We start from the raw sequence: 41,308 nt of genomic DNA, 5'->3' as shown, positions 1-41,308 counted from the left end.
GCCCCACCGTCAGCAGGGCGACGGACGCCGGAATAGCGACGGCGTTCGAGATCGACCAACGGCGCGCCGGGGCTTCGAAGCCACTCTTGACCGTCATGTGGTCGCCAATCCTGCCGGAAGCCTCGTGACCCGTTTAGCGTGTGAGGATTAATCGATCATGGTCAGGCGGGAATTTCTGCCCTGACGGCGGCTGCGAACCTGGGATCGAGGGGGTAGAACCGCGGGGCGGGTGCGGATTGGCCGCCCACCGCTGTGGTCGCCGTCCGGGGTGAAGCTGCTTGGCGAGTCGCTATGGCCTCGAGATCCGCGCCGCCGACAGCACCGACGCGCCAGGGGTCGCCGAGCTGCTGCAGGTGGCGGGGCTGCCGGCCGCCGCCGTGGCCGGCCGGCTGGAGCGGCTGAAGGCTGAGCGGGCCACGGTCCTGCTGGCCATCGAGTGGGGACCGCCGAGCGGGCTCATCGTCTTCCATGCTCGCCAGACCCTGCTGGCCACCTGCCCTGCGCCTTCGTCAGCACGTTCATTGTCGGACCCGACGCACGCCGCCGCGGGATCGGAAGGCTGTTGCTGAAGGCCGCCTCCCAAGCCGCCCGCAGCGCCGGTTGCGGAGAGCTGCACCTGTCGGTTCCCGTGGGCGAGGTTGGCTTGCGCGCCTTCTGCCAAGCCACCGGTTTCGATGAGCAGGACGCCGGCTTCGTGCGGGCGCTGCGCAAGCGCAACTGACGGCTAGATCGCCCGCGCGCGGCCCTCCCAGTAGGGGGCGCGGACCTTGTTGCGCTGGATTTTGCCGGCTTCGGAACGCGGCAGGCTGGTAGCGAAGTCGATCTGGCGGGGGATCTTGAACTTGGCCAGGTTGGCGTGGGCGAAGGCCAGGATCTCCTGCTTCAGAGCCTCGCTGGGCTCGTAGCCGGCCTTGAGCTGGATCACCGCGCGAACCTCCTCGCCGCGTTCGTCGTGGGGCACGCCTACCGTGCAGGTGTCCTCGACGGCCGGGTGCTTGATCAGCTCGTTGTCCACCTCCTGCGGGTAGATATTGACCCCGCCGGCGATGATGGTCTCGGCGTTGCGGCCGGTGAGGAACAGGTAGTCGTCCTCGTCGAAAAAGCCGATGTCGCCCATGGTGAAATAGCCGTCGCGGCGGTTGGCCTCGGTCTTGGCGTCATCCTTGAAGTAGTCGAAGCCCCCCTGGATATCGAGGCGCATATAGATGGCCCCGGCGACGCCGACAGGGCATTCCTCGCCGGCCTCATCCAGGATGCGCGCGGCGTGCGGCGCGGGCCGTTTGCCCACTGTGCCCGGCTTCCTCAGCCATTCCTCGGAGCTCACCACGAAGCCCACCCCGCCCTCGGAGCCGGCGTAGTATTCGTTCAGCACCGGCCCCCACCAGGCGATGATGGCGTGCTTCACCTCGGGCGGACACGGCGCAGCGCCATGGGTGATCTTGCGCAGGGAGCTGAGGTCGTAGCGGCCCCTCACCTCTTCTGGCAGGGCCAGCAGGCGCTGGAACATGATCGGCACGAAGTGGCCCCGCGTGATCTTGAAATCCTCGATGGTCTTCAGGACCAGCTCGGAATCCCACTTGTCCATTAGGACGGTGGGCACCCCGTTGGTCAGGGCGCGGCGCACGTCTCCAGCCAGGGGCGCCGCGTGATAGGCAGGGCCGGTGCAGAGGTGGATGTCGGTCTCGCGGTCATAGGTCTTGTCATGGCCCGGCACGACGGCCTGCGGCTTGTGCACCCCCTTGGGCCGCCCGGTGGTGCCTGACGAGTAGAGCATGGTGTAGCCGCGGACGGGGTCGTCGATGTCGGCGGGGGAGAACCGGGCCAGGGCCGCCTCGTAGCCGACGAACCCCGGCAGGTCCCCACCGATGGCCACCTTCAGCTCCAGGTTCGGGCTATGGCTGGCCGCCGCCACTGCGGTGGCCACATCGGCGTCGGCGAACAGGGCCTTGGCCTCGCAGTTTTCGATGATGTAGGCGATTTCGTCGGCGGTCAGGTGCCAGTTCACCGGGCTCATGCGCACTCCCACCCGCAGGGCGGCGAACAGCACGTCGGCGAACTCGACCCGGTTAGAGCACAGCAGGGCGATGGAATCCCCAGGCCCCAGCCCCTGCGCGCGCAGAAGGCGGGCGATCCGGTTAGCGTTGGCGTTGAGGTCAGCGAAGGTCCGGGTGCGGCCGTTCAACTCATGAACCGCCACCTTGTCGGGCTGCAGCTGCGCCCAGACGGCGGGCGCCATCCCGACCTCGATCGCCGCGTTCAGGCGCGCTTCCAGATCAACAACCGAAGCCTGGCTCATACCCATTCTCCCCGCCCGGCATTGAGCAGCCGGTTCGGCGCCATCTTCCGGAACCCGGCGCGATGACGCAACGGCATTCCGCAACCGGCCGGGATTGAACCGGGCTTTAGGCCGCAACCTGTCGTTGGGAAAAAACTGCGGAGGTCGGCAAATCCTGCCACGGCCAAGGCCGCAACCGAAGATGCAAGTCACTGATTTTCAATGCTTATGCTCAGATCGGGAAGACAGGCACAGCCCTTGCACTCATGGTTCATGGGCGCGTATCGCGACGCCCGCGTATGGGCTGGCATGCACGGACACGACAGACACATGGACCGCACGGCGCGCCACGGCGCCCTATGCCGCGTCCTGTCGTCGGCGTCGGGACGCGCGGCGTGACCTCCATCGTCTCCTCCTACACCCCGGCCCAGATCGCCGGCCTCTCGCGGCAGGAACTGGAGTCCTTGACCCGCGCCGACATGGCGGCGCTGAGCTTCAGCCAGATCGGCGCCCTGACGGCGACGGGAATGGAGGCCCTGTCAGGCGAACAGCTCCAGGCCCTGTCCACCAAGCAGGTGACCGCGCTGGCGGCGACCCAGATCCGTGCGCTGTCCACCAGTCAGATCGTCTTCAGCGCGGCCCAGCTGGCGGCGTTCAATGGGACCCAGTTCCAGGGCTTTGAGGCCGAGGACATCGCGGCCTTCACCACGACCCAGATCAGGGGCCTGACCGCCCGCGAACTCTCAGCGGCGACCGCCGACCAGGTGGACGCCTTCTCCTCCACCCAGATCGCGGCGATGAGCGCCACTCAGATCCGCGGCTTCACGGCCACCGAGGTCGCAGGTCTGGACGATCAGCAGTTCACCGCCTTGAGCGCAGGCCAGGTGGGCGCCCTCACTCCAACCCAGATCAAGGCTCTCAGCACCACACAGATCGCGGCGCTCAGCACCATCCAGGTCAATGGCCTGACCGCGGCCGGACTGGAGGCGATGACCGCCACCCAGGTGAGCGCCCTGACGCCCGAGCAGATCCCCGCCATATCCGCCGGCGGGTTCCTGGGCTTCACCGGCGCCGATATCGCCAGCTTCAGCAGCGAACAGCTTGGCGCCCTGACCCCCACCCAGATAGGGCGTCTGTCGACCCCGCAGGTCCGCGGCCTCACCGCGACCCAGGTGGCAGGTCTGGACGACACTCAGCTCGCCGCCGTCACCACAGTCGGGATGGCGGCCCTCAGCGCGAGTCAGGCCGCGGCCTTCACCCAGGAGCAGGTCGCAGCCCTCACCACCACCCAGATCAAGGGCCTCTCCGCAGTGGCCCTGGGCGCGCTCTCCGCCGACCAGATCGACGGCATGTCCGCCAGCCAGATGGCGGCGCTCTCGGCGACCCAGCTGCGGGGCTTCGACGCCGCCGACACCGCCTCCCTGGACGCCGCCCAGCTCGGCGCCCTGAGCACCCTGCAGATGGGCGCCTTCAATGCGACCCAGATCCGGGCGCTGAACCCCGAGCAGATCGCTTCGCTCAACACGACCCAGATGAAGGGGCTCACCGCCGCCCAGACGACGGCGATGACGCCGACCCAGATCGCCGCGTTTACGGTCACTCAGATTCCTGACCTGACGGTCGCGGGGCTCTCCGGCCTCACGGCGGCCAATATGGCGGGTCTGAGCCCCGAGCAGCTGGGCGCCTTGAGCTCCGGCCAGATCAGCAAGCTGTCGGCCATGCAGGTGCGCGGGCTGACGGCGACCCAGATTCCCGCCCTGGCCGACACCCAACTGGCCGCCCTGACCGCCGGCGGGATAGCGGGGCTGACCTCCACCCAGGTGGCGGCCTTCAGCGAAACCCAGATCGCGGCCCTGACCACCACCCAGGTCCGAGGCCTGTCGGCCGCCGCCGTCGGCGCCCTGTCTGAAGCCCAGGTCCGGGCCATGTCGGTGAGTCAGGTCGCGGCCCTTACCGCCACTCAGGTCCAGGGCCTGACCGCCACCGAGGCCGGCGCCCTGACCTCGGAACAGTTGGCGGCGCTGAGCAGTGTCCAGGTGGCCAGTCTCACGGTCACGGCGATCACCGGCCTGACCGAGACAGACATCGGCGCCCTGACCGCCACCCAGGTGCGAGCCCTGAGCGCCGGCCAGATCAGCAGCCTCTCCACCACGCAGGCGGCCAGCCTGCAGTTGACCCAGCTCGCCGTGCTCAGCGCCCTGCAGATGAAGGGTATCGCGGCCTCCGACTTGAGCGCCCTGAGCGCCGACCAGGTCGCGGCCTTCTCCGCCACCCAGATCGCGGCGCTTGGCGCCGGTCAGATCCAGGCCCTGACCTCCGCCCAGGTGGCCGGCCTGAGCACCACCCAGGTGGGTGGCATGGCGGCCACCCAGATCGCCGCCTTCACCTCCGCCCAGGTCGAGGCCCTGGCCACCACCCAGCTCGCCGCCATCACGCCGGGCGCCTTCACGGGCCTAACCGCCACCAATATGGCCCAGCTGCGCACCGAGCAGTTGGGAGCGCTGACCACCACCCAGATCACCAGGCTGTCGGTCTCCCAGCTGCAGGCCCTGGGCGACACGCAGATCGCGGGCCTGGCCGACACGCAGCTCACCGCCCTGACCGCTCCGGAACTGGCGTCCCTGTCCGGAACCCAGGTCGCGGCCTTTACCCAGCTGCAGATCTCGGCGTTCACCACCACCCAGATCCGCGGCCTCACCGCCACCAGCCTCGGCTCGCTGACGCCTGAGCAGATCGGCTCGCTGTCCACCACCCAGCTCCAGGCCCTCACCACCGCTCAGCTCAAGGGGTTCACCACCACCGACGCCGCGTCCCTGACCACCGCCCAGTTCGCGGCCCTGTCTGAGACCCAGGTGGCGGCCCTGTCGGCCAACGTGATCGGCGGCCTGACCCTCGACGAGGTGGCGGGCCTGAGCACCAGCCACCTGGCGGGCCTGTCCACGGCTCAGGTGGGGGCGCTGTCGGAGGAGCAGGTCGCGGTCCTCTCGGCCACCCAGCTCGGCGCCCTGGGCGCCACCCAGATGCGGGGCCTGAGCAGCGAGGCCCTGGCGGCCCTCACCGCCAGCCAGTTCGCCACCTTCTCGGCCACCCAGATAGCCGCCCTGAGCACCAACCAGATCAAGGGCTTCACCGGCGACGAGATCGATGACATGACGGCCGAGCAGCTCGCGGGCCTCACGGCGGCGCAGCTCACCGGCCTGTCGGCTACGGCCATGGCGGCCCTGTCCACCACCGACGTCGCGGCCCTGACCGCCACCCAGATCAAGGGCCTGGCGGCCACCACACTGGCGGCCTTCTCGCCGGAGCAGCTCGGGGCGCTGTCGACCACCCAGATCCAGACCTTGAGCGTCGCCCAGGTCCGGGCGTTCACCGAGGAGCAGGCCGGGGCCCTCACCAGCGACCAGATCGCAGCCCTGCACACCACACAGGTTGCAGCCCTGAGTACGACGGCCATCGCCGGCCTTACTCCCGAGGACGTCGCGGGCCTCGCCTCCACTCAGATCGGCGCGATGGTGGCCGCCCAGATCCAGGCCTTGTCCGGCGACCAGGTCGAAGCCCTGACCACGACCCAGATCGCAAGCTTCACCGCCCTGCAGCTCAAGGGCCTCACCGCCACGTCCCTGGGCGCCCTCAGCGTCGCCCAGTTCGCCGCCCTCTCGGCCAGCCAGATCGGCTCCCTGACCTCGGCCGCCATCGGTGGGCTGAGCGCCGAGCAGGTCGAAGCCCTGACCACCACCCAGCTGGACGCCTTCAAGACCACCGGGATCGCCGGCCTCACGGACGTCCAGGTCGCCGCCATGAGCGCGGCCCAGGTGGCCAGCCTGGAAGCCAGCCAGATCGGCGCCCTGACCCCCACGGCGATGGCCGGCCTGAGCGCGGCCGAGATCGCCGCCCTGACGGAGAGTCAGATCGGCGGTCTGACGGCGACTCAGCTCGGGGCCCTTTCGGCCGAGCAACTGCAGGGTTTCTCCGCCTCGCAACTGGACAGGTTGACCACCCGGCAGGTGGCGGGCCTCAACATCACCAACCTCGGCGCGCTCTCCAATGAGCAGATCGCCGCCCTGACGCCCTCGCAAATCGCGGCTCTCAGCGCCACAGCGATGGGGGGCCTGACCCCGACCCAGGTCGCGGCTCTGAGCAACACCCAGATTGACGCCCTGAAGGCGGCCGGCGTCGGGGGCCTGACCTCGACCCAGGTGGCGGCCATGACCGATGGGCAGATCGCCGGGCTGGCGGCGACCCAGATCGCGGCGCTCAGCGCCAGCGCGGTCACCGGCTTCAGCGCCGCCGACATCGGCGCGCTCACCTCGACCCAGGTCGCCGCGCTGAGCGCCACCCAGATCGGCGCCCTGTCGGACGATCAGGTCGACGGGTTCGACACCACGCAGCTTCGCGGTCTCAGCGCCAAGCAGATCGCCGGGCTGTCCAGCACAGCCATCTCGGGATTGGCTCCGGAGAGTATCGCGGCTTTCACCACCACCCAGATTTCGGCCCTGGTCGCCACCCAGGTCGCCGCCCTGAGCGCTGAGGATGTGCGGGCCATGACGGGCGCGCAGATTGCGGCCCTGTCGGTCTCAGGGGTCGCCGGCCTCGCCGACACCCAGGTGGCCGCCCTGAGCGCCACCCAGATGGCCGCCCTCATCCCCACCGAGATCGCCGCCCTAACCGCCACCGCGGTCTCGGGGCTGACGTCCACACAGATCGCCGGGCTTTCGAAGGAACAGCTGGCCGCGATGACCCAGGGTCAGATCGCCGCCATCTCCACCGCCAGCATCGTCGGCCTCACGCCAACTGAGATCGCGAGTCTCAGCCTCACCCAGTTCGGCGGCCTGACCCCGACCCAGGTGGGCGCCTTCACCCCGACCCAAATGGCGTCGCTGACCGCGACCCAGGTGGCGTCCCTGACGCCGGCTAAGGTCAGCGGCCTGACTCCGACCCACATCGCGGCCCTGACCCCAACTCAGTTCGCCGCCCTCAGCCCCACCCAACTGGCCGCCATGTCGACGACGGGCGTCACCGGCCTGACCTCAACCGAGATCGCGGGCCTGACCAGGACCCAGCTGGCCAGCTTCACCGCCACCCAGATCGGCGCCCTGACTTCGACCCAGTTCGCAGCCTTGAGCCAGACCCAGCTGGCCGGCCTGACCGCCACCGGGGTCAACGGCCTGACCGCCGCCCACGTCGCCAGCCTGACGCCCACCCAGATCGCGGCGATGAGCACCACCCATATCGCGGCCCTGTCGGCGAGCGGCGTGTCGGGCCTGACCGCCGACCAGGTCCCGGCCCTGTCGGCGACCCAGATCGCAGCCTTCACCGCCACCGAGGTCGCCGCCCTGTCCGCTCGGGCCATTTCGGGCCTGTCGACCGAGGACATCGCCGGCCTGACCTCGACCCAGTTCGCGGCTCTGACCCCGGAACAGGTCCGTGCGCTCTCCACCACCCAGGTGGCGGGACTGGGGACCACGCAAGTCGGCCTGCTGGACGCCTCCGATGTGAGCAGCCTGACGCCCACCCAGATCGCGGCCCTGACCCCCACTGGATTTGGCGCCCTGACCCTAACCCAGATCAAGGCCCTGTCGGCCGCCGGGATCACCGGCCTGACCGAGCAACAGATCACCCAGATGACCCTTACCCAGCTCGGCGGCCTGACCACCGAGCAGATCGGGGCGCTCACCACCACCGAGATCGGCTATCTCACCGCCGCCGAAATGGCCGCCATGACGGTCACCCAGCTCAGCGGCCTGGTCCGTATGCAGTTGCGGGCCTTGAGCGAGAGCCAGTTCGATGCTCTCAGCACGACCCAGGTGGCGTCCTTCAGCGCAACCCAGATCGCCAACCTTGAATCCACCGACCTGAACGGCTTCGAGCCTACCCAGTTCGAGGCCCTGACCTCGACCCAGGTTGGGTCGCTGACTCCCACCCAGCTCAACAGCCTGAACGCGACCATGATGTCGTCCTTCACCGATCGGCAGCTGGTGGGCCTGACGGTCACCCAGGTGGCCAGCCTCTCGATCACCAGCATCAGCGCCCTGACGCCCCGCGAACTGATGGCCCTGAACGGCGCCCAGATCGACGCCTTCACCCCGACCCAGATGGCCAGCATCACGCCAGAGCAGCTCGCGGCCATGCAGGCCGGCTCGTCCTGATCCACGCCGCTGAGACTTGAGGTCGCGCGCTAGGCGCCCGCGGCGACAGCTGCCGCAGCGTCCTGCTCGATCAGCACCAGGGCCTCCAGCATCAGCGCGCGCATCGCCTGGCTGGCGCCCTCGGCGTCGCCGGCCAGGATAGCGTCGGAGACCTTCTGATGGTCGGCGATGCTGGCCAGGCGCACGCCCTTGCGGCGGTTGGTCAGGCGGATGGAGGTGCGCAGGGCCACGTCGATCAGGTCACGCATCTGGGCCAGGAAGCGGTTGCCGCTGGCCCGCAGGATGGCGACGTGGAAGGCGATGTCGGACTCCAGAGGATCATCCTCGCCCCGCTCGGCGGCCTTCATGCGGTCCAGCCCCGCGATGATCGCGGCCTTGGCCTCGTCGCTGGCCAGGCGCGCGGCCATGGAAGCGGCCATGGGTTCGATGGCGAGGCGAACCTGGGTGAACTCCAGCAGCAGAGTCGGCGAGAACTTGCGCTCCAGAAACCAGCGCAGCACGTCGGGATCCAGCAGGTTCCAGTTGGCCTCCGGCTCCACCCAGGTGCCCTGGCGGGGGCGAGCGTTCAGAAGGCCCTTGGTGGTCAGCATTTTGACCGCCTCGCGCAGCACACTGCGGCTCACCCCCAGGCGCTTGCAGAGTTCGGCCTCGATGGGGAATGGGTTCTGCGCGCCATAGACGCCGCAGACGATCTCCTGACCCAGGCGCTGGACGATGTCGTGGGTGAAGCTACGGCCGTGGGTGGTCCTCATCGGCGGATCGCCGGCGCGTCGCGCGCGACCAGGTCAGCGTGCGAAATGAGACACCTCCAGGCCCGCAGCTTGGGTGCGGTCTCGAAAGCATGTTCCAGCTTAGGCCTGACGGTCAAGCGCGCAGGGCTTGGACGTTATCTTGCGCCGCCCGCAGGAAGGCGCCCGGCGCCAGGGCGGTGACGTCGCCCACCACGATCATCACCGGTCCCGCGCCAGTGGCCGCGGCCAGCGCCGGCAGGTCCTCCAGCGAGCCGCTGATGAACCGCGCCTCGGGGCTCCCGACATTCTCGATCACCGCCACCGGCGTAGCGGGCGCACGGCCCGCCGCGACCAGCCGGGCGCGGATCTGCTCGGCGGCGGCCCCGCCCATATAGACGGCCAGGGTGGTCTCCGGATCGGCCGCGCCGTCCCAGTCAGCCACCAGCCTGCCCGCCGTCAGGGTGGCGGTGGCGAACACCAGGCGGCGCGCCAGGCCGCGATGGGTCAGGGGGAAATCGAACTGTGCGGCGGCCGCGCAGGCGGTGGTCACCCCGGGCACGATCTCCACCGGCACGCCGTGGGACTTCAGGAAAGCGCTCTCCTCCCCGACCCGGCCGAAGATCGAGGGATCGCCGCCCTTCAGCCGCACCACCTTCAGGCCGCGCCGCGCCAGGCGCAGCATCAGGCGGTTGATGGTGTCCTGCGCCATGCTGGCGCGCCCCGCCCGCTTGCCGGTCTGGATGCGGATACAGTTGGCCGGCGCGAGGTCCAGGATCTCGGCGCCGACCAGGGCGTCATAGAGCAGGGCCTGGGCGCCCTGGACCGCCCGCAGGGCGCGCACCGTCATCAGGTCGGCGGGTCCAGGACCCGCGCCCACCAGCTGCACCTGACCAAGATCATGCGGCATCCTGGGTCTCCTTGAGGGTATTGAGGGCGGCGATACGTCGGGCGATCTCGGGGCGGCAGGAGCCGCAGTTGGTCCCGGCTCCCGTCGTCGCGCCGATGGCCTCGACGGTGGCGGCGCCGCCTCGGACGGCGTCATCAATGGTGCGGGTGCCCACCTTCAGGCAGGCGCAGACGATGGGGCCCTTGTCGATCACGGGACCGGCTGGGCGTCCGAACAGCAGGGTGGCCCGCGCAGCGGAGGGGACGTCCTGTTCGAAGAGGTCGGCCAGCCATTCGCGGGGCGGCAGAGCGCCGCCGGTGGCCATGAACAACACCCGCTCCAGCCGATCGCCGGAGATCCAGGCGTCGCGTCGCGCGCCGGTGGCCGGGTCGCCATAGCTCAGCAGCTCGCCCGCCGGCTCACCGATCCAGCGGCGCAGGGCCTCGCGCTCGTTCTCGTCCCCGCGCCCCGCGAACTCGTGCAGCGTGCAGGCGGTCTGCGGGATGCGCCGCCAGATGAGGTCCGCGCCCTGCGGCGAGGCGAACCCCTTGCGGTCGATCAGAAAGCCCTTCCAGGTCTCGCGATAGGCCCGCACCCGGGCCGGCGTGTGCTTGAACTCCGGCTGGCCGGAGGTCGCGTCGACACTGGGCGCGATCAGGGGATTGGACCGGCCCGACGGAGCGTAGGCCTTGGTCCAGTGGATGGGCATGAAGACGCCGCCCCGCCGCTGACGATCGGTCAGCCGGGCGATGGCCACCGCCTCGCCGCGCACCGTCTGGACGCGGGTCAGGACACCCTCGGTCACCCCCACGGCGGCGGCGTCCTCCGGGTGGATTTCCACGAAGGGTTCCGGCGCATGGCGCCACAGGTCGGCGGCCAGGCCAGTGCGGGTCATGGTGTGCCACTGGTCGCGGATACGGCCGGTATTGAGCGACAGGGGGAAGGCCGGATCGCAGGCGGTGGCGGGCCCCTTGGACGCCACGGGCATCATTTTGGCCCGGCCGTCCGCGGTCTGAAAACGTCCGTCGGTGAACAGTCGCAGGGTGCCCAGCCGGTCGGCGCCCACCGGCCACTGCACCGGGGCCAGCTCGTCGTAGCCCGCCTGCGACAGGCCCACGAGGCCTGAGAGGTTCAGGGTGCGACCGAGGTTCTCGAAGGCGGTCAGCCGGGTCCATTCGCGGAAGACGCTGGCCTGGCTGGCCCACGAGAAGGCGTCGCCAAAGCCCATGGCGCCCGCCACCTCGGCGATGATCCGCCAGTCGGCCTTGGCCTGGCCCGGCGCGGGGAACAGGGCGCGCTGGCGCGAGATGCGGCGCTCGGAATTGGTGACCGTGCCGTCTTTCTCGCCCCAGGCCAGGGCCGGCAGCTTCACGTGGGCGAAGGCCATGGTGTCGGTGTCGGCTATGCAGTCGGAGACGACGACGAAGGGGCACTTGGCGAGCGCCTCGCGCACCCGCCCGGCGTCGGGCATGCTGACGGCCGGATTGGTGGCCATGACCCAGATGGCCTTGATGCGCCCGTCATGGACGGCCTCGAACATGTCGACGGCCTTCAGGCCGGGCTTGGGAGAGGTCTTCGGCGCGCCCCAGAAGCGGGCCACCCGGGCCACGTCGTCTTGAGCGAAGTCCATGTGGCCGGCCAGGGTGTTGGCCATCCCTCCGGTCTCGCGCCCGCCCATGGCGTTGGGCTGACCGGTGATGGAGAAGGGGCAGGCGCCGGGCTTGCCGATCCGCCCGGTCGCCAGGTGCGCATTGATGATCGCCAGCCCCTTGGCCACGCCCTGGGCCGACTGGTTGGCGCCCATGGAGAACAGGCTGACCGTCTTGGGCGTGTCGGCGAACATCTGGAAGAAGGTCTGAAGGTCGGCCAGGTCGAGCCCGCAGTCGGCGGCCACGGCGGCGGGCGACTGGTCGGCCTGGGCGAGCTCGGCGTCCACGCTGGCGAAGCCGTTGACGTGCTCGGCGATGAAGCCGCGGTCGATGGCGCCGCGCCGGATGAGGTCGGCCAGAAGGCCGTTCCAGAGGCGCACGTCCATCTGGGGCGCGAGCGGCAGATGCAGGTCGGCCACCTCGGCGGTATCGGTGCGGCGCGGGTCGATGACCACGTGCTTCTGGCCCCTAGCGCGCTGGGCCTCCACGCGCCGGAACAGCACCGGATGGGTCCAGGCCGCATTGTGGCCGCTGAACACCACCAGGTCGGCGAGATCCAGGTCCTCGTAGCAGCCGGGCACCAGGTCGGCCCCGAAGGCCTGCTTGTGGGCCGCCACAGCCGAGGCCATGCAGAGCCGGGAATTGGTGTCGATATTGCCCGAGCCGATGAAGCCCTTCATCAGCTTGTTGGCGACGTAGTAGTCCTCGGTCAGCAGCTGGCCCGAGACGTAGAAGGCCACCGAGTCCGGGCCGTACCGGGCGATGGTCTGGGCGAAGCGGCGGGCCACCAGGCCGGTGGCCTCGCTCCAGCCCACCTCGCGCTCGCCGATCATGGGGCTGAGCAGGCGGCCTTCCAGCCCCACCGTGGCCCCCAGCGTCGAACCCTTGGAGCACAGCCGGCCTTCATTGGCCGGGTGGGCGACATCGCCGCTCACCGCCAGGCTGCGCGCCGGGGCCGCCACGCCCGAGACGCCGCAGCCCACGCCGCAATAGGGACAGGTGGTCTTGACGGCGGGGACGAGGGAACCGTCGGCCACGCTAGCCTCCGACCACGCCCAGCATCAGGCGGCCGTCCACCACCTCCAGGGGAACCACCGGCGCGCAGCCGTGGCCCTTGTCTGCGCCGGTTCCTTCGCCGGTGGCCAGGTCGATTATCCGCCCGTGCAGCGGACAGGTGACCGACTGGCCGTGCACGATCCCCTGGCTTAGCGGGCCGCCCTTGTGCGGGCACCTATCCATCAGGGCGAAGACCGCGCCGTCGCCCGTGCGGAAGATGGCGATGTCGCCCTGCGGGCTGGGCACCCGGCGGGCGCCCCGGCGCGGGACGTCGGTTACCGCGCCCACGTCGGTCCAGCGGATGGCGGGTTCCTTCACGAGGGCGTTCATGCGGGTTCGAACTCCAGGCGGCGGCTAAGCGGGTTGAACTCTTCGGTGTGACGGCCGGCCACCCGCTCCGCCCACGGATCGATGCGGGAGAAGCGCTGCGAATAGGAGAAGCGGTCGTAGAGCGCCCGGCGGTTATCCAGGTCGGCGATCGCCGCCTTGATGCTGTCGAGGCCGACCCGGTCCATCCACTTGTAGATCCGCTCCAGGTACCAGCCCTCCTCGCGGTAGAGCTGCACCACGGCGCAGATGGTCCACATCGCCTCTTCCTCGGTGGCGACCTTGGTGAGGATCTCGGTGCCGCGGATGTGCAGGCCCGCGGCGCCGCCCACATGGATCTCGTAGCCAGAGTCCACGCAGATCACACCGACGTCCTTGCAGGTCGCCTCGGCGCAGTTGCGGGGACAGCCCGACACCGCCAGCTTGACCTTGGCCGGGGCCCAGGACCCCCACATGAACTTCTCCAGCCGCATGCCGAGGCCGGTGGAGTCCTGGGTCCCGAACCGGCACCAGTCGGAGCCGACGCAGGTCTTCACCGTGCGCAGCCCCTTGGCGTAGGCGTGGCCCGAGACCATGCCCGCCGCGTTGAGGTCGGCCCAGACCGCCGGCAGGTCGTCCTTCTTGACCCCCAGCAGATCGATGCGCTGGCCGCCCGTCACCTTCACCGCCGGGATGGCGAACTTGTCGGCCACATCGGCGATGGCGCGCAGTTCGTCGGGGGTGGTCATCCCGCCCCACATGCGCGGCACCACCGAATAGGTGCCGTCCTTCTGGATGTTGGCGTGGACGCGCTCGTTGATGAACCGCGACTGCTTGTCGTCCTGGTAGTCCCCGGGCCAGGCGCAGATCAGGTAGTAGTTGAGCGCGGGCCGGCACGAGGCGCAGCCGTCCGGGGTCGTCCATTCCAGGGCCTGGTGAACGGCCGGCATGGACTTCAGTCCGCCCTCGACGATGGCCCGGCGAACCACGTCATGGGTGTGGCTGGTGCACTTGCACATCGGGGCTGGGCCGGTCTGGACCTGGAAGCCGTCGCCCAGGGTCAGCTTCAGCAGCTTCTCCACCAGCGGGGTGCACGACCCGCACGAGGCCGAGGCCTTGGTGACCCCGCGCACGGCGTCCAGGGTGGTGAGCCCCTGGGCGGTGATGGCTCCGGTGATCTGCCCCTTGCACACGCCGTTGCAGCCGCAGACCTCCTGGTCGTCGGACATGGCCGCAACGGCCGCACTAGGGTCCAGGCCCGACAGACCCTCCGTGATGGCCTGGCCGAAGATCAGGGTCTCGCGGATGCCGCTCACGTCGGCGCCCTGGCGCATGAGGTCGAAGTACCAACCGCCATCGGCGGCGTCGCCGAACAGCACCGCGCCGGCGACCTTTCCGTTCTCGAGAACGACGCGCTTGTAGACGCCACGACCCGCGTCCCGGAACACGATGTCCTCGCACCCCTCCCCGCCCGCGAAGGCGCCGGCGGAGAAGACGTCCACGCCCGACACCTTCAGGCGGGTCGAGAGCATGGAGCCGCCATAGGCGCTGGCCTCGTCGCCGGTGAGCGCCGCCGCCAGGGTCTTGCACATGTCCCAGATGGGGGCGACCAGACCGTAGGCCACGCCCCGATGCTCGGCGCATTCCCCCACCGCATAGATGTCGGGATCGTCGGTGCACATCTGGTCGTCGACCACCACGCCGCGCGCCACGCCGAGACCGGCCGCCTTGGCCAGTGCGGTGTTGGGCCGGATGCCCACGGCCATGACCAGGACGCTGCAGGGCAGCACCCGGCCGTCCGACAGCTTCAGGCCGCTCACCTTGCCGTCTTCGCCGAGGATGGCTTCGGACTGGGCAGAAAGCACCGTCTCCACCCCGCGCAGAGCCAGGGCCTCCGTGAGCAGGAAGCCCGCGGCTGAGTCGAGCTGGCGCTCCATCAGGACGTCCATCAGGTGGACCACGGTGGCCTTCATGCCGCGCTTGGCCAGGCCGTAGGCGGCCTCCAGCCCCAGCAGGCCCCCGCCGATCACCACGGCCGCGCCACCGGCGTCGGCGGCGGCGACCATCTGCTCCACGTCGTCCAGGTCACGGAAGGTGACCACGCCCTTCAGGTCAGCGCCCGGCAACGGCAGGCGGACGGGGTCCGAACCGCTCGCCAGGATCAGCCGGTCGTAGGCGACCGATAGTCCGCCTTGCGCCGTCACCGTCTTGGTCGCCCGGTCGATGCCGGTGACCGCCCGTCCGGCGTGCAGGGTGATGGCGTTGTCGCGGTACCAGGCCTCGTCATTGATGACGATGTCGTCGAAGGCCTTCTCTCCAGCCAGCACCGGCGAGAGCATGATGCGGTTGTAGTTCACCCGCGGCTCTGCGCCGAAGATGGTGATCTCGTAGCGATCGGGATCACGCTTGAGGATGTCCTCCACCACCCGGCACCCCGCCATACCGTTGCCGATGACGACGAGCTTCTGCTTGGTTTGCATGATCATCACCCTCAGACCCGGACCGGCGCGGAGTCAGCGGGCGCCAGGGTCGGCCAGACCGCGCGCCAGTGGTTCTTCAGGCCGGCGAGCGCCACCAGGGCGAAGACCGCCAGGGCCGCAAAGCCGAGGAAGCCGAACTGGTAGGTCCCGGCCATCTTCTTGGCGAGGCCAAGGGTGGAGGCCAGATAGAAGCCGCCGATCCCGCCGGTCATGCCGATAAGGCCGGTCATCACCCCGATCTCCTTGCGGAACCGCTGGGGCGCCAGTTGGAACACCGCCCCGTTTCCGGCGCCAAGAGCCGACATGCAGAGCATCAGGACCGCGAAGGCCAACCAGACATTGGGCATCTGGAAGCTGGCCGTGGCCAGACCAACGGCCGCGAAGCCCAGCACCACGATCAGGGTCCGAACCCCGCCGAACCGGTCGGCCAAGGCCCCGCCCACCGGCCGGATGAAGGAGCCCGCGAAGACGCAGGCGGCGGTGAAGAAGCCGGCCTTCACCGGATCGATGCCGTATTCGGAGTTGAAGTAGATGGTGAGCGACGAGGACAGTCCCACGAAGCCCCCGAAGGTGACGCTGTAGAGCAGCATCAACCACCAGGCGTCGGCCACCTTCAGGACGTCGAGATACTCCGAGAACTTCTTGGGTTCGGGCTGCTCGGGCGCGTCCTTGGCCATAAGCAGATAGACTACGAAGGCGACAGCCAACGGTATGATCGCCAGGCCGATGACGTTGTTCCAGCCGAAGGTCTTGGCGAGCATCGGTGCGAACAGGGCCGCCAGGGCGGTGCCCGAGTTGCCGGCGCCGGCGATGCCGAGCGCCAGGCCCTGGTGCTCCTGCGGATACCACCGGCTGGCCAGCGGCAGGGCCACGGCGAAGGAGGCGCCGGCGACGCCCAGCAAAACCCCAAGCACCAACACCTGCTGATAGTTGTGCACCCCCAGAAGCCAGGCCGCGCCCAGGCCGGTGATCACGATGCTCTGGCCGATCAGGCCGGTGCGCTTGGGGCCGATGCGGTCGACCATGACGCCGGCCACCAGCCGCAGCAGAGCGCCTGCCAGCACTGGGATCGCCACCATCAGGCCCTTCTGGGCGGGATCGAGATTGAAGTCCTTGGCGATGGCCACGCCCAACGGGCCCAGCAGCACCCAGACCATGAAGCTGAAGTCGAAATAAAGGAAGGCGGCGAACAGGGTGGGCGTGTGGCCCGACTTGAGGAAGGAGCGGCTCAACATGGAACTGAAACCTCGGATGAACGAGAGCGGCGGCATCGCCGTTGGGGTGACCGCATCCGAGCGGTCGTCTCGATCAGCCGCGAACGTCGTTGTCCGTGGGCCTGCCCTCATGACGCACTGCAACATGGCCGCTGTCAGCCGCCGCCGCGCCGTCTCAGGTCAGTTGAGCGGCAGCGCCTATTTCTCAGGCGCCACAAAATCAGAGCTGGTGAAAAACCAGGCGATTAGCCCGCGTCGAAGGCCGTGCCGTCAAACAACGGGGCCGGAGTCACCAGGGCCGCCGGCCCGAGGCCGGTGGTCCTCAAGGCCTCCAGTGCGAGGGCGGGACGGTAGACCGAGGCGATCAGGGCCTCGGCGTCCAGGTCCGCGCTGACCTGCTTCCAACGCCGCATCTGGGTGAGGAACCATTGGGCATGCTCCAGGCGCGGAACACAGGCCCCCTCGCGGTGGAAGATCAACTCCTCGCCGAGCGCCGGGCGAATCGCCTCGGCCGCCGCACCGACATATTCAGGCTGGGCTAGCAGCGCCGCCAACTCGTCCCTGTTGTCCGCGACATCGCACCAGGCCTGGGCCCGGACCAAGGCCCGCAGCAGGGGCGCAAGACGATCGTCGTCGGCGAACTCCGCCCGTGCGCCCAGCACCTTGTCGGGGCCCCCTGGCCAGAACTGCGAGGTGCGCAGGGCGACGCGGCCCAGGCCGCCCCGGGTCGCCACCGTGTTCCACGGCGCGCCGACGCACACCCCGTCCACCTGGCCGGTCCGTAGCTGCTCCACCATGCGTGGCGGCGGCGTCACCACCAGCCGCACGTCGCGGTCGAGGTCGACGCCTGCCTCCGCCAGCCAGTAGCGCAGCGCGTAGTTGTGCATCGAATAGGTGAAGACCACCGCGAAGGTCAGCGGCGGTTCGCCGGCCGCGCGGCGCTGTCCGATGAAGGCCGCCAGGCCGGCGGCGATCTCCTGCAGGCTCTCGGCCCCGGCCGGCAGCGCCTGGCTCAGCCGGTTGGACAACGTCACGCCGGCGCCGTTCACCGCCAGGGCCAGGGGGGCGATCATCGGGGCCACGGGACCCCCGGCGCCGGCCGTGGCGGCCAGGGCCATGGGGGCCAGCATGTGGGCGGCGTCCAGGGCGCCCACCGTGACCTTGTCGCGGATGGTGGCCCAGGAGGCTTCCCGGCTCAGGGTCACGTCCAGGCCCTCGCTCGCGAAGAAGCCCTTGGCCTCCGCCGCCACCAGGGGCGCGCAGTCGGTCAGGGGGATGAACCCCAGGGTCAGGCTGCTCACGATGCGTCCCCCTTCAGCACGCCCGCGAAGGCCAGCAGATCGGTGGCCACCGCACCGAGTGGCCGGCCGGTGTCCATGGCCAGTTTGCGCAGCAGCTTGTAGGCGGCGTCCTCGTCCAGGCCGCGCTCTTTCATCAGGAGACCCTTGGCGCGGTCCACCACCTTGCGGGACTCCAGGTTAGCCTTGGCCTTGGCAAGGTCCCCGCGCAGCTGCTGCATCAGCGAGAACCGGGTCATGGCCACCTCCAGGATCGGCCGCACCCGGGCCGGCGCCAGGCCATCGACGATATAGGCCGCCACCCCGGCCCGGATCGCCTGCTCGGCCAGGCCGGGCTCTGAGCGGTCGGCGAACATCACCACCGGGCGCGGATTGGTCTCGCCGGCTTCGCGCAAGCTCTCGAGCGTGTCGCGGTCGGCGCTGTCGCAGGCCACCACGATGATGTCAGGGGAGAAGCTCGCCACCTCTGCGGCGTCGAACTGGGCGCTCTGGCGCACCTCCAGCGGGTCGACGCCGTCCAGCCCCTCGGCCACCAGCGCCGCCCGGGCGGGGTCGGGATCTATGACAAGGACGCGCATGGGGCTCTGCTAACCGCCAAGCCCGGCCGAGACGCCACCCATGGCGCGCAATTCGCCCAAGGCGCGGCCGAGACGCCTGTTTTCAGGGCAGACATCGCAACTCATTTAGGCGCCTTAGGCCCCTCCGATTCACCCGCCAGGCGATCACGCTCTTGCGGGGTATTGGCGCCTCGAAGCCGAGGAAGCAGCTCAGGGTCCAGCGCCACCTGGATCAACGCCGCCCGCTCCACGAATCGCCGCAGCGGCCAGTCGGCCTGGGCGTCCCCCGGAATCGCCGTCAGATCGAGTACCATGGGCAGAGGTTGGCCCTCGAACGTCGCGCCCGGCGCCTCGGCCGCCAGGAGGGGCGCAAGGTCCTCCGGGCGGATCGTCGGCGCATCCACCGCCAACACCAGCACCCGGCTGACCTGGTCGCCCAACAGAGCCACCCCCGCCAGCACCCCGGCCACCGGCCCGCTCCGCGGCGCCGGATCGGGCGCCCGGGGCAGGCCGAACTCGCCATCGCCCGCCGACACCACCACCGTGGCTCCCACTGCCCGCGCCAGCTCGGCCACCAGGTCCACGGCGCGGCGGCCATCCCACAGCTGCGCGGCCTTGTCCGTCCCCATCCGGCGAGACGCCCCGCCAGTCAGGATGATCGCGCCGAGGGTTGGAGGGGTGTTCATGGGCGGGACAGTTGGAGCGGTCGCGCCGCGAGGTCAACGACGGAGCCTCAAATCCAGATTGACTGCGACCAGCGCCCGCCCGAGACAGTTTGCCATGGAGAACCTAGTCCTCAGCGTAGTCGGCAGCGACCGCCCCGGTCTGACCCAGGCCCTGGCCGCGGCTGTGCTTTCGGCCGGTGGAAACTGGCTGGAGAGTCATCTCAGCCGCCTCGGCGGACTCTATGTCGGCTCCGTGCTTGTGGAGGCCGACGACCTCGAAGCCCTGCGCGCGGCCGTGCAGGCGGTGGACGCCCATGGGCTGGAGGTCCGCATCGCGCCCGCCCTCGAGGCCCCGGTCGCCGGCGGGGAGGAGGTGCTCTTCGCCCTTGTCGGCCAGGACCGGCTGGGCATCGTGCACCAGGTGACGGCGATCCTCAGCCGGCTGGAGGTCAATATCGAGACCTTCGAGACCCGCATCAGCGCTGAACCTCATTCCGGCGGCGCCCTGTTCCATCTCGACGCCCGCCTGCGCCTGCCGCCGAGCCTGACCGCGCAGGATGTCCAGGCCGCCCTGGAGGCCATCTCGGCCGAGATCATGGTCGATATCAGCCTCGCCCCCGCCACAGCCCGCTAAAACTGATCGAGTTGGATATGCCCCCAGCGGGTCTACCGGCTCGAGGCCTGGCGCCGAGCCACGAGCAGGGCGCCCTCCAGGCCTGAATGTTCCAGGGCCGGGGGTCGCAGGTAGTCGGGCCCGGCGATCATCGGGGCGCCATAGGCGCCGAGGGCGGTCTTCAACGCGGCGGCCACCGCGCCCAGCAAGCCCGGCGTCGACATCACCCCGCCCCCCAGAACGATACAGCGCGGCGACCAGGCAAGGGTCAGACTGGCGCACAGCTGGGCGAGATAGTCGGCGGCCAGCGCCTTGAGGTCGGGGCGTTCGGCCAGGGTCTCGCCAGCCGCCAGCCGCCGTCCCAGCGCCGGTCCCGCTGTCAGCCCTTCGGCGCAGTCGGCGTGGAAAGGACAGGCGCTGGGGGTGGTGTCGTCCAGACGGCGGTGCAGACGCAGGTGTCCGATTTCCGGATGCAGGGCGCCCTTCAGAGTCCGCCCTTCCACGCACAGCGCCCCGCCGATACCGGAGCCCACGGTGACATAGGCCACGGCGTCCAGACCCCTCGCGGCGCCGACGGCCTGCTCGGCGATCGCCGCGGCGGCCACATCGGTCTCCATCACCACCGGCGCGCCAAGGCGCTGCGTCAGGGCGGCGGCGAGGTTGAAGCCGCTCCAGTGCGGCTTGGGGGTCGGCAGCATCAGACCGCGGTCCGGCGAGGCGGGATCGACAATCAGAGGTCCGAAGCTGGCCAGGCCGATGGCGGCGAGCGTGTCGCCCGGCCGGAGGTCGCCCTCGATCGCGCCCACCAGGTCGATCACCGCCTGCTGCGGGGTGGTCGTCGCGAACCGATGGGTCGGGGCGTCAAGGTTGGCTCGCGCATCTGCGTCCGCCGTCGCCACCCGGCAGAGAATCTTCGTGCCGCCCGTCTCGATGGCGGCGATCAGGGGGCGGGTCATGCAGGCCTCGTGGCGGTCACGCGGCAATGACCTCTGCCCGCGACGGATACTCAAGGTCAAAACTTGGCGGCCCGAGGCCCACGGCGCAATGATCTTTCCACCAAACCGGGCGCCCGCCACGGTCGCGGGCGCGGATGTGAGATATGGAAGTCGCGCTGCGGTATTCGCCTGACCCTCGGCGCTCGCGACACAGGCTCACGCTTTCCGAGATAGGTTTGAGAACCCGCGCGGGTTGAACCCTGCGCCTTGCTCGATTTCATAACTCAAGTTCGCTGAGCGATTTCTACCCAAACTGAGTATAGGATTTCGCAGACACCCCTGCGGAGGGGGCGATTGGGCCGGCTTGAAGACCCGCGCGACCGCTCCTCTGGGCCCGGAGCGCGCGCTATCGCGACTGAAATTCAAATAGAATCCCTCCCTTTGCGAGCCAGCGCCCCGGGAGCATCGAACATGATCAGCGGGATTGTCGACCGCGTCTCTCATGCCGCTTTGCAAAGGTGTAATATTCGCCTTTACTCGCCGAATCTTGGAGCGCGCGCCGGCCGCCCCCACCGAGCGCGCGCCGTGGTTGAGGAGAACAGGACTGTGCCGGAGCTATCCAACAAGACCCCGGACCCGATGGACGTCGCCCTGGGTGCTGCGGTTCGTATCCGCAGGCGAACGATCGGCATGTCGCAGGAGGCCCTTGCCGAGCAGTGCGGCGTCAGCTTCCAACAAATTCAAAAATATGAGAACGGCGCGAACCGCATTTCCTTCTCGCGCCTGGTGCAGATCGCCCGCGCGCTGCGATGCCGCGTCGTTGACCTGATGGACGTCCTGGACACCCCCGGGCATGACGCGGTGGGGGACCTGGACCTGCTGTCGCGCATGCGCACGCCAGGCGCCCTGGAGCTTCTGGCCGCGTTCGAGAAACTGCCGCAGGACGCACGCGCCTCCCTCGTCAGTTTCATGCGCGCCCTGACCGGTCCGGACGGCAGCCTGCGCAGCAAGCAGAAGGAAATGGCGTAGGGACCGTCGCCGGCTGGCGGATTGCGCCGGGCTAGCCCGGATCAGTTCTCCGCCAGGACCTTGTCGATGACAGCCCTTGCCTCGGCGCCGGCCCAGTCGGCGCCCCCGGCGAGGCGCGCGCGCTCCACGCCGTCCTTGCCGAAGATCACGGTGGTGGGCATGCCGACGGCCGCAGGCTTGAAGTCGTAAGGAAGCTTCAGCTTGGGATCCCGGTAGAAGACCAAGGGCGCGTGCTTGGCGATGAACATGCGCGCCTTGTCGGCGTCCCGCTCCCCATCGACGCTGACGGCCACCACGGCCACCGGCTGCCCCTCATAGGCCGCCGCCAGCTTGGCCAGGGTCGGCATCTCGATCACGCAGGGGCCGCACCAGGTGGCCCACAAATTGACCACCACGACCTTGCCCTTGAAGTCGGCCAGCCGCACCGGCTTGCCGTCCGCGTCCTGGAAGCTGGTGGCCGGCGCGGGGCCGGCCTCGGCCGGGAAGGTGAGTTTGGCCATCTCGCCCTTGGCGAGACTCTTGAGGCTGGTTGTCTGGCGGGGGTTTATGGATGCCTGCGCCATGATGTAGACAACCGCCGCGACGCCCAGCAGGGCGACGCCCCAGAACGCGCCTTTCAGGAGGCCCGATTTGGGCTTCGACGTCTCCTCGGGTGCTTGGCTCATGTCCGACGACTCCACTCACGGTTCTGACGCGCCCACATCTGGCCAGGCCATGTGGGGCGGAAGGTTCAGCGCGAAACCCGCCGAACTGATGCAGGCGATCAACGTCTCCATCGGGTTCGACAAGCGTCTGGCGCCGCAGGACCTGGCCGGGTCCCGCGCGCACGCGGCGATGTTGCGCAAGCAAGGCGTCATTACAAGCGCCGACGAGCAAGCGATCCAGGGTGGGCTGCAGGCCATCGAGGCCGAGATGGCCGCCGGGACCTTCCCCTATCGCGACGAGTTCGAAGACATCCACATGAACGTGGAGGCCCGGCTGCGGGAGCTGATCGGCCCGGCGGCCGGCCGCCTGCACACCGCCCGCTCCCGCAACGACCAGGTGGCGGTCGATTTCCGCCTGTGGGTCCGGGACGCCTGCGACCGCACCATCGCCCAGCTGCGCGCTCTCCAGCAGGCCCTTATCCTCAAGGCCGAGGCCCACGCCGAGACCCTGATGCCGGGCTTCACCCACCTGCAGCCGGCTCAACCCGTCACCTTCGGCCACCACCTGATGGCCTATGTGGAGATGTTCGGCCGCGACGCCGGACGCTTCACCGACGCGCGCCGCCGGATGAACGAGTGCCCCCTGGGCGCGGCCGCCCTGGCCGGCTCGCCCTTCCCCATCGACCGTGACGCCACGGCCCGGGCGCTTGGCTTCGACCGCCCCACCGCCAATTCGCTGGACAGTGTTTCGGATCGCGACTTCGCCCTGGAGGCCCTCGCGGCGGGTACGCTGGCGGCCATCCACCTGTCGCGTCTGGCCGAGGAGATCGTCCTCTGGATGACGCCGCAGTTCGGCTTCATCAAGCTGACCGACGCCTTCACCACCGGCTCCTCGATCATGCCGCAGAAGAAGAATCCGGACGCCGCCGAGCTGGTGCGCGCCAAGACCGGCCGGTTGATGGGCTCGTTCACCCAGCTCGCCGTGGTGATGAAGGGCCTGCCGTTGGCCTATTCCAAGGACATGCAGGAGGACAAGGTCCCCACTTTCGACGCCTTCGACGCCCTGGAGCTGTCCCTGGCCGCCATGGCGGGGATGGTGGCGGACATGGAGCCGGTATCGGCCAGAATGGCGGCGGCCGCCGGCGCGGGCTTCTCCACCGCCACCGACCTCGCCGACTGGCTGGTGCGCACCCTCGACATGCCGTTCCGCGACGCTCACCATGTGACGGGCGCGGCGGTGAAACGGGCCGAGCAGCTTGGCTGTGATCTCTCCGACCTGCCCCTGAAGGAGCTTCAGGCCCTGTCGCAAGGGATCACCGCCGAGGTCTACGACGTTCTCACCCCACGGGCTTCCGCCGGGAGCCGCAAAAGCTACGGCGGCGCCGCGCCGGACCAGGTTCGCGCTCAAGTCGCGCGTTGGAAGGATATGCTGAAATGACCCTTCGCCCTCTCGTGCTGATCGGGGCCCTCGCGCTCTCCGCCACCGCGCTTTCGGGCTGCGGCAAGATGGGTGAGCTGGAACGCCCCGGCCCGATCGGCCAGGCCCGCTCCGGCGCCGACGCCGGGTCCGCGCCGATGCGCTCGATCCGCACCGTCGATCCCCGCGACCGCAACTCCGATCCCGCACCCCAGCGCACCGAGCCGATCGAGAGCACCAACGACCCGATGGCCAGCGGGCCGCAGGGCGCCATCCCCGACCCCTACGCCCGCCCGCGATGAACCACTTCGAGCTGTCGGGGGGCGAGCTCGCCTGCGAGGACGTTGCGCTGTCCGCGATCGCGCAAGCGGTCGGCACGCCAGTCTATGTCTATTCCACCGCCACCCTGGCGCGGCATTACACAGTGCTGCGGGACGCCCTGGTGAACGAGGGCCTGGGCGACCCGCTGATCGCCTTCGCCGTAAAGTCCAACTCCAATGTCGCGGTGCTGCGCACCCTGGGCGATCTGGGGGCGGGCGCGGACACGGTCTCCGAGGGCGAAATCCGCCGGGCGCTGGCGGCCGGCATCCCGGGCGAGCGCATCGTCTTCTCCGGGGTTGGAAAGACCGAGGCCGAGATCGCCTTCGCCCTCAAGACCGGGGTCGGCGAGATCAATGTCGAGTCCGAGCCCGAGATGCACATGGCCTCGGCCGTCGCCCAGTCGCTGGGAACCCGGGCCACCATCGCCATCCGCGTGAACCCCGACGTCTCGGCCGGCGGACACGCCAAGATCTCCACCGGAAAGTCCGACAACAAGTTCGGCGTCTCCTTCTCCGAGGCCGAGCGGCTCTACGCCCAGGCCTCCAACAACGCGGGCCTCAGGCCGGTGGGCGTCACCTGCCACATCGGCAGCCAGATCACCCATCTGGCCCCACTGGAGGAGGCCTTCGTCAAGATGCGCGGCCTCGTGGAGCGCCTGCGCGGCGAGGGCCTGGCGGTCGAGCGCCTGGACCTCGGCGGCGGCCTGGGCGTGCCCTATTTCAACATGCCGACCCCGGCGAGCCCCGCCGACTATGCGGCCATGATCGCACGGACCATGCAGGGCCTGGACGTCCAGTTCGCCTTCGAGCCCGGCCGAATGATCTGCGCCAACGCCGGGATCCTGCTGTCCAGGGTGCAGCACATTCACGAGCGGCCCGAGGGGCGGAAGTTCGCGGTGCTGGACGCGGCCATGAACGACCTGATCCGCCCGGCCATGTACGACGCCTATCACGACATCCGGCCGGTGAAGCCCCGTACAGGCGACCCGGTCACCTATGACGTGGTGGGTCCGATCTGCGAGACCGGCGACACCTTCACCCGCGATCGCGACCTGCCCCGCCTGGCGGCCGGCGACCTGGTGGCCTTCATGAGCGCCGGCGCCTATGGGGCGGTGATGTCGAGCGAGTACAACAGTCGGCTGCTGGTCCCCGAGGTGCTGGTGAAGGGCGACCAGTTCGCCGTCATCCGCCCGCGCCCGACCTATGAAGACATGCTGGCCCGCGAGGCCATGCCAGACTGGCTGTAATTCAAAGAGATGGAGCGCGTCGGACGGGTTAACCGGCTTCCACTCAACCCTGACGCGCTCTAGGACCGAACCCGCCGGATCAGGTCCTTCAGGGCGGCGGCCTCGGGCGGCCTGGAGAGATCCGGCGCGATGGCTGTGATCACCTCCACCGGCAGCTCCCACCAGCGCAGCTCGAGCAGCAGGGCGACAACCTCATCACTGAACCGCTGCCGGATCGGCTTGGCCGGGTTTCCGCCGACAATCTGGTAGGGGGCCACGTCCTTGATGACTGTGGCGTTGACCGCGAGCACCGCCCCGGAGCCGATCGTCACGCCTGACATGATCGTCACCCCGTGGGCGACCCACACGTCGTCGCCAATCGTCACATCGCCGTTGGTGTGGGGGTGACCGACGATCTCGCTTCCACCCAACTGCTCCGGATAGGCGTGACCGAAGGGAAAGGTGGTCGCCCAATCGCTGCGATGGTTGCCGCCAAGGAAGATGATCACCGAGGAGGCGAACGAGCAGAACGACCCAATCCGCAGGGTCGCGCCTTCGCCCCATTGGCGGGCCGAGACGTGTTCAGTGCCGTAGGTGAAGCGGCCAATGCTGACGGCGCTGGCGCCCACCAGCTGGGTGCGTTCGACGGTGTGGGGCATTGCGTCGCTCCAGCCCTAGTCCAGCGCCCCGATATAGGGCAACCCGCGCAGGGCGCCGGCGGCGTCCATGCCATAACCCACCAGGTAACGGGCGGGCGCCTCCCAGGCCACGAAGTCCGGGACGATGGCCCTGGGCGTCGGCCACGGCTTGGAGGCGAAGACGGCGGTGAAGGCGCGCGCCGCGCCGGCGTCGCGGACCAGGCGGCTGGCCTCCGAAAGCGACAGGCCGGTGTCGATGACGTCGTCGATGATCAAGGCGGTGCGCCCCGACAACGGGCGCTGCAGGTCGGCGCGCACCTCGCACCGGCCCAGGCTGGCGCGCTCGTCGCCATAGGAGGCCAGCCAAAGGGCGTCGAAGCGGACATGCCGGCCCAGGCGCGACAGGGCCCGCGTCAGGTCCGAGGCGAACCACAGGCCTCCGGTCAGCAGACACACCGCCACGGTGTCGTCGTCGATCTCCGGCGCGATCTCCGCGGCCAGGGCGGCGACCCGGCGGGCGACCTCCTCCTCTGACAGCAGGACGACCGGATCAGCCATGGGGCTCTAAGGCGTAGGGACTGTCGGACGACAGGGGCTTGGCCTCGACCGGCGCGGGACCGTGAGACGCCGCGGGCGCGTGGGGCGCATCGGCCTCCGCCGCGCCGCGCAGGGCATGCTCCGGCGCCGGGTGGGCAGGCACCAGGACCTTGGCCTTGGTCTTCTTGCCCTTGGACTTGGCGGTGTCGGGCGCGAACGAGATCTGCAGGTCGTGGGCCGAGGTCGGCGGGTCGAGGATCGCCAGGGCGAAGTGGCGCGTCTCGCCGGGCGGCACCACCGGGTCGGCGGCGCGCGCGATCTTGGTGACGATGGTCTTGCCGGCCTTGTTGAGCAGCTCGATCTTCAGGGGCGGGGTGACGATGGCGTGGTCTTCGACGTTGCGGATCATGCCGGAGATGGACAGGGCCGCATGTCCGTCCTGCAGCGCCGGTTCGGCCCGCGAGCCCTCGATCACCAGGCCAAGGGTGTTCACCGGCAGCCCGGCGAGGGCATAGGCCTTGGCCGAGCCCGGCATGATCTTGACCACATCGACCCGGAACACGACGGCCAGGCCGACGATGATGGCGAGCGTCGCGGCCATGCCGGCCCAGACGATGCCGTGGGTGGCGGCCTCGCGCACCTTGCGGGTGTTCTCCACCTTGGCGCGGATCACCTTGGGCAGTTCGGCGCCGGGCAGGTCGCTCAGCGCGGCGGGTTCCTCGACCTGAGGTTCGAAGGGATCGCGGGCGACCGCGCCCTCCTCGGCCGAGACGTCCAGTTCCAGGGTCGCCTCGGGGTGCGCCGTCCAGCGGTGGCCACAGGAGGCGCACTTCACCGCACGGCCCTCCGGGGCGATCTTGCGATCGTCCACGAAATAGCTGGTGGCGCACTCGGGACAGGTCAGGATCATGACGGCGGAACGGGTCTCGTAACCGGGGCTATTGTTCTGGAGCGTCGCCGCCCTGGGACGGTCGGAGGTTCTGGAGGTTCGCCCTCCGGTCGCCAGCCCGACGCGAACTGTTATCGCGATTCCTAGCACGCGGGCCTTGCCAAAACCCAAATCCCTGACAGCGGCCGATCGTCCGGGCGGGAGATTCGCCCATCAGGCGAGCGCTGCGCCGGCCTGGCCCAGGGACGGCGGCGCTTGCGGAGCGTCGTCGCCGGTTCTGCTGGCGCATCGACCGGGCTTAGGGTAGCCGGGAAGGCCGATGTCCAGACAGCCGCATGACGAACAGGCGCTCGACGCCGATGACGCCATCCTGGCCTTCGACGACGTATCGATGCGCTACGGCCGCGGGCCGGAGACGTTGAAAGATCTGACTTTTTCCCTCGAGCCCGGCTCCTTTCATTTCCTCACCGGGGCTTCGGGGGCGGGCAAGAGCTCGCTGCTGAAGCTGATCTATCTGGCCGCCAAGCCCTCCAAGGGCCTGATGCACCTGTTTGGCCAGGACGTGTCGGCGGTCCCCGCCAAGCAGCAGCCGATGCTGCGCCGGCGGATCGGGGTGGTGTTCCAGGAATTCCGGCTGCTCGACCACATGAGCGCCTTCGACAACGTCGCCCTGCCCCTGCGCATCGCCGGCCGCAAGCCCGACAGTTACCGGCAGGACGTCGCCGAACTGCTGGCCTGGGTGGGTCTGCGCAGCCGCATGCACGCCATGCCCGCGACCCTGGCCGGCGGCGAGAAACAGAGGCTGGCGATCGCGCGCGCGGTGGTGGGTCGCCCCGACATCCTGCTGGCAGACGAACCCACGGGCAACGTCGATCACGAGATGGGCCTGCGCATCCTGCGCCTGTTCGTGGAGCTGAACCGCCTGGGGACCACCGTGCTGATCGCCACCCACGACCAGGATCTGGTGGCGCGGTCGGGCAAGCCGGTCCTGCATCTGGAGGACGGCCGCCTGACGCAGCTGGGTCCCATCGGAGGCGCCTCATGAGCGACTTCGATCCTGGTCGCTGGAAGCCCGCCGCCTTCCTTCCCGAGACCGACGCCCGAGACGGCTCGCTGATCTTCGTGGTGGCGACCCTTTGTTTCCTGGCCTGCCTGACGGCGCTGACCGTGCTCGCCACCGACCGGGCCGCCCGGGGCTGGAGCGACCAGCTCACCGGCCAGGCCACCGTCATCGTTCGCGCCAAGGGCTCCGAGACCCCAGACAGCGCCGCCGCCCGCGCCGCCGAGGCTCTGTCGGGCCTACCCGGCGTTGGCGAGGTCCGGGCCCTGGAGAAGGAAAAGGCCGAGGCCCTCATCGCCCCTTGGCTTGGCGACACCGCCGACCTGGACGACCTGCCGGTGCCGCGCCTGGTCGCCGTGGACCTCGACCCTAAGGCGCCGGCAACCCCCCAAAGCCTCGACAAGGCCCTGAAGGCCCAGGGCCTGGACGCGGTTGTCGACGACCACTCCATCTGGCTGAAGGACATTCAGCGCGCGGCCGGCATCGCCCGCTGGTTCGGAGTGGGGGTGTTCGTCCTGATCGCGGCGGCCGCGGGCGCCGTGGTGGCCTTCGCCACCCGCGCCGGCCTCACCGCGCGGCACGAGGTGGTGGAGGTGCTGCACCTGGCCGGGGCCGAGGACACCTTCATCGCCCGCCTGTTCCAAATGCGGTTTGCGCGCATGGCGGCTCTGGCGGGCTTGTTTGGCGCGGGCGGCGCGGCGATCATGGGGGCGATACTGCGCCTCATGGGAGGGGGCCAAGGCTTGACCCCGGTGCTGCCCATCGTCTGGACCGATCTGCTGGCCGTCCTGCCCTGCCCGGTGGCGGCCGGTCTGGTGGCGGCGGTGGCCGCGCGCCTGACCGCCCAATCTCTGATCGCGAAGATGACATGAGAAGCCTCGCCGCCATCCTGCTGGCTGCCTTCATCTGGACCGTGGGCCTGCTCACCTTCACCGCCCGTATCGAGAACTCCACCCCCATGCCCGCGCCGCCGCGCGCCGACGGCATCGTGGCCCTGACCGGCGCCGGCTCCAACGAACGCCTGGCCGCCGCCGTCAGCCTGCTGGAGGACGGCAAGGCCCAGCGGATGCTGGTCTCCGGGGTCAATCCCGAGGCCAGCCGCGAGGACATCCGCACCGTCAGCAAGGCGGTCCGCCGGCTCTATGACTGCTGCGTGGACCTGGACTTCACGGCCGCCGACACGGTGGGCAACGCCCGGGAGACGGCCGACTGGGCCAACAACCTGCGCTACAAGAGCCTGATCGTCGTCACCGCCGACTATCACATGCCCCGCGCCATGCTGGAGCTTCGGGCCACCATGCCCGACATCGACCTGCGGCCCTATCCGGTGGTCACCAAGGTGGTGGACGCCAAGCGCTGGTGGCGCACCAGCGGCGGGGCCCGCTTGATGATCATGGAATATTCCAAGTATCTGGCGATTCTCGGTCGCGAGGCCGTCCGGAAGCTGGGGCCCAGCGACCCGCCGGCCCAAGACAAGAAGGCCTGATCTTGCATAAGCTGCGCTCCCTGACCTTCGCCGTGGTGTTCTACGCCTGGTCGGTCTTCGTCTCCCTTGTGATCCTCACCCCCCTGCTCATCGCTCCCCGCAGCTGGACAGCGGCGACCTTCGGCCTCTGGAGCCGGGGCATCCGCCTGCTGCTGAAGGTGATCGCCGGGATCGAGGTCGAGGTGCGCGGCCGCGAATTCATGCCCACCACCGCGGCCCTGGTGGCCCCCAAGCACCAGTCGATGTTCGACGTCTTCTCTCAGTTCTCCCTGCTGCCGGACGCCTGTTTCGTCACCAAGAAGGAACTGCTGATGATCCCCTTCTTCGGCTGGTTCGCCATGAAGGCCACCATGATCAGTGTCGACCGCGCAGGGCACGCCACGGCGCTGCGCAAGCTGGTCCGGGACGCCAAGGACCGCTTCAAGATTCCGCGCCAGTTGGTGATCTTCCCCGAGGGCACCCGCGGCGAACCCGGCGCGCCCGGCGACTACAAGCCCGGCATCGCGGCCCTCTATCGCGAGTTGGAGCTGCCGGTCTATCCGATGGCCACCAACGCCGGGGTCCACTGGTCGCGCAAGGGCTTCAACCTGACACCGGGGACCATCGTCTTTGAGTATCTGCAGCCGATCCCGCCCGGCCTGAAACGCGGCGAGTTCATGCGCACCCTGGAGCACCGGATCGAGGCGGCCACCGCCAAGTTGCTCAGTGAGGATCCCGCCTATCGGCCTCAACCAGCGCCAACAATCGCGCCATGACCACGTCGTGGACGCCCTCGGCCCGAAGGTGCTCCACCAAGTCTCGCAGATAGTCGACGTTCCTGCCCGACAGGCCTGTGGCCCCGGCGATCAGCTCGGCCTGCCGTTCCAGGCTCAGCGCGCCGGCCCACTGCGGATGCTTGGTGTCGGACAGGAAGACCAGGGTCTCCACCCGGCGGCCGTCGGCCAGCCGCACATGGGCGCGGCTCTCCACATAGGTCTCCGTGGGCTGCTCGCGTTCGCGAAGATAGGCGTAGACCTCGTCCCAGTCGCCTTCCGCCACCCGGTAGGCCGCCCCGCGCACCGCGCCGCCGGGGGCCAGACCCAGGACCAGGCCCGGGCGTTCATAGGTGCCGCGGTGGTGGACGGAATAGATGCAGAAGGCGCGGCGGCGGCCATGTAGGGTGGCGCTCTGGCGTTCGACGTATGAGAAACCAGGCCGCCACATCAACGACCCGTAACCGAAAACCCAACGCTCAACAGACATGGCCCGCCGTTCAAAGACCCCCGAAGCTCCCCCTGTGCCCGATCCGGAACCCACCCGCAAACCGCGAAGGTTCTGGCTCTATGCGCCGTTCATCATTCTGCTGCTCGCCGCTGCGGGATGGACAGCCCTTTGGCTGCAGGTGCGCGGCCAAGCCGCGACCCGCATGGACACCGCTGTCAGCCAACTCCGCAAGGCGGGCTACGAAGTCACCTGGAAGGAGCGCTCGCTGGGCGGCTATCCCTTCCGCCTCGAGGTGGTGCTCACCGACGCCCGTATCCGCGAGCCCGGCGGCTGGTCGATCGCCACGCCCAGGCTGGAGGCGCAGGCCTTCCTCTACTCCCTGGGCCACTGGCTCACGGCGGCGCCCGAGGGACTGACCCTGACCCGCCCCGTCGGGGGGCCGGTGGAGGTGCGCGGCGAGTTGCTGCGCGCCAGTCTCAGCGGCCTCAACAAGCGCCCTCCCAGCGTCTCCTTCGAAGGCCGCAAGCTGACCTTCGCGCCCGGCGCCGGGGCCCAGCCCTTTGGCCTGTCGGCCGCCGACAAGGTGGAGATGCACCTGCGCCCCGGCCCCGACGACCAGGGCGCCATCCTGTTCAAGGTCGACAACGGCAAGGCGCAGCTCAGCGGCCTGTTCGCCCAGCTGGCCGGCGACAAGCCGGTGTCCATCGTCTGGGATTCCATCCTCACCCGAATGAGCGGATTCAAGGGCCAGACCTGGCCTGAGTCTATGCGGGCCTGGAGCACCGGCGGGGGCCTGATCCAAGTGCGGCAGGCCGGCGTCACCGCCGGCGACGCCCTGATCGGCGCCCAGGCCGGCCAGCTGGGGGTCGGCTATGACGGCCGCCTGGTGGGATCGATGGACGTCACCCTGCGCCAGGCGCCCCGCGCGCTCGCCGCAATGGCCGCGACAGGAACCCTGCCGCCGGAGACGGCGCTCGCCGCTGCCGCCGTGGCCGCGGCCCGCGAGGACTCAGCCTCGGTGGCCCGCGCGACCCTCACCTTTGAGGCCGGACGCATGACCTTGGGCCCCGTGGCGATCGGCGCCTCACCCCGGGTCTATTGATGCTGGGGCAGCCGACCACAGCGCCAGCCGCCTTCTCCCGGCGGCGGATGTCGCCCGCGCTTGGCCAGGGCGGGATGGTCGCCGCGGCCCATCCGCTCGTCGTGGCGGCGGCGCTCGACGTGCTGAAGCGCGGCGGCAACGCCGTGGACGCCGCCGTTTCTGGGGGGCTGACCGCCTCGGTTGTCATGCCGGAGATGTGCGGCCTCGGCGGCGACCTGTTCGCCATCGTCCATGCGCCGGGCCAGGCGCCGCTTGCGGTCCTGGGGAGTGGCGTCGCCCCCCGGTCCGCAACCCTCGAACAGATGCGCAAGCACGGCGACCCCAGCCCCACCGGCGTGAAAATGCCCTTCCGGGGCCCGCTATCGGTCGCCGTCCCTGGGATGGTTCACGCCTTCGGCGCCCTCCTGGAGCAGTTCGGATCGCGCCCCCTGGCGGAGCTCGCGGAGCCCGCCATCGCCTATGCACATGGCTTCCCGCTCACCCCGCTGGGCGCCCACTTCATGGCCACCTCGGCGGACCTGTTGAACCAGTATCCCGCCTCGGCGGCGGTCTTCCTACCCGGTGGCGAGGCCCCGAAGGCGGGGTCGATCCTACGCCAGCCCGACCTAGCCCGCACCCTGCGGACCATCGCGGCGCAGGGGCCCCAGGCCTTCTATGCAGGCGACACCGCCGACCGCATCGCAGCGTTCATGGCGGCGAACGGCGGCGAGCTTTCCGCCAATGATCTGGCTGCGCATCAGACCATCATGGCCCCGCCCATCGCCACCACCTACCGCGGCCACACCGTCTTCCAGACCGGCCTGCCTAGCCAGGGCATGATCCTGCTGGAGGCCCTGAACCTCGCCGAGCACCGCGACAGCCAGACCCTGGCCAGAGGCGACGCGGCGGCCATCCACCTGCTGGCCGAGGCCGTGAAGCTGGCCTACGCGGACCGCCTTGGTTTCGCCGTGGATCCGGCCTTCGGGGACTCCCGGCTCGAGACCCTGATCTCCAAGCCCTGGGCCGCGAAACGCTTCGCCCAAATCGACCCCCACAGGGCGGCCACCAAGGTCCCCGCCGGCGAGATGGTCGACGGCGACACCACCTATTTCTGCGTCGCCGACGGCCAGGGGATGATGGTTTCGCTGATCCAGTCGGTCTCCTCCAACTTCGGTAGCGGGGTGGTGGCGGGCGACACCGGTGTCGTGCTCAACAACCGCGCGGGCCGCGGCTTCTCCCTGGAGGACGGGCATCCCAACATCTTCGCGCCGGGCAAGAAGACCCTGCACACCCTGAACTGCTACGCCGTCGCTGACGCCGCTGGCGTCCCGGTCCTGGTGGGCGGCACCCCGGGCGGCGACGGTCAGCCCCAGTGGAACCTGCAGACCCTCGTAGCCCTGATCGACGGCAGGCTCGACGTGCAGGCGGCCATCGAGGCGCCGCGCTGGACCGTCTGGCCCGGGACCGACCCCTCCACCCTGCCCAACCCCTACGAGCTGCAAATCGAATCGCGGGTCGGCGACGCCGTCCTCACCGAACTGGAGGCCCGCGGCCACACCCTGCGCCGCTTCGGCGCCTGGGGCGGGGGCGGGGCGGCCCAGGCGATCGCGCGCGATCCTGTCACCGGGGTCCTGGCCGGGGGTTCCGATCCCCGGGCCGAGGGCCTGGCCCTGGGGTTCTGATGCCGACGCCAGCGATCCTCTTCGAGCCGGACGGCTATGTTGTCACGGGTCCCAAGATCATGGGACGCCAGTCGGCCGGCAACGGCTTCCTGCGCGCCGCGGTCCAGGGCCGGCGGGACCGCCCGCTCTGGGGCTACACACCCCGGCGTCCGTCGGCCGAGGCCTTCGGGGACCTGGTCAAGCAGATGGACCCCGAGGCCCCGGTCGGCTGGGTGCTGCCCCATCAGTTCGCCCGCATGCGGCAACTCGGCCTGCTCTACACCCCTGGTCCCGGCCTCGAGGCGGCGAGCCAGCTGCGGTTGCGCGCCGGGATCGACGCCTACGCGGTCTGCGGCCTGACCCACACCATCGCCTCAGCCCGCGCGATGGAGGAGATCGCGGGCCTGCTGACGGCGCCCATCGCCCCCTGGGACGCCCTGATCTGCACCTCGCGAGTGGCGCGCGACACCATCGACGCCATCGTCGGCGAGCAGGCCCACTATCTCGCCTGGCGCCTGGGGGCCTCCATCACGCCGGTCCTGCCCATGCTACCGGTCATCCCGCTGGGGGTTCATTGCGCCGATTTCGACGCCACGACGCAGGATCGGGCCGCGGCACGGGCGGCCCTGGGCCTGTCAGCCGATGAGATCGCCGTGCTCTTCGCCGGGCGCCTGTCGCCCGCCGGAAAGGCCCACCCCTTCGCCATGTGGCGCGGCCTGCAGGCCTGCGCCGAACGCACCGGAAAGAAGATCGCCTTCGTCCAGGCCGGACAGTTCTTCAACCCCGCAGCCGAGGCCATGTACCGCCAAAGCGCGGCGTGGATCTGTCCCGATGTGCGGCAGGTGTTCGTCGATGGCCAGGACAGCGCGGCCTACCGCTCGGTCTGGGGGGCGTCGGACATCTTCCTCTCCCTGGCCGACAGCGTGCAGGAGACCTTCGGCCTGACGCCTGTGGAGGCGATGGCGGCGGGACTGCCCTGCGTGGTCAGCGACTGGAACGGCTACAAGGACACCGTGCGCGACAGCCTGGACGGGTTCCGCATTCCCACCTGGTCGCCAGGCTCAGGCGAGGCCGGCGCAGAGATGGCCCGCGATTACGAGAGCGACGTCACCACCTACGACTTCTACATGTCGCGCCTCAGCACCACGGTCTCGATGGACTTCCAAGTGCTGACCGACCGGCTGAGCGAACTGGTGACCAACCCCGACCTCCGCCGTCGCCTGGGCGACAGCGGCCGGCGCCGCGCGCAGGACGTCTATGACTGGCGGGTGGTGTATGGCCAGTACGAAGCCCTGTGGGCCGAACAGACGGCCGTGCGCCAGGCCCATGTCGCGAGTGGCCCGACGCCTACAGCCTCGCCCAGTCACGCCGACCCGTTCGAGATCTTCGCAACCTACCCGACCCACCACATCACCGAGGCGACCCGCGTCTCGGTCGGCCCCGACCCCGGCGCGGAATGGCACGACCGGCTGGCGGACCTGTTCGCCCTCTGGCGCACCCCTGAGACCCTCTTGGCGGGCGCCCTGGCCCACCTGGATCAGGGCGAGACCAGCGTCGGCGACCTGGCCCGGGCGGCCAGCTGCGCGCCGTCGATGATGATCGTGGTCGTGGGACGGTTGACCAAGATGGGACTGCTGCGCCTGTCGGCGCCGACTACTTCACCGCCCGCAGGGTGACCTGCAGCTCACGGGCCACGCCCCAGAGCTGATCCGCTTTTTCGCGCAGGTCTTCCCGGGTCAGCTCACCCCGCTGCACCTTGGCCTGCCAGTGGGGATCATAGACCTGGACGGCCTGTACGATCTCGAAGTCCACGTCCATCAGCACCGCCAGCATTGTGTAGTTGGCCCGCGCGTCCATCCAGATGCGGTTCTGGGCCTTGGACATCATCTTGAAGGTCAGGGGCGTGAAGGCCCGGACGTGGGTGGGGTCGGACCAGAAGGTGTCGTGGCGAACATGCGGCACGTGGATCTCCACCAGACCGCCCGGGGCGGTGACCCGGTACAGTTCCCGCATCACCGCGGCGAACACCTTGAAGTCGGCCCCGACGTGCTCCAGGACGTGCTTCATCAGCACCTGGTCGAAGCCGTCGGTGGGCAGGTCCCAGGGGGTGCACTCGATATCCAGCCGCTGATCGGGCTCGCATTCGGCGAAGTTGTCGACGTTCAGCCAGCCGTCCCGCTTGTCGAACCCGCATCCGAGATTGAGCTTCATGGGACCGACCATGACGTGGCGGCCAAGGCCCGGCAACCGCCGGCCAGTTCGTCCGGGGCGGCGCAGAGGGCGTGGGCGCCCGCCTGCACGAGCTCCTGCTCCGACCCGTATCCCCACAGCACCCCAAGGGCGGACATGCCGTTCTTGCGGGCGGCGATGATGTCATAGCTGCGGTCGCCGACCATGCTCGCCTTGGCCGGGTCAATGCCCAGGGTGGTGATCATATGGGCGATGAGGTCGGCCTTGTCCTCGAACTGTCCGTCGGGATGGGCGCCGTAGACGCCCGCCAGATAGGGGCTGAACCCGAAGTGATCAGCCACGGCTTCCGCGAAGGGCTGGGACTTGGCGGTGCAGATGAACACCCGTCCGGCATAGACCTCGCGCAGTTCGGCCAGCGCCTCCAGGATCCCCGGATAGACCGCCGCCTCCTTGAGGCCGCGCTGCGCGACATAGGCGCGGTAGAGGCGCACGCCTTCCTCCACGTTCCCATCGTCGCCCAGCAGGCGCCGGAACGAGACGCGGATCGGTGGGCCGATCATCGAGAGCAGGTCGTCATCGGGCGGAATCTTGCGGCCCATCCCAGTCAGCGCCACACGCACTCCGGCGAGGATGCCAGGGGCCGGATCGGTCAGGGTGCCGTCTAGGTCGAGCAGGAGGGTCGGAGCCATATCGACAGCTAGGCCACGAGGCCTTTGCGCGGCAACCGGTTTCCCGTGCAACTTTATTGCGGCGGACGGCCCTATTGCGCCCGGCCACGCGATGACTTAAGCGCCGAACCTTCGTTTTCGGGGGACAAAATGGCCGACGCCGATCCCAAGCCCGCCGCACCGTCGCTGGACGCCGTGCGTGCGCGCCTGGACGAGATCGACGCCAACCTGCTGGCCCTGGTCGATGAGCGGGCGGGCTTGGCCAAGCACGTGGCCGCCGCCAAGCAGGCGGCCGGCGACGGCGACAAGTTCGCCCTGCGGCCCGGCCGCGAGACCGCCCTGCTACGGCGCCTGCTGGCCAAGGAGCGCACCGCGGCGAGGCCCAGCCTCGTCGTCCGCATCTGGCGCGAGCTGATCGGCGACAGCCTCTCGCGCCAGGGGCCCTTCCACATCAATGTCTGGGGCGGCAAGGATCCCGCCCGCTCCGTAGAGCTGGCCCGCCACAGATTCGGCGCCGCCCCGCCCCTGCGCACCCTCGCCAAGGCCGAAGAAGCCCTGGCCGCGGCCAAGACCCTGGGCGGGGTCGGCGTTCTGGCCCTGGCGTCCGACACCCCCTGGTGGGGCCGCCTGCTGGCCGATCCCAAGCTCCAGGTGTTCGCCGCCCTCCCCTGCCTCGCCGCCTGGGGCCCGATGACGGCGCTCGCCGTCGCCGAGGTCGAGGTCGAGCCCACGGGGGATGACCGCACCTTCTGGGTCACAGACGCGCCGGGGTCCGCCGCGGCCATCGAGGAGACCCTGGGCCGCGACGGGGTGGTGGGCGACCTGATCGCCGAGGTCGGCGGGCTCAAGCTTTTCGCCCTGATCGGCTTCTACCAGGCCGGCGACGAACGCCTGGCCCGCGCGCCGGGGCGCCTTTCCGGGGTGATCGGGGCTGCGCCCGCCCCGCTGGACGTGTAAGAGGCGGGCCTCATCCCCGCTTGAAGCGTCCCATGTCCGACACCGTCCTCGACCGCGCCAAGGCCAAGCGGCCCACGCCGAAGCCCGGCATCCTCGACATCGCCTGCTATGTGCCCGGCAAGGCCAAGGTCGAGGGCGTCGAACATCCGCTCAAGCTGTCGGCCAACGAGAACATCCTGGGCTGCAGCCCGGACGCCAAGGCGGCCTTCGCCGGCGCGGTCGACCTGCTGCACATGTATCCGGATGGACGCACCACGATCCTGCGGACCGCTATCGCGGAGAAGTACGGCCTGGAGCCGGAGCGGCTGATCTTCGGCTGCGGCTCCGACGAGATCTTCCAGCTGTTGAACCAGACCTTCCTCGAACCCGGCGACAACATCGTCCAGGGCGAGTTCGGCTTCGGGGCCTACGCCATCGGCGCGCGGGCCTGCGGCGCCAACGTCAAGTTCGCCAAGGAGATCAACCACCGCATCGACGTCGACAACCTGCTGGCCGAGGTCGACGACCGCACCCGCCTGGTCTTCGTCGCCAACCCCGGAAACCCCACCGGCACCTGGATCGGGGCCGAGGAGGTCCGCCGCCTGCATGCGGGCCTGGCCCCCGGCGTCGTGCTGGTGCTGGACGGCGCCTATGCCGAGTTCGTCGCGGACCCGGCCTTCGAGGACGGCATGTCCATGGTGCGCGAGTTCGAGAACGTGGTGGTGACTCGCACCTTCTCCAAGCTGCACGGCCTGGCCGCCCTGCGGGTGGGCTGGGCCTATATGCCGGTGGAGATGGCCGACGCGCTCGACCGCATCCGCCTGCCCTTCAACGTCAATATCCCGGCCCAGCTCGCCGCCGTCGCGGCGCTCGGCGACGACGACTTCCAGGCCCGGTCGCTCGCCCTTGTGGAACAATGGCGGCCCTATCTGATCCAGCAGCTGGGGGGGCTCGGCCTCGAGCCCGTGCCCTCAGCGGCCAACTTCGTGCTGGTGGGCTTCCCGAAGGCCGGCAAGACCGCCAAGGAGGCCGAGGCGTTCCTGGCGTCGAAGGGGATCATCGTTCGCGGGGTCGGCGGCTATGGCCTGCCTGACCACCTGCGGATCACAATCGGCCTGGAAGACCACAACCGCGCCGTGGTCGAGGCGCTTACAGCCTTCATGAAATCCTGATGGGCGAGATCCTCTTCCCCCGCATGGCGGTGATCGGCTGCGGCCTGATCGGTTCCTCGGTGATCCTGGCGGCCCGCGAGGCCGGCGCCGTCGGCGAGGTCATCGTCGCCGACCTCAGCGAGGCGCACCGCGCCCGCATCGTCGAGCTGGGCTACGCCGACAAGGTCACCGGGGACATCGCGCAGGCGGTGAGGGACGCCGACCTGGTGGTCTTCGCCGTTCCCGTGCTGGCCATGGGCGAGGCCGCCAAGGCCGCCGCGCCCGCCATGAAGCCCGGCGCCATCGTCACCGACGTGGGCTCGGTGAAGGGTTCGGTCGCCGCGGCCCTGACCGCGGCCCTGCCCGACAACGTCTTCATCGTGCCGGGCCACCCGATCGCCGGCACCGAGCACTCCGGTCCCGACGCCGGCTTCGCCGAGCTGTTCCAGAGCCGCTGGGTGATCCTGACCCCGCAGCCCCGGCAGGACGACGCCTATCTGGAGGCGGTCAGCCAGCTCTCGGAGTTCTGGCGGGCGCTGGGGGCGAATGTCGAATTGATGGACGATAGGCACCACGACCTGGTGCTGGCCGTCACTAGCCACCTGCCCCACCTGATCGCCTACAACATCGTCGGCACCGCCGCCGACATGGAGGAGGTCACCCAGGCCGAGGTGATGAAGTATTCGGCGGGGGGGTTCCGCGACTTCACGCGTATCGCGGCGTCCGATCCCACCATGTGGCGCGATGTCTTCGTGGCCAACAAGGAGGCGGTGCTGGAGATCCTTGGCCGCTTTACCGAGGACCTGCAGGCCCTGTCGCGGCAGATACGCTGGGGGGAGAGCGACAAGCTGTTCGAACTCTTCACCCGCACCCGCGAGATCCGCCGCGGGATCATCGCGGCAGGCCAGGAAAGCGCCGAACCCAACTTCGGCCGCGACCGCGGCAAGCACTGATCAGGCCGCCGGGGGGCGCGCATGCTGGACCTTTTGATCAGCCTCGATCTCATGCTGCGGGGCGGCGCCTGCCTGCTGCTGGTGCTGGTGGCGATCCTGCTGATGCGCGATCACCCACGAGCGACCGCCGCGCGTCTGGGAGCCCTGTTCGCCCTGAGCGCCGCGGCCTTTGCGGTGTCGTCGGCCGGCGCCCTGGAGGGGCGGCTCGGGATCGCCGCCGTTCCCATCGAGGCCCTGACGGCCGGCGGCAACCTGGCCTTCTGGCTGTTCGCCCGCGCCCTGTTCGACGACGGTTTCCGGCCACGGCTGTGGCATGCCGCGGCTTGGCTGGTGATCGTCGCGGTAGGCCTGTTCGAGGCCCTGGCCCTGGGTCCGGAGATGACACCGGTGGCATGGGCGGTGCGGGGCTTCCTCGTCCTGGAGTCCCTGGGCCTGGGCCTGCTGGCGGCGGGGCAGACCTTGGCCTCCTGGCCCGCCGACCTGGTGGAGCCGCGCCGACGCGTGCGGCCGTTCGTGATCGCCGCCGCCGCCGGGTTCATCGCCCTCAACGCCCTGTCCGATGTGCTGGGTCCTCGCCCAGCGACCCCCGATGTCGGCAGCCTTGTCCAGGCCCTGGCGCTGGCGATCATCGCCCTGGCGGTGGCCGCGGCCCTGCTGCAGGTGGCGGCGAGCGGGTGGCTGACGCCGGCCGCCAGTCCGGCGACCGGTCCCGCCCGTTCCGTTGATCTCGCCGACCAGGGCCTGGCCGCGGCCCTGGACCACGCCATGAGCTTCGACCGGGCCTATCGGCGCGAGGGCCTGACCATCGGCCGGCTGGCCGAGATGCTGGGCGTGCAGGAGTACCGGCTGCGGCGGCTGATCAATCAGGGGCTGGGCCACCGCAACTTCAACAGCTACCTGAACGGCTACCGGATCGCCGAGGCCAAGGCCGCCCTGGCCGACCGGGCTCAGGATGCGACACCCATCCTGACCATCGCCCTGGACGCGGGGTTCAACTCCCTGGGACCCTTCAACCGCGCCTTCCGGGCCGACACCGGTGTCACCCCCAGTGACTTCCGACGCGGAGCCGCCGATTCCGGAATCGGCCAGCCAGACTTCAAAACCGGCGCGAGCGCGACCTCCTGAGGCGGCAGACGAGGGGCCGAACCCTTCGGAGCTCCTCAATGAATATCCAACACCTGCGCCCCCTGCTGCTGATCGCGGCGGCGGCCCCCCTCGCCGGCTGCGGCGCCCTGAGCGGCGCGGCCCATGTCGCCACCGGCCTGACCAGCCACCAGCTGTGCTCGGCCACCTTCGTCTCGGGCCTCGACCCGGAGGTCATACGCCGCGAGGCGATCGATCCGGACCTGGGCCCGGCGCATTTCCTGGTCCGTCACAAGGTGGACCGGGCCAACCGCGCCGTGACCGC

At 69.7% G+C, this 41,308-nt stretch carries 38 protein-coding genes; 20 read left to right on the top strand and 18 right to left on the bottom strand.

The genetic code is table 11. The features are described 5' to 3' along the window. Window positions 1-278 precede the first annotated feature (278 nt). Window positions 279-569, top strand: coding sequence for a hypothetical protein (locus tag RMO97_RS00490; RefSeq protein ID WP_310538610.1), 291 nt, complete (start codon window positions 279-281; stop codon window positions 567-569). After that, complete coding sequence (locus RMO97_RS00485; protein WP_310538609.1) at window positions 494-721, top strand: GNAT family N-acetyltransferase; 228 nt, start codon at window positions 494-496, stop codon at window positions 719-721. Before RMO97_RS00490 ends, RMO97_RS00485 begins: the two co-directional genes overlap by 76 nt. A gap of 3 nt (window positions 722-724) precedes the next feature. Here RMO97_RS00485 and RMO97_RS00480 read toward each other — a convergent pair whose 3' ends face one another. Next, complete coding sequence (locus RMO97_RS00480; RefSeq protein WP_310538608.1) at window positions 725-2,296, bottom strand: AMP-binding protein; 1,572 nt, start codon at window positions 2,294-2,296, stop codon at window positions 725-727. Window positions 2,297-2,670: 374 nt separating this feature from the next. Between RMO97_RS00480 and RMO97_RS00475 the strand changes: the two genes are divergently transcribed. After that, window positions 2,671-8,421: a hypothetical protein gene (locus RMO97_RS00475; protein WP_310538607.1), complete on the top strand. Its 5,751-nt coding sequence runs from the start codon at window positions 2,671-2,673 to the stop codon at window positions 8,419-8,421. A gap of 29 nt (window positions 8,422-8,450) precedes the next feature. On the opposite strand, the gene RMO97_RS00470 is transcribed toward RMO97_RS00475, so the two are convergent. The 9 genes from RMO97_RS00470 to RMO97_RS00430 all read right to left on the bottom strand — a co-directional run bounded on the left by RMO97_RS00470 (window position 8,451) and on the right by RMO97_RS00430 (window position 19,284). Further along, on the bottom strand, window positions 8,451-9,173 hold the full coding sequence (locus tag RMO97_RS00470; protein WP_310538606.1) for a FadR/GntR family transcriptional regulator: 723 nt from the start codon (window positions 9,171-9,173) through the stop codon (window positions 8,451-8,453). Window positions 9,174-9,285: 112 nt separating this feature from the next. Further along, window positions 9,286-10,059: a uroporphyrinogen-III C-methyltransferase gene (gene cobA / locus RMO97_RS00465; protein WP_310538605.1), complete on the bottom strand. Its 774-nt coding sequence runs from the start codon at window positions 10,057-10,059 to the stop codon at window positions 9,286-9,288. Next, complete coding sequence (locus tag RMO97_RS00460) at window positions 10,049-12,724, bottom strand: nitrate reductase (protein WP_310538604.1); 2,676 nt, start codon at window positions 12,722-12,724, stop codon at window positions 10,049-10,051. The genes cobA and RMO97_RS00460 overlap by 11 nt, the downstream gene beginning before the upstream one ends. Window position 12,725: 1 nt before the next feature. Next, window positions 12,726-13,073: a nitrite reductase (NAD(P)H) small subunit gene (locus RMO97_RS00455; protein WP_310538603.1), complete on the bottom strand. Its 348-nt coding sequence runs from the start codon at window positions 13,071-13,073 to the stop codon at window positions 12,726-12,728. After that, window positions 13,070-15,535: a nitrite reductase large subunit NirB gene (gene nirB / locus RMO97_RS00450; RefSeq protein WP_310538602.1), complete on the bottom strand. Its 2,466-nt coding sequence runs from the start codon at window positions 15,533-15,535 to the stop codon at window positions 13,070-13,072. The genes RMO97_RS00455 and nirB overlap by 4 nt, the downstream gene beginning before the upstream one ends. 5 nt (window positions 15,536-15,540) lie before the next feature. Then, window positions 15,541-16,764: a nitrate/nitrite transporter gene (locus RMO97_RS00445; protein WP_310538601.1), complete on the bottom strand. Its 1,224-nt coding sequence runs from the start codon at window positions 16,762-16,764 to the stop codon at window positions 15,541-15,543. A gap of 224 nt (window positions 16,765-16,988) precedes the next feature. Next, the gene (locus RMO97_RS00440) at window positions 16,989-18,044 is read right to left on the bottom strand and encodes a CmpA/NrtA family ABC transporter substrate-binding protein (protein ID WP_310538600.1); all 1,056 of its coding nucleotides are present in this window, start codon (window positions 18,042-18,044) and stop codon (window positions 16,989-16,991) included. Beyond that, on the bottom strand, window positions 18,041-18,619 hold the full coding sequence (locus RMO97_RS00435; protein WP_305338543.1) for an ANTAR domain-containing response regulator: 579 nt from the start codon (window positions 18,617-18,619) through the stop codon (window positions 18,041-18,043). Before RMO97_RS00435 ends, RMO97_RS00440 begins: the two co-directional genes overlap by 4 nt. Before the next feature lie 101 nt (window positions 18,620-18,720). Continuing rightward, a complete protein-coding gene (locus tag RMO97_RS00430) occupies window positions 18,721-19,284 on the bottom strand; it encodes an NTP transferase domain-containing protein (protein WP_310538599.1) in 564 nt (187 codons plus the stop codon). 94 nt (window positions 19,285-19,378) lie between these two features. Between RMO97_RS00430 and RMO97_RS00425 the strand changes: the two genes are divergently transcribed. Further along, window positions 19,379-19,897, top strand: coding sequence for an ACT domain-containing protein (locus RMO97_RS00425; protein ID WP_310538598.1), 519 nt, complete (start codon window positions 19,379-19,381; stop codon window positions 19,895-19,897). A gap of 32 nt (window positions 19,898-19,929) precedes the next feature. Here RMO97_RS00425 and RMO97_RS00420 read toward each other — a convergent pair whose 3' ends face one another. Then, entirely contained in the window at window positions 19,930-20,832 is a 903-nt protein-coding gene (locus RMO97_RS00420; protein WP_310538597.1) for an ROK family protein, read from the bottom strand. A gap of 450 nt (window positions 20,833-21,282) precedes the next feature. Here RMO97_RS00420 and RMO97_RS00415 point away from each other — a divergent pair, with 450 nt between their 5' ends. Continuing rightward, complete coding sequence (locus RMO97_RS00415) at window positions 21,283-21,840, top strand: helix-turn-helix transcriptional regulator (protein ID WP_310538596.1); 558 nt, start codon at window positions 21,283-21,285, stop codon at window positions 21,838-21,840. A gap of 41 nt (window positions 21,841-21,881) precedes the next feature. On the opposite strand, the gene RMO97_RS00410 is transcribed toward RMO97_RS00415, so the two are convergent. Continuing rightward, window positions 21,882-22,505: a TlpA disulfide reductase family protein gene (locus RMO97_RS00410; RefSeq protein ID WP_310538595.1), complete on the bottom strand. Its 624-nt coding sequence runs from the start codon at window positions 22,503-22,505 to the stop codon at window positions 21,882-21,884. Here RMO97_RS00410 and argH point away from each other — a divergent pair. From argH to lysA, 3 genes are read left to right on the top strand one after another with little or no spacing between them, the layout of a single operon-like run. Next, window positions 22,504-23,922 carry an argininosuccinate lyase gene (gene argH, locus RMO97_RS00405; protein WP_310538594.1) on the top strand — a complete coding sequence of 473 codons (1,419 nt, stop codon included), beginning with the start codon at window positions 22,504-22,506 and terminating at the stop codon, window positions 23,920-23,922. The genes RMO97_RS00410 and argH overlap by 2 nt on opposite strands. Then, entirely contained in the window at window positions 23,919-24,203 is a 285-nt protein-coding gene (locus tag RMO97_RS00400) for a hypothetical protein (RefSeq protein ID WP_310538593.1), read from the top strand. The genes argH and RMO97_RS00400 overlap by 4 nt, the downstream gene beginning before the upstream one ends. Beyond that, window positions 24,200-25,468 carry a diaminopimelate decarboxylase gene (gene lysA / locus RMO97_RS00395; protein ID WP_310538592.1) on the top strand — a complete coding sequence of 423 codons (1,269 nt, stop codon included), beginning with the start codon at window positions 24,200-24,202 and terminating at the stop codon, window positions 25,466-25,468. Before RMO97_RS00400 ends, lysA begins: the two co-directional genes overlap by 4 nt. 59 nt (window positions 25,469-25,527) lie before the next feature. On the opposite strand, the gene RMO97_RS00390 is transcribed toward lysA, so the two are convergent. Genes RMO97_RS00390 through RMO97_RS00380 form a run of 3 tightly spaced genes read right to left on the bottom strand, consistent with a single transcriptional unit; the run spans window position 25,528 to window position 27,532 of the window. After that, window positions 25,528-26,106 (bottom strand): CatB-related O-acetyltransferase, encoded by a 579-nt coding sequence (locus RMO97_RS00390; protein WP_310538591.1) that lies wholly within the window; start codon window positions 26,104-26,106, stop codon window positions 25,528-25,530. Window positions 26,107-26,121: 15 nt separating this feature from the next. Next, the gene (locus RMO97_RS00385) at window positions 26,122-26,643 is read right to left on the bottom strand and encodes a phosphoribosyltransferase family protein (RefSeq protein WP_310538590.1); all 522 of its coding nucleotides are present in this window, start codon (window positions 26,641-26,643) and stop codon (window positions 26,122-26,124) included. Next, window positions 26,636-27,532 carry a DUF3426 domain-containing protein gene (locus tag RMO97_RS00380; protein ID WP_310538589.1) on the bottom strand — a complete coding sequence of 299 codons (897 nt, stop codon included), beginning with the start codon at window positions 27,530-27,532 and terminating at the stop codon, window positions 26,636-26,638. Before RMO97_RS00380 ends, RMO97_RS00385 begins: the two co-directional genes overlap by 8 nt. Before the next feature lie 298 nt (window positions 27,533-27,830). Here RMO97_RS00380 and ftsE point away from each other — a divergent pair, with 298 nt between their 5' ends. The 4 genes from ftsE to RMO97_RS00360 are packed head-to-tail and all read left to right on the top strand — an operon-like array spanning window position 27,831 to window position 30,812. Beyond that, window positions 27,831-28,556, top strand: coding sequence for a cell division ATP-binding protein FtsE (ftsE, locus tag RMO97_RS00375; RefSeq protein WP_310538588.1), 726 nt, complete (start codon window positions 27,831-27,833; stop codon window positions 28,554-28,556). Continuing rightward, entirely contained in the window at window positions 28,553-29,443 is an 891-nt protein-coding gene (locus RMO97_RS00370; protein ID WP_310538587.1) for an FtsX-like permease family protein, read from the top strand. The genes ftsE and RMO97_RS00370 overlap by 4 nt, the downstream gene beginning before the upstream one ends. After that, window positions 29,440-30,057, top strand: coding sequence for a YdcF family protein (locus RMO97_RS00365; protein ID WP_310538586.1), 618 nt, complete (start codon window positions 29,440-29,442; stop codon window positions 30,055-30,057). The genes RMO97_RS00370 and RMO97_RS00365 overlap by 4 nt, the downstream gene beginning before the upstream one ends. Before the next feature lie 2 nt (window positions 30,058-30,059). Continuing rightward, entirely contained in the window at window positions 30,060-30,812 is a 753-nt protein-coding gene (locus tag RMO97_RS00360; RefSeq protein ID WP_310538585.1) for a lysophospholipid acyltransferase family protein, read from the top strand. On the opposite strand, the gene RMO97_RS00355 is transcribed toward RMO97_RS00360, so the two are convergent. Continuing rightward, window positions 30,760-31,299 carry a gamma-glutamylcyclotransferase gene (locus RMO97_RS00355; RefSeq protein WP_310538584.1) on the bottom strand — a complete coding sequence of 180 codons (540 nt, stop codon included), beginning with the start codon at window positions 31,297-31,299 and terminating at the stop codon, window positions 30,760-30,762. The genes RMO97_RS00360 and RMO97_RS00355 overlap by 53 nt on opposite strands. Window positions 31,300-31,333: 34 nt before the next feature. Here RMO97_RS00355 and RMO97_RS00350 point away from each other — a divergent pair, with 34 nt between their 5' ends. The 3 genes from RMO97_RS00350 to RMO97_RS00340 are packed head-to-tail and all read left to right on the top strand — an operon-like array spanning window position 31,334 to window position 35,678. Then, window positions 31,334-32,362, top strand: a complete 1,029-nt coding sequence (locus RMO97_RS00350) for a DUF2125 domain-containing protein (protein ID WP_310538583.1) — start codon at window positions 31,334-31,336, stop codon at window positions 32,360-32,362. Continuing rightward, window positions 32,362-34,023, top strand: coding sequence for a gamma-glutamyltransferase (gene ggt / locus RMO97_RS00345; protein WP_310538582.1), 1,662 nt, complete (start codon window positions 32,362-32,364; stop codon window positions 34,021-34,023). Before RMO97_RS00350 ends, ggt begins: the two co-directional genes overlap by 1 nt. Continuing rightward, window positions 34,023-35,678, top strand: a complete 1,656-nt coding sequence (locus RMO97_RS00340) for a glycosyltransferase family 4 protein (protein WP_310538581.1) — start codon at window positions 34,023-34,025, stop codon at window positions 35,676-35,678. The genes ggt and RMO97_RS00340 overlap by 1 nt, the downstream gene beginning before the upstream one ends. On the opposite strand, the gene RMO97_RS00335 is transcribed toward RMO97_RS00340, so the two are convergent. Then, window positions 35,656-36,213 (bottom strand): methyltransferase domain-containing protein, encoded by a 558-nt coding sequence (locus RMO97_RS00335; RefSeq protein WP_310538580.1) that lies wholly within the window; start codon window positions 36,211-36,213, stop codon window positions 35,656-35,658. The two genes, RMO97_RS00340 and RMO97_RS00335, sit on opposite strands and share 23 nt — an antisense overlap. Next, the gene (locus RMO97_RS00330) at window positions 36,210-36,881 is read right to left on the bottom strand and encodes an HAD hydrolase-like protein (protein WP_310538579.1); all 672 of its coding nucleotides are present in this window, start codon (window positions 36,879-36,881) and stop codon (window positions 36,210-36,212) included. Before RMO97_RS00330 ends, RMO97_RS00335 begins: the two co-directional genes overlap by 4 nt. Before the next feature lie 129 nt (window positions 36,882-37,010). Here RMO97_RS00330 and RMO97_RS00325 point away from each other — a divergent pair, with 129 nt between their 5' ends. From RMO97_RS00325 to RMO97_RS00305, 5 genes are all read left to right on the top strand, one after another. Further along, window positions 37,011-37,817, top strand: coding sequence for a chorismate mutase (locus RMO97_RS00325; protein ID WP_310538578.1), 807 nt, complete (start codon window positions 37,011-37,013; stop codon window positions 37,815-37,817). Between the two features lie 32 nt (window positions 37,818-37,849). Next, the gene (gene hisC, locus RMO97_RS00320; RefSeq protein WP_310538577.1) at window positions 37,850-38,968 is read left to right on the top strand and encodes a histidinol-phosphate transaminase; all 1,119 of its coding nucleotides are present in this window, start codon (window positions 37,850-37,852) and stop codon (window positions 38,966-38,968) included. After that, the gene (locus RMO97_RS00315; protein ID WP_310538576.1) at window positions 38,968-39,900 is read left to right on the top strand and encodes a prephenate/arogenate dehydrogenase family protein; all 933 of its coding nucleotides are present in this window, start codon (window positions 38,968-38,970) and stop codon (window positions 39,898-39,900) included. The genes hisC and RMO97_RS00315 overlap by 1 nt, the downstream gene beginning before the upstream one ends. 21 nt (window positions 39,901-39,921) lie before the next feature. Then, window positions 39,922-41,025, top strand: coding sequence for an AraC family transcriptional regulator (locus RMO97_RS00310; RefSeq protein WP_310538575.1), 1,104 nt, complete (start codon window positions 39,922-39,924; stop codon window positions 41,023-41,025). 38 nt (window positions 41,026-41,063) lie between these two features. Next, window positions 41,064-41,308, top strand: a 245-nt coding sequence (locus RMO97_RS00305; protein ID WP_310538574.1) for a hypothetical protein, incomplete at its 3' end; no start/stop codon positions are given.

The organism is Phenylobacterium sp. (genome assembly GCF_031425575.1).
Lineage (GTDB): Bacteria > Pseudomonadota > Alphaproteobacteria > Caulobacterales > Caulobacteraceae > Phenylobacterium.
Note: the sequence above shows the minus strand (reverse complement) of the source record. Positions and strands in the feature narration are given on the sequence as shown.

Excerpts from the sequence above, each read along its gene's own strand:
- RMO97_RS00420 (WP_310538597.1), bottom strand. The coding sequence starts at position 20,832 with ATGACCCGCCCCCTGATCGCCGCCATCGAGACGGGCGGCACGAAGATT.
- RMO97_RS00340 (WP_310538581.1), top strand. The coding sequence starts at position 34,023 with ATGCCGACGCCAGCGATCCTCTTCGAGCCGGACGGCTATGTTGTCACG.
- RMO97_RS00455 (WP_310538603.1), bottom strand. The coding sequence starts at position 13,073 with ATGAACGCCCTCGTGAAGGAACCCGCCATCCGCTGGACCGACGTGGGC.
- RMO97_RS00335 (WP_310538580.1), bottom strand. The coding sequence starts at position 36,213 with ATGAAGCTCAATCTCGGATGCGGGTTCGACAAGCGGGACGGCTGGCTG.
- RMO97_RS00425 (WP_310538598.1), top strand. The coding sequence starts at position 19,379 with ATGGAGAACCTAGTCCTCAGCGTAGTCGGCAGCGACCGCCCCGGTCTG.
- ggt (WP_310538582.1), top strand. The coding sequence starts at position 32,362 with ATGCTGGGGCAGCCGACCACAGCGCCAGCCGCCTTCTCCCGGCGGCGG.
- RMO97_RS00390 (WP_310538591.1), bottom strand. The coding sequence starts at position 26,106 with ATGCCCCACACCGTCGAACGCACCCAGCTGGTGGGCGCCAGCGCCGTC.
- RMO97_RS00410 (WP_310538595.1), bottom strand. The coding sequence starts at position 22,505 with ATGAGCCAAGCACCCGAGGAGACGTCGAAGCCCAAATCGGGCCTCCTG.
- RMO97_RS00470 (WP_310538606.1), bottom strand. The coding sequence starts at position 9,173 with ATGAGGACCACCCACGGCCGTAGCTTCACCCACGACATCGTCCAGCGC.
- RMO97_RS00435 (WP_305338543.1), bottom strand. The coding sequence starts at position 18,619 with ATGCGCGTCCTTGTCATAGATCCCGACCCCGCCCGGGCGGCGCTGGTG.
- cobA (WP_310538605.1), bottom strand. The coding sequence starts at position 10,059 with ATGCCGCATGATCTTGGTCAGGTGCAGCTGGTGGGCGCGGGTCCTGGA.
- RMO97_RS00380 (WP_310538589.1), bottom strand. The coding sequence starts at position 27,532 with ATGATCCTGACCTGTCCCGAGTGCGCCACCAGCTATTTCGTGGACGAT.
- RMO97_RS00430 (WP_310538599.1), bottom strand. The coding sequence starts at position 19,284 with ATGAACACCCCTCCAACCCTCGGCGCGATCATCCTGACTGGCGGGGCG.
- RMO97_RS00330 (WP_310538579.1), bottom strand. The coding sequence starts at position 36,881 with ATGGCTCCGACCCTCCTGCTCGACCTAGACGGCACCCTGACCGATCCG.
- RMO97_RS00365 (WP_310538586.1), top strand. The coding sequence starts at position 29,440 with ATGAGAAGCCTCGCCGCCATCCTGCTGGCTGCCTTCATCTGGACCGTG.
- argH (WP_310538594.1), top strand. The coding sequence starts at position 22,504 with ATGTCCGACGACTCCACTCACGGTTCTGACGCGCCCACATCTGGCCAG.
- RMO97_RS00400 (WP_310538593.1), top strand. The coding sequence starts at position 23,919 with ATGACCCTTCGCCCTCTCGTGCTGATCGGGGCCCTCGCGCTCTCCGCC.
- ftsE (WP_310538588.1), top strand. The coding sequence starts at position 27,831 with ATGTCCAGACAGCCGCATGACGAACAGGCGCTCGACGCCGATGACGCC.
- RMO97_RS00355 (WP_310538584.1), bottom strand. The coding sequence starts at position 31,299 with ATGTCTGTTGAGCGTTGGGTTTTCGGTTACGGGTCGTTGATGTGGCGG.
- RMO97_RS00385 (WP_310538590.1), bottom strand. The coding sequence starts at position 26,643 with ATGGCTGATCCGGTCGTCCTGCTGTCAGAGGAGGAGGTCGCCCGCCGG.
- hisC (WP_310538577.1), top strand. The coding sequence starts at position 37,850 with ATGTCCGACACCGTCCTCGACCGCGCCAAGGCCAAGCGGCCCACGCCG.
- RMO97_RS00415 (WP_310538596.1), top strand. The coding sequence starts at position 21,283 with ATGATCAGCGGGATTGTCGACCGCGTCTCTCATGCCGCTTTGCAAAGG.
- lysA (WP_310538592.1), top strand. The coding sequence starts at position 24,200 with ATGAACCACTTCGAGCTGTCGGGGGGCGAGCTCGCCTGCGAGGACGTT.
- RMO97_RS00370 (WP_310538587.1), top strand. The coding sequence starts at position 28,553 with ATGAGCGACTTCGATCCTGGTCGCTGGAAGCCCGCCGCCTTCCTTCCC.
- RMO97_RS00315 (WP_310538576.1), top strand. The coding sequence starts at position 38,968 with ATGGGCGAGATCCTCTTCCCCCGCATGGCGGTGATCGGCTGCGGCCTG.
- RMO97_RS00310 (WP_310538575.1), top strand. The coding sequence starts at position 39,922 with ATGCTGGACCTTTTGATCAGCCTCGATCTCATGCTGCGGGGCGGCGCC.
- RMO97_RS00445 (WP_310538601.1), bottom strand. The coding sequence starts at position 16,764 with ATGTTGAGCCGCTCCTTCCTCAAGTCGGGCCACACGCCCACCCTGTTC.
- nirB (WP_310538602.1), bottom strand. The coding sequence starts at position 15,535 with ATGATCATGCAAACCAAGCAGAAGCTCGTCGTCATCGGCAACGGTATG.
- RMO97_RS00480 (WP_310538608.1), bottom strand. The coding sequence starts at position 2,296 with ATGAGCCAGGCTTCGGTTGTTGATCTGGAAGCGCGCCTGAACGCGGCG.
- RMO97_RS00325 (WP_310538578.1), top strand. The coding sequence starts at position 37,011 with ATGGCCGACGCCGATCCCAAGCCCGCCGCACCGTCGCTGGACGCCGTG.